Here is a 57,671-nt window from a genome sequence, read left to right as displayed (position 1 = left end):
ATAAAGACGTCCTTGATTTAATGACATATTCATTCTTGAGCCAACATCCAAAGTAAATGTTATAAGAATAAGAATTATAAACTTAGACCAGCCTATACCTAAGACTAAAAAAGATATAAACATAATAGATAGTGCCAAAATGTTCCATAGACCTACTTTTTTACTATTTGTTAATTTACCTGTAAATCCAGCGGCTAATGCACCTGCTACACCTAAAAATCCAAAGACTCCGACCATGGCACTACCATAATGATAGGGAGGATTTTCTAAAATAAAGGATAATGAAACCCAAAAAATATTGAAGGCACAAAATGCAGCAGCACCAAAAACTATTGTTTCTCTTAATACCTTTTCTCTTTTTAATAACGGTGGTAAAGACAATATAATCTTTTTATATGAGTTTTCCTTTTCTATATTATCATTTGGAAGCGCATAGTATAAGTATACTGCAAAAATTAACAAGACTATTGCTGCAATTTCATGAACTGATTTCCAACCCAATAATTGCCCAATGACTCCGCCAAATACCCTGCCTAATAGAACCCCCAGGAATACTCCGGTTAGCAAGTGACCAACTATTACACCTCGTTTTTCTGATGGCATATTTGATGAAACAAATGGTATTATAAGCTGTGCAGAAACAGTGGAAAGACCCATTAAAAATCCTATAATTACTATTAGATTAAACGAAGACACTAAAGTCATTAAATATAATAACACAGCTGAACAAATGATACTTAAAATGATTAGCATTTTTCTACTATACCTATCTCCTAACGGTACAATAAGCAATAGTCCTATTGTGTAACCTATCTGTATCGCTGTAATCAGTACACCAGACAATGAAGCAGACACAGAAAAACTTTTAGAAATATTAGTTAGTAAAACTTGGTCATAATACAAGTTAGCTACTCCAATTGCACATATAATAGTCAATACTATTAATAATTGTTTTGAAAAATTATTATTTTTTGAATCTCTATTCATTTTTACATCATCCTTCCTATAAGTTATGAATTTAGTATATAATTGAATTATCCATTTAAATAGAGATTAGATTATCCTAGGATAAATAATCATATATTTAGAACTACTTAAATAACTCTCTAAAATAACTTCATAAATTTTTCATTAATAATTAAATTATATATTGGAGGATGGCTATGACTAAAAGCAAGGAACTTGGATTATTTTTAAAAAAGAAGAGAGCAACACTAAGTCCTAATCAATTTGGACTTGAATCAAATAAAAGAAGAAGAGTTGAAGGTTTAAAAAGAGAGGAAGTTGCAGATTTAGCAGGGGTAAGTATTGATTGGTATGTACGTATTGAACAAGGGCAGAATGTTAATCCTTCAATAGATGTATTAAATTCTTTAAGCAGAGTCTTACAGCTAAATAATGAAGAAAAAAGATACTTATTTAATTTGTCTGATAAAAAATTACATGTTGAAGACAGTAATAACATTACTATTTCTGAAGCATTGCAAAAATTTTTAGATGCTCAAAATCCTAATATGGCCTATGTTACTGATAGCAGTTGGAACATGATTGCATGGAATAAAGCTGCCCTAAAAGTTTATGGTAATTATGAAGAAATGAATGAGAAAGAAAGAAATACTATATGGAGAGCCTTTAATGATGATTATCTAAAGAAACTATTAGATAATTGGGAGGGACATTCTAAGCTGCGTGTTGAACAGTTAAGAGCAAATTATAGCTATTATGAAAATGATAATAAAATAAAAGAGATTATAAATGAACTGGATAAAAAAAATCCACTCTTCCATAAATGGTGGAATGAACAAGAAATAATGGGGACACCAGAGGGGCAAAAACTTTTACATCATCCTATAGTAGGAAACTTATATGTAAGTTATATTTCATTTAAATCTACAGAAGCAGAGGGCGTAAATATTACTATTCAAATGCCTGTTGATGATCATACAAAAAATAAATTACAGCAACTTATGTTGGTATAAACTAATTTTGTTTGAAGCTTACTATAATATAGGTTAACTTATTATAATTTATGAGATATAAATGTAATTGTTAAAGATGACAACTATTATATTTAAAGTAGTAGATTTTAAATGTCATGCTTCGTCTCTACCACGTTGAGGTTGTGTTGATACACGAGAAATAGCCTGATATCAAAGGCTTTACGGATTTTTAGAAAATTTTATAGTGTGTTATATGTTCCCTCAGACTGATAGTTTGGGGGGATTTTTGTTTAGGAGGGATCTAACTTTTACGCAGAACTATGGACATTGCGAAATTGTTTGATTTTGTATATTTCCATAGAATAAAAAAATAAAATTTTATCTCCCTATTAAGTTTTCATTCCTTGAAAATTGACTTTCCTTCACTTTAATTATAGCATATAAAAAATTGGAAATATAGACTGTTTGTTCTTGCTTGCTAGTGTGAAAGATTTTATTATTTGAATAGTAGAAGTTAAAATAGTACGATAATATATAAGATTTTGAAAACTTAATTACGAGGAGGCTTCATTATGGGAAATGAAAAAAAGGAGTTGACACCAGAACAACGTGAAGAACTACTCAGAACATTGAAAGCCCGTTTTGAGAAAAACATGAACCGCCATAAAGATCTTGAATGGGCTAAAGTAGAAGCAAAGCTGGAAGCTAATACTGAAAAACTGTGGTCACTCAATGAAATGGAAAGAACCGGCGGTGAACCAGATGTTGTTTGTCATGATAATAAGACGGGCAAATATATTTTTTACGATTGTTCAGCGGAAAGTCCTAAAGGCCGCAGAAGTGTTTGTTACGATCGTGAAGCGTTGGAGTCAAGGAAAGAACATAAACCGGAAAATAACGCTATTGATATGGCGGCTGGCATGGGCATTGAGCTTTTAACGGAAGAACAATATCGAGAGCTGCAGAAACTTGGAAATTTCGATATGAAAACATCGAGCTGGGTGAAAACACCTTCTGAGATTAGAAAGCTCGGTGGTGCCATCTTTGCTGATTTTCGCTACGGCAATGTCTTTGTGTATCATAACGGTGCGGAGTCTTACTATGGTGCCAGGGGATTCCGTGGATCGCTCAGGGTCTAAATTTTCCACAGACAACAGAAAAAAGCTGATAATCGATTTGATTAAATTAACAACGCAATATTTTATAATAATTTGATGGAATAAGAAATGCTTTAATACCAGCGAATATTGCTGAGAGAAAATAATCTATAAAACAACACTGGTGAAAATTTAATTTAAACTTTTCACCAGTGTGATATACTTTTTGTATTTTTTCGCCATCACCAAAATGTCGTTCAGAGTATTTTTTTACATTATATAAAAAATACATGTTATTTCCTCAATGGGGTTAAAAGGAAGTCCAATATTACTTTTTGGTTTTAGTTCTATATGGTCTGAAGAAGGCTCGAATTTCTTCAGCTAGAAGTTCAGGTTCTTCCATGGCAGTAAAATGTCCTCCACTAGGCATTGTAGTCCAACGTGTGATATTCAGATTGCGCTCAGCCCATTCTTTAGGTGGTAACAATATATCAGCCGGGAAAAGAGCTATACCTGTTGGTACCTCTATATGCCCCATTGATGGCAAAGAATGCATGTTTTCATAATATATACGCGATGATGATCCTATGGAATTTGTAACCCAATAGATCATTATATTAGTTAGTAATTCATCCTCGCTAAATCTTTGCTGTAAGTCACCATTACAATCGCTCCATGCACGAAATTTTTCAATAATCCAAGCAGCCAAACCTACTGGTGAGTCAGAAAGTCCATATGACAGAGTTTGAGGCTTTGTGGATTGAATAGACATATAACCTCCCTCGTTAGAAATCCATAGAGGGGCACTTTTCTTATAGTTTAATTCTTCTTCTGAAAGTTCTTCATTCTGTGAAATCATGAGATCTCTAATGATACCAATATCGGTAAGGTGGATTCCCATTAGAAGTTCGGGATGGTTTAATGCCAGATATCTTGTAACACCTGAACCAACATCCCCGCCTGCAGCAGCGAACTTACTATAGCCAAGTTTTTCGGTCATTAGTTTTGCCCAGAGCTCAGAAACTCGATAATTATTGACACCACTATGTTTAGGACGGCTAGAGAAGCCAAATCCCGGTATAGAAGGAACGATTACATCAAAAGAGTCTGCCGCATCGCCGCCGTGATAGGCAGGATCAGTAAGAAGATGAATAATCTTTTGGTAGCGTATGTAACTATCAGGCCATCCATGAGTAAGAATAATTGGTATAGGACTAGGCCCATTACCACGCTCATGTACGAAGTGAATATCTATCCCATCCACATTACAGCGAAACTGAGAAAAGCGGTTTAACTCGGTTTCTTGTGCACGCCAGTCAAATTGTTCCCGCCAATACGAAACCAGCGATTGTAAATAATTTATATCAGTACCTTGTTCCCAAGTTGAGCCGTCTAACTGATCAGACCAGCGGACATGTTCTAGCCTGTATTTCAAATCATCAAGTGCCTCATCAGATACTTGGATATTGAAGGGTTGAATAGACATAATGATTCTCCTTTCAATAAGTTATAGCAAAATTTGTTAACCATAACTTTTCTTCAGTAATTATTAACAGTATATCATTTAAAAATTATGATACAATGTTATAAATGAAGCTTTAAACTATACTATTTGTTAGTGGAGGAATATTTATGCCCCAAATGGACCGTCATAAGAATAGAACTGTATATATTGAATTTATTGCAGATGAAAGTTTTAGTAATCTCCCATATAAGGAGAGATTCACTATAATTTTTATTACAAGTGGAAGTATGAATTTACAAATGAATGACTATCCCATTAAAATTGTTGCTCCAAGTATTCTTTGTTTGTCTATGGAGGATACCATACAAGTTTTCGAAAAGCAAAATGTATCTTCACAGTCATTTTGTTTCCATCCTGATTTTTTTAATACAGCTCATTTTTCTCAATCCCAGGGCTATCTGTCAACCAGTTTAAGAATAGAAACAGGTCTTTCGCTTTTTAAAAAAGATAATATTCATAATGGGGTATATACAGTAACTGAGAAATCCTATTCCAAATTATATGAGTGGTTCTTTGTTATAGGAACAGAAGTATATGCACAGAGCGATTCACTTTGGGTGTGCAGAATAAAAAAATACCTAATACAAATATTAGGGTTACTTGAAGAGTTGAACCACCATAGCGAACAATCACCTGTCAATTTAGTTTTGGAATATATACACACAAACTATTCTGATAAAATAAGTTTAGAAGACTTAACAAGATGCGCTCATTTGAATCGCGTGTCACTAAATAAAAAGGTTCAGGATTTATGTGGATGTACAGCTATGGAATACCTATCCTCATATCGTCTAAAGGTTGCAGAGAATCTTCTGACGCATACAGGTATGAGCTTGAACGAAATTGCGCGTGCTGCCGGGTTTGAGTATGACACGTACTTTATAAAACAATTTACTGCTAAAAGAGGCATGACTCCAACTGAATTTCGAAATAGCTCACGGGAGTTTGGAAATTACCAATAATAAATTTCAAATTTGCAAAGAAAATTAGTTTTGGTAAATATTGGTGATTTAGGAGATTTTGAAGCCTTTTCTAATAGGCAACATGTATTGAAGCCATTAATTAATGAAAATGAGTTGCTAGATTGAAATCATGCCAGAACACATACCAAAGCAGAAAAGATATATATATAAAGTATGGATTTTGCATTAGGAAAAATATCATATGATAAATTCGTATCTCAAGTCATACAAATCAACAATGATTAAACCTTATAATTATGAAATAACTATTAATATAATTTTGAAGAACATAAAGGAGATGTTTTTTTGATACCATTACTAATTTTAGGTTTATTAAAACAAAACCCAGGTTCTTACGGATACGAATTATTAGCTTTAATGGAAGAGAGACACTATAAATATATAGTGAATTTCACTAAAGGGTCATTCTATTATAATCTTCAACAATTAGAAGAAAAACAATATATTAAAAAAGTTGACCAATTAGACAATACTAGAGAGACGCGTAATTATATCATAACTGAACTAGGGGATAAAGAATTTGAAAAATTGATGTATAAGTATGGCTCTAAGACTGAGTATGTAAATTTATCTTTTTATGCAGCAATGCTATTTGCTAATGAATATAAAAGCGAGGAACTAAAAAAACTAATAGAAATACAAATCGAACAAACTAATCAGAAAGTTTTTTTATTAGAACAATCTCTTGAATATAATGAGACTATCCCCACTTATTTTAAAAAAATGTTGGAAAATTCACTTTCTCATCACTTAGTAAATGTTCAATGGTTTGAAGGACTGTTAAAAGATCTAAGAAATGAAAATTAATCACGGCCCCCGCTCTCTAAAGAGCCCCCCGGGGTATAAGTGCAATAATTCTGCGTTTCAGTATCATTATTTTGCCTAGACACATGTGGAGTGCTGTGTGTTGTTAAAAAAGCTAAGAAATAAAAGGATGACTCTGAAAACCTATAAAAGATTTTCGGAGTTCTAGACCCTTTAAAAAATTTTGTGTAAACTGAGTAAGAAGGACAAGGATACATAGCTCAATGCACCGAATTTAGGCACTGCTCTACGCCATACTTAGAAATCAACCTAAATCTCTTTTTAGAGCATTTACTTTACAAGTTTTAATGCATTCTCCACATTGCACGCACTCATTATGATTCCATTTGTTGTTTTTAACCATGTCAGCAACATTTAGTCCCATGATGCAAGAATCATTGCATTTACGACAACCAGTACATTTGTTGATGTCTGGCGAAATCTTGAGTCGTGGAAGTTTAAATATTTTTGATATCTGAATGCCGATATAATTTAGAATATACATAGGACAAAAATACCGACACCACACGCGTTTCCCAAATACAGCACAGATCAGGACTATCGAACCTGTTATTATGTAGTACAGAATTATACCGTGCATACTGTCCACAGTTACCTTAGTATCCTCCATATGATAGAATATTATTACATCCTTAAATCCGTATTGAATGATTGGTAATAAGATTAAAATTAAAAATATAGTTCCTGTTATATATTTTAGATTAAACGCTTTGGAGTTCATAAGTCTTGGGTTTATCCCTTTATCTGGGAGTTGATCCTGTAATGCACCAAAAGGACATATGTAACCGCACCATGCGGCACCGAAAAATATAGCTGAAATAGTCATAAGAGCAAAAACAATATGCATAACTGAAAAGGTATTTTCAAATCCAGCCTGAACAAGTAATACCGGAGAAAAATAATTGAGAGTGATGGGTAATAAAAAAAATGTAATGAAACTTGTAAATTTTCTCATGTTCATATAGAATGTTCCTTTCAAATTAAAAATTAAGCGCTTGATATAAGTAAACTATAGAAATGCGTTAATATACAATAAGTAAAATACCTTATTTAAGATAAAAAACAGAGATAGGGGATATTCCCTATATGCTTTTTAGGCTGATTTTGATTGAATCCATATGGAAGGAATATTATAATATAATAAAGCAACTGATTTTTAAGGTGAAAGGAGATTACATGAAAGATATAGTAATTTTATTCAGCATTATTTCACTTTTTATAGGTGTTGCATCTATTTCAATTTCGGTTTTTATAAATCAAAACTATAATAAAAGGTCTCTAGAATTATTTATTGGATTGAATATATCTTTCTTTTTTATTCAAAGTTCAATATTTTTGAACACATATGTAGCACGAATGAAAGACGTGGAAAGCTTTATTATCATCTTATCAAGGATTTTTGATATTACAGGAACCTCTTTAAGCAGTTTTTTTGGATTGTTTTTAATAAATTCATTGCTAGGAAAAGAAATATCAAATACAAAAAAGATAATTATTTTATTTGTTTCTGCCTTCCAATTAATAGCTATTACAATTTATTATTTGAGCAATGCAATATATCTAGGTTATACTGTTAGAGCTTCAATAATACTTGTAATCGTCTATGAATTATTAATAACAATATTAAGTTATAAACAAATAGGAAATAAGGATTTTAAAAAAGCTGTTAATGTATTTACAATAATTACATTAATCTTCTTACCATTTTTTATTTTTGAATCTTTTCGAGTGTATATTCCGGTACTTGAAGATGTTATTTTACTTAAAATATTGTCATTGCCTTCTTACTTTCTGGTGATAAATATATGTTCACTTGGTTTTGCAAATAGATATTTCAATTCGCCAGCGTTTATTGAAGATGACAAATTAACGGAATTCTTTATAAAAAAGTATTCTATTACAGAAAAAGAAATTGAAGTAATTGAAATGCTTCTTGCCGGACTTACATATAAACAAATTGCAGAAAACCTTTATATAGCCAATAAAACTGTGGATAACCATATACAGAACATATATAAAAAGCTTGAAGTAACAAGTAAGATTCAGCTTTTTAATCTCGTCCGTTCAAAAGAAAAATAAAAGGAAATAATTAAAAGTAGGAGTAATCAGTCGTTGCAAAGTATGAACTAAATGTAAAGAAGATTATTCTAATACTCAGCTCTTGATTGTATTATCAAAGGCAAGTTAGTAATTTAGTAAGGTGTAAGCCGGCAATATACATATATTATTCTGACATCAATGGAGTACTAGGCTTTATGGTCATCATTGTTGTCTACTCAAGGCACGTGGAATCATAATCCTGTTGCAGAAGAAAAACAGTTGAAAAGCAGTTAGAGTGTACGATAATTGAATGGATTGAGGTAGAATTTTGACGTGAGAGTGATGACTTTCACGTCTTTTCTTTTTGAAAAATGTATGATTTCCCCATTTGTACAGATGAGTATGATTTGTTAAAAGGTAATTTCAGAGTTTGTCTTTATCTGATTCCGGTTTTGAGAAAAATTTATAATGACAGCAAATCAGAAACGGATTTACGACTGATTGCATTTCAAATAATAGTTGCAGTGCAAAGTGTGTATTTAAGGCAGGAAGCGTTTCATATCTTGACTGGCATAGATATTGATATAAAAAGAGAGAGAGATAATCTAATAAATTCAATTGTAAATAATCTGATAAGGTAAATGGGAGGAATTGAAATGAAAAATTTTACAGTTATTGTTGCAGTTGCGGCGCTGCTACTGTTGCTATCTACACTTCTTTGTGGATTGTGGATAAAGGCAAAAGGACTCACGGATGTAAGTTCGTTGAATTTTCATATGTATATCGGAATTGCAACAGTAATATCAAGCGTTATAGCAATTATTCTGCTATTGGTTCAGTTGTTGAAACATTAAATAGCTAAGGGGGAGTGAACGTTGAAATTACTTGCAATAATAGGTAGTCCAAGAACAAATGGAAATACATATAAGACTGTTAATCAAATAGAAAGAGAATTGAAGAAAAAAAATGATGAAATTGAATTTGAGTATATTCAATTAAGCCGGATCAGACTTGAACTCTGTAAGGGATGCTATGTATGCATCGAAAAAGGGGAAGAGAAATGTCCGTTAAAGGACGATAGAGAAAGCCTGGAAATGAAAATGAAGCAGGCTGATGCAGTTATATTTGCTTCGCCGTTATATACATACAATGTATCATGGATAATGAAGAACTTTCTGGACCGCTTTGCTTACCGTTGCCACCGACCGGATTATCACGGAAAAAAAGCAATGGTGGTAGTGTCGACGGGAGCACTCGGTCTTGGCTTTGTTGCTTCGTTTTTGTCTTTTATGCTTGGCACAATGGGATTTATAACTTGTGCAAAAGTAGGAGTAACCTTTGCTCCACCCCATGAAAAAAACGAGAAGAAATTGAAGAAGGAAACGAATAAATTAATTAGGCAAACTGAGGTGTTCTATAAAAAATTAATTGATACAAAGCCTATAAAGCCATCACTTGTAAAACTTTTAACATTTAAAATGCAACAAAAAGCATTTTCAAAAGCACCTCAAAACTTAGCTGATTTTAAATTCTGGAAGGACAAAGGTTGGTTGGAGAAAACAGAAGATTATTATTATAAAGTTCATGTAGGAAAAGTTAATAAAATAATGGTATCCCTTATTTCCAAATTCAAAGCTTAAGAAATTAGATTTTGTAAAGATAAAAATTTGAAGTTAGCTAGTTCGAACAAGTTTATAGAATGATTTTCCACTTAAAATGAATATTTTGGAAAAATTTAAAACAACCTCTTGACAACTGGAAAATAATATGTCATTATATAGCTGACAGACAGTCGGTCTATAAAAAGGAGACGTGAAAATGAGAGTTGTAAAAGAAGCCGAGGAACGCAGGAACGAAATACTTGACGCGGTGGATGAGCTTTTCGGTCAGAAGGGCTTTGACGGTACAAGTACAAACGACATTCTCGAAAAGGTTGGAATTGCAAGGGGAACGCTGTATTATCACTTCAAGTCGAAGGAGGATATTATGGACGCGTTGATTGAGCGTTATAATGTCCGTCTTTTAGGTGCGGCGCAGGAAATTGCCGGAGATAAGAGCATACCCGTAAACGAGCGCATTATCGGCGTTGTAATGGCACTGAACATAAGTGGCGGAAACGGAAAGGAAATTATAGAGCACATTCACAAGCCGCAGAACGCGCTTATGCATCAGAAAATACAAAAGGTCATAATCAACGGCGTTACACCGATACTGACGGGAATAATCCGCGAGGGCATTGAGCAGGGACTGTTCAGCACGCCGTTCCCGTATGAATGCATGGAAATGATTATGGCATATACGAATACCGTTTTTGATGATGATATGGTTAAAATGACGAACGACGAGCGTGCTTCACGCATACAGGCGTTTGTTTTCAACGTAGAAAGGCTGCTCGGTGCCGAAAGCGGAAGTCTTATGTACGTTATGCAGATGTTTGGCAGCGAAAATTGAGATAGCAATGAATAATTGGGGAAAATCCTTCGGAAAATTTCTTCTTCTGTGGTCGGGAGAGCTTATTTCAGCGATAGGAAGCGGGCTTGCCTCATTGGAGCTTGTTCAGACCACCAAACAAACCAAATCGTAAAATAATTTTGAAGCGAATTAAAAGTTATAGAGAGGAGGTTAGATGTAGTGAATGAAGTGAAAAAAGAAGATAAATTAAAAAAATTCCTGATTATCTGGCTGGGGGGGTTCTTGCAGACCGATTTGATAGAAGACTGCTGATGATATTGGGAGATACTGTAGCAGCGTTTGGGCTGATTGTTATGCTGGTGCTTATGAACACAGGACATATTCAGGTGTGGCAAATCTGCCTTTGTGTGGGATTTGGTTCCGTATTTTTAGCTTTGCTAGATCCGGCATATAAAGCAACAATTACGGATTTACTGACAGAGGATGAATATACAAAAGCAAGTGGAATGGTGTCGATCGCATCCTCTTCCAAGTTTTTGATTTCACCGATTATTGGTGGTTTAGTTCTGGCAGTTTCCGGTATGAAAATGATATTTACCATTGATATTCTGACTTTTGTTGTAACGGTTGTTATAATCTTTTACGTAAGAAAATCTCTTGAGGCAAAGTCACAGTTTAAGAAAGAAATGAATTTTTTTAAGGACTTAAAAGAAGGATGGCTGATTATTCTTGAATCCAAAGGAGTCATGCTGTTAGTTGTACTTGTTTCCATTTTAATGTTTTATATGGGAATTATTCAGGTGCTGTCAAAACCGATGGTCTTGTCCTTTACCAGTGAGAAAACAACAGGAATTCTGCAGACACTCGTTGCCTGCGGTATGCTGGTGTCCAGTATCATGATTGGCAGTGGAATCTTAAAGAGCAAATATGTAAATGTCATGGTGGCAAGCTTTATTGTGTCTGGTATTACTATGATAGGAATGGGTGCAACAACAAGCATTACGGTCATTATTATTTCTGGATTTTTATTCTTTGCTTCGCTGCCATATGCGACTACAAGTATTGATGTTCTCATAAGAAAATCCATTGATAATGAGAAACAGGGTAGAGCATGGGGACTTATTTCTTTGATTTCACAGCTGGGATATGTAGTTGCTTATGGTTTGGCAGGTGTTCTTGCAGATTATGTATTTAATCCGGCACTGGTAGAAGGTGGTGTGCTGGCGGATACTGTTGGAAAAATTATAGGAACTGGTGAAACAAGAGGAATCGGATTCTTAGTAATTCTTGCCGGACTGGGTCTCATAATTACGGCGCTACTTGTATCTAAATCAAAGGGTATCCGTGAAATGGAAACACAGAAAGAAGCAGAAGGTAGTTTGGGGCAGAACAATATTTTAAATGATGAGAGTTTTCGAAGCAAAGACATATAGTCGGAAGGAGAAAAAATAATGTTTTTGAAAATTGTAAAGAATGATTTCAGCAGGAAGAAAATCATAACTGTGACAGTATTTGTATTTATAGCCATGGCAGTTATTTTGGCAGCTAGTGCAACAAATATCATTGCAAATCTGATTCAGTCGATGTCGGAACTGCAGAAACGTGCAGTCCCATCTGACATTACGCAGATGCATTCCGGAAAATATGACCAGACAGAAATCGATAAATTTACAGAAAAACAGCGTGAGAATATAGCGATGCAGGAGACGATGGTTCTTTTGGATGCTGATGGAAGTAATATCCATTTTGGCAAAAATAAAACGATGGCTGGAACGGTACAGCAGATTTCATTTGTTGTACAGAATAAGAAATTTGATTTTATATTGGATCTGAATAATAAAAAGCTGGATGTAAAGAAAGGTGAAGTGGCGGTTCCCATCTATTTCATGGAAGAATATCACTTAAAAATAGGTGATACGATTACGGTGAAAAGTGGAGGGTATCAGAAAGAGTTTGTCATTTCAGATTATGCAAGAGATTATGAGATGAACTCTTCCCTTACTTCTTCGAAACGGTTTGTTATTAATCAGGCGGACTATGATGAAATGCTTAAAGAGCAGGCAGGGAAACTGGAATATCTTATAGAATTTAAACTGAATAAAAACGGGGATTCTCAGGCTGTTCAGACTGCATATATCGAAGCAGGTCTTCCGGCAAACGGTCCTACAGTGGGCGGAAAGATATTTGTGTTGTTTAATGCCATGTCAGATGCGACAGTTGCGATGGTAATTATACTTATTAGTATTCTGCTGATTATTATAGCGACCTTAAGTATCAGACTTACGTTTCTGGCAACGATTGATGAAGATTTAAGAGAAATCGGTGTTATGAAAGCAATGGGAATATCCAAAAAGGATATAAATAAGGTATATATTAACAAATACAGAGCCATGTCAGTGCTAGCTGGTATAATAGGCTATCTGCTTTCCTTTATAGTGGTAAATCTGTTTAACGGTAATATGAGACTTTATATATCTTCGGATTTATCAGGAAACTTAAAATATGTACTATCTCTTATAGCTCCATTATTTGTATATTTCATGATTGTGATGTACTGCAAGAAAGTACTGAAAAGAATCGATAAGATTTCTGCGGTGGAAGCATTACGTTCAGATATCATGGAGCGTGGAAAGAACCGAAAATACAGTTTTCCACTGCTTAAGAACAAATTCTTCAGCACCAATATTTACATGGGACTTAGGGATGTATGGAAGCGTTTCAAATTATACAGGTTACTGATTTTTATTTTTGTCGTATGTACGTTTATTGTAATTCTTCCGTTAAATATGTATAACACCATGAATTCACCGGAATTTTCCACATACATGGGAATAGGAAAAAGCGACATGAGAATCGATCTTCGAAGGACAGATACGATTACAGAAGATTTTAAAAAGCTACAGGAAGGGCTGAAGAATGATTCGGATATTAAAAAGTATGCGGCCTACATCACATGTTCTTACCAGGTCAAAAATGCGAAAGGTTCATGGGACTATATTAATATTGAAACCGGAGATTTTTCTGTATTTCCATTAAATTATCTGGAAGGGAGAGCACCGAAGGGTGAAGGGGAAATCTCACTTTCCTATGCAAATGCGTCAAGAGACGGATTAAACAAGAAAGTGGGAGATGAAGTAGTAGTAAAGGTTGCTGGGAAAGAAAAGACTATGAGAGTATGTGGTATTTATCAAGATATTACAAATGGTGGAAAAACAGCAAAGGCGGATACTAGTCTTGGTTTAAATGAAGATGCCGTTCTTTGGTATATCGTGTACATGGATGTGGCTCCAGGAGTTGATATTAGAAAGAAAATAGACTACTATCACAATACCTATGATTCTGCGCAGGTAAATGATATCAAAGAATATACACAACAGACTCTTGGAAATATCATTGATCAGATGAGCACAATTGTTATAGGCGGAATCGCAATTGCAGTAATAATTGTTGTATTGATAACTGCATTATTTCTTAAGATGTTATTGTCAAAGGATATGTCCCAGATTGCAATCATGCGAAGTGTGGGATTAACTTCTAAAAATGTTAAACATCAATATATGGCAGGAACTTTGATGGTACTGATATTGGGAATCATACTTGGAGTGCTGGCTTCTGATTATTTAGGGGAGCTTCTTGTAAGTATGGCAATGTCCTCAATGGGAGCTGCAAGAATTCAATTTGTTCATGTTGCATGGCAGACTTGGCTGCTATGTCCGTTAGCACTGATTGTAGTAGTTGGATTTACTATATCTGTGTGTTGTAAGGTAACAGTAGAAGATGATTTATCTGTAGTTTTAAGAAGTTAGAACTGTTGAAAAAGGTCCAGGCAGGAGGCGTATCTATTAATATGCTTCAAATACTTTCAAAACCAAATTTGTTTATTGGGACTCTAGGGTTTTCTAATAAATATAGTAAAAGGAGAATAATTATGATTTCATCATTTAATAAAAAATCAATTGCAGGCACTGTTATAGCTTTGAGTCTAGTATTTATGGTTGGCTGTTCAAGTACAGCAAAGACTCTAAGTGGTAATTCAAATAGCACTAATGCTATTGCAAATAAAACTAACTCAAATGCTTCTTCCACTAACAATGTGACAAATACAGCTAGTACAAATAAATTAGAATCAGATAAAATAAACAAACCTAATAAACAAGAAAATGTGGCTAAACAAAATAGCACTACTACAAATAATAGTAATAGTACACCAGTAAGCAATAATAATAAGCCAAGTCAAGCTTCTACCAAAAACTATGGTGATATTTCCTTGACCATTAAAAATTATATTCTTAATGGTCAAGGAAATAAATCAGAAGCATTAAAATATAAATGGAGTCCAACATTCCTAAATCGAGTTGATATTGAAAGTTTATATAAGCAATATATAGCTAATGGAGGTCATGCTGACGACTTAGAGAGCTTTGCCAACTATATGACTCTAAACGCACCCATTCCCAGTGACTGGAAAGATCTATTTGAAAAAGATTTATATGATAAATATGGGGTAAAAGTTGTTAGATTAGAACATCTGAATGATGATTTATACCAAGCATATATTGAAAAAGATGGTTCCGAAATACCTTATGTTGTAGTTTCATCAAGAACCGGTTATTTTCATGGATAGTTATTTAAGTATAAAAAAAATTATGATGAAGGTGTTAAATAAGTAAAATCAATCGGTGTGTAGATGTATACACTAGATATATTTTGGAGGAATATATGAACAATATTTTAGAAGCAAGAAGTATAAACAAAAAAGTAGAATTAGGGAAAGATAATGAGCTTCATATCTTAAAGGATGTAAACTTGGAGATAGAAAAAGGTGAATTCGTATCGGTCATGGGGCCATCCGGAAGCGGGAAGTCAACACTGCTATATAATGTAAGTGGTATGGATAGAATTACTTCTGGTAGTGTGAAATTTAAAGGCCGTGAAATCGGCGGACTAAAAGAAGAAGAAATGGCGAAGATTCGACTGAATAACATGGGATTTATCTTTCAGGATATTAATCTTTTAAAGAATCTGTCAGTGATTGACAATGTTATGTTTCCTGCTCTTGTATCAAAAGATGCGGATAAAAATGCGGTAAATCAAAAAGCAAAAAAACTATTGGAAATGACAGGAATTGAAAAGCTTGCAGATAATAATATCACCCAGGCATCTGGTGGACAGTTGCAGAGAGCCGGCATCTGCAGAGCATTGATAAATGATCCGGATATCATATTTGGAGACGAACCGACCGGAGCATTAGATTCCAAATCGGCAGCAGAGATTATGTCAATTCTTGCAGAGATTAATAAAAAAGGGACAACCGTAATGCTCGTTACGCATGATGTAAAGGTGGCAGCAAAAACCGAAAGAATATTGTATATGGTAGATGGAAATATTGTTACACAGAAGAAAATGCGTAAATACGATGCGCAGCATGACGATATTAAGGAAAGAGAAGAAAGCATTATGAAATGGTTAGTGGAAAATAGATTCTAATTTTTCATTTTAGACAGCAATTTAATGTTTGCGTAAAAGTATAACTCACAATATTTTCACGACCCCCTTGAACTAAAGGGGGTACACTTTTACGCAAAACCAATGTCTACGCGTATTTGTATCATTTAATTGCTCAAACACATGTTGAATGCGTAGTGAAGATAGAGAAGAAATAGCCTGATATCAAAGACTTAGAAGGATTTTAAGAAAATTTGATAGTGTGTTATATGTTCCCTTAACTTCAACATCGTTATTATTTGTCCGTTGTATCTTTTTCTGCATCCATATTTAAAAATTTCATAGCCAGTTCTTCACGTAATCCGGGAACATTTGTTGTCCCATTTTCTTTCGATATTCTGTAAAATTCACATTTGTAATTGATTCGATTCAAAGCATTTTGTAGGAGTGAAATCTGCTTTTCGGTCTTTTCCTTCTGACGAACGAATAGTTCATATCGCTGGTCAATGGTAGAATCGCCTTCCTCACACCATTCAAAAAACTGTTTGATGTTCTTAAGTGGCATTCCTGTATTCTTTAAACATTCTATCATTTTCAGGCATTCAACATCGGTATCATCGAATACTCGGATATTTCCAGGCGTTCTATTGACAAGGGGAAGAAGTCCTTCTTTGTCATAGTAACGCAGGGTTGATATGGATATGTTTAGCATTCCTGAAATATCACCAATGGAATAAGTCATAAATTACCTCCAATAAATTTAAATTTAGTATTGACCTAAAGTTAGGTTTAGGTATTAGAATATATTTATCATAAGATATAAAAGAAACTTATGCAAGACTAAAGTGTATTTTGACTCAATAAAATTAGAAAAGGAGTATTTGACATGAATTTTATGAAGTATTCGCCAACGAGATTACTATTTGGTTCAGGACAATTAAATCATTGTGTGACCCATGTCCGCTGTCGCAAGAAGATTGTGTAAAAATTTATGAAAAATCATATAAGTAAGAAAAAAGAAGAAGGAGAAAGAAATATGGACGTAAAAAAATTGGAAAAGGTATCTGACTTTTTACTAGGAGAAGAAAATACTGCTTATGCATCCTATTTTATTGGAAAAAGCTATTTAAGTGTTTTAAATACTAAAGAAGCAGTTATCTGTAATGTTACATTTGAACCAGGATGCCGTAATAACTGGCATATTCATCATGGCAGTGGACAGATATTGATTTGTGTCGGTGGTCATGGCTGGTATCAGGAGATGGGCAAAGAACCACAGCTTTTAAAGAGTGGAGATGTGGTATATATTGCTCCCGAAATCAAGCACTGGCACGGTGCTGTAGCAGATGAGGCTTTTGCGCATCTAGCCTTATCTGTTCCAGTAGAAGGTGGTTCCAATGAATGGTGTGAACCAGTGACAGATGAAGAATATGAGAAATTAAGATAAGTTTGCATGGTCAGACAGGATGAGAATTCTGTCTGATAGAAAGGAGATAGTTATGAAAAAGCAGACAGCAGGAAGAGATGCACTTGAAACATTTGCACCTAAATTTGCAGAATTAAATGATGATGTTTTATTTGGTGAGGTTTGGTCACGAGAGGATAAATTATCGCTCAGGGATCGCAGTGTAATTACGGTAACTGCATTAATGACAAAAGGGATTTTTGATAACTCTTTAAAATACCATATGACAAATGCAAAGAATAACGGTGTGACTGCAGAAGAAATTGCTGAGGCTATCACACATCTGGCATTTTATGTGGGATGGCCAAATGCATGGGCAGCATTTGCACTGGCAAAGGAAGTTTGGGAGGAATAGATTGTATGGGGAAAAAGTTGATTGTATATTATTCATATACAAATAATACGAAGAAAATTGCAAAGCAGATTCAGAAGGCTACTGACGCAGATATCTGTGAAATTGAAACAGCAAAGCCTTATACAGGTGATTATAATTCGGTGGTTGACCAAGGGAAACAGGAAGTAGACCATGGGTTTAAACCGGAAATAAAACCTCTTCCAGTAAATTTGGGAGATTATGATACGATTATTATAGGCACTCCTGTGTGGTGGTATACTTATGCCCCAGCAGTTGCAACTTTTTTATCTGAATACGATTTGTCAGGCAAGACGATAATTCCATTTGCAACGAATGGAGGATGGATTGGACATACATTAAAGGATATCGAAAAGGGTTGTAAGAATGCCATTGTTACAAATGCTATTGATATTAGATTTGATAGGGATAAAATGTTAATTTCTGAAATAAATCTTAAGAAATGGATTGATTGTTTGTAAGCATTTTGTCTTTAAAATTAGAGAAAATAGAATATTAGTTAAACGATTATATTTGAACTTGTATTATTTAGTATACCTTTACAAACGCTATGGATTTGAAGAAAATCTTCGTTTGTGGAGGTGCCTTTTAATTTATATGTTTATTTATTAAAATTTTAATAATGTTATTATCATACCACAGGGTTTTAGAGAACTTTAATTAAAGTTCGTTCATACATAAAGTGGAAATAACTACTGAGGTAAATGGTTATGAGGTATGTAAAATATGATTTTCAATGATTACTTTATTTCAATAAAATAAAGGTATATAATTAAGGTAGGGTTCTATTTAAAAAGTATTGAAAGGAGGCATAACCTGAAAATAACAGGTTAATTACGGTGAAGACAGAAAATATATTTAGATTAACAGTGGATGATATATTTAAAGAATTGAATACTTCAATTAAAGGTCTTACAAATAGTGAGGCAAGATTAAGAATTCAGAAATATGGCTACAATGAAATAAAAGAAGTAAAAAAATCATCACTTATATCCAGGTTTTTGGCTAATTTTACGCATCTATTAGCAATACTGCTTTGGATTGCTAGTATATTATCATTTATTGGAGGTATGCCTCAGCTTGGATGGTCAATAGTATTGGTAATAATAATAAATGCGTTATTTAGCTTTTGGCAGGAATTTAAAGCTGAACAGGCAACAGAAAGCCTTAAAAAGATGCTTCCACCCTATGTGAAGGTAATTAGGGATGGTCATCAGCAGCAAATGCTTGCTAAGGAATTGGTACCTGGCGACTTAATTTACTTGGAGGAAGGTGATCATGTACCTGCCGATGCAAGACTTATCGAGGCATTTGAAATGAAGGCTATAAATGCTGCTTTAACTGGTGAATCGGAACCTGTAAGAAGAAGCTCAGATATTGTTCTGGAAAGCGAAGTAACTCTACTGCAGTCACCTAATATAGTTTTCATGGGGACAAATGTAGCATCTGGTACAGGCACTGCAGTTGTTTATGCAACAGGTATGGAAACGCAGTTTGGGAAAATTGCGTCACTGACACAAAACATAAAAGCAGAACAAAGCCCGCTGCAAAAACAGTTGACAAGAGTTGCTAAAGTCATAGCATATCTTTCAGTTGTAATGGGAGTGTTTTTCTTTCTGCTTGGATTAATAATGGGAAGATCATTAGTGGACACATTTATGTTTGCAATAGGTATAATTACTGCAAATGTACCTGAGGGATTGCTTCCTACTGTGACACTGGCACTTGCAATAGGTGTGCAGAGAATGGCAAAGAGACATGCTCTAGTAAAGAAGTTGTCAAGTGTTGAAACACTTGGTGGTGCAACGGTAATATGTACCGATAAAACAGGTACATTGACTCAGAATGAGATGACAGTTAGAGAAATATGGACACCTAATGATTATTATACAGTAAGTGGTGTAGGATATGAGCCAAAGGGAGATTTTTTAATAGAAGGGAAGAAGGTTGATGAAAAAAGCTTTCCTGATGAATTGTCACTGCTTCTAAAGATAGGGTTGATTTGTAATAACAGCAGAATAGTAAAACCGTCTAGTGATAACCCTTCATGGAACATAATTGGTGACCCAACGGAAGGTTCCCTTGTTGTATTGGCAGGAAAAGCCGGATTCACTAGAGAAGATGTCCTTAGAGAATATCCAATAATTTCTCAGCTGCCTTTTGATTCAAGACGCAAAAGAATGAGTTCTGTGCATGATGCAGGAAAAGAGGTTTATGTATTTACAAAGGGTGCGCCAAAAGAGACTATTTCAGCTTGTAGTTATATATTCAAGGGAAAAGATAGAATCGAAAAATTAGAGAAAGAAGACATTGAAAAAATTATAGAACAAAATGATAAATTTGCCCGGGCAGGTTTAAGGGTTTTGGCAATGGCTTATAAAAGGATATATAAAAAGGATGAAGATTATAAAGTTGACAATGTTGAAAACGATTTGATATTTGTGGGGCTTACAGCTATGATGGATCCACCAAGAACTGAAGTGGAAAAAGCGGTTAAACATGCTCAAAAAGCAGGAATAAAAATAATAATGATTACAGGAGACTATGGTTTAACAGCAGAATCTATAGCAAGGAAAATAGGAATTATAAAAGGCCTTCATCCAAGAATAATTACAGGAAATGAGCTTGATAAAATATCAGATATAGATTTAAAAAATGAATTAAAGGACAACGAAATTATTTTTGCCAGGGTTGCACCTGAACATAAGATGAAGGTTGTATCAGCTCTTAAAGAAATGGGTGAGGTAGTTGCTGTCACTGGTGATGGAGTAAATGATTCCCCGGCACTTAAGAGGGCCGATATAGGTATAGCAATGGGAAAATCAGGCACAGATGTTGCAAGGGAAGTTTCAACAATGGTATTAACAGATGATAATTTTGCAAGTATAGTAAATGCTATAGAAGAAGGAAGAGCAGTATATGATAATGTTAGAAAGTTCATAACTTATATATTTGCGCATTTAACTCCTGAAGCTATACCATATATACTGTTTTCGCTGTTTAATATACCACTTCCTATAACAGTAATGCAAATACTAGCAATTGATCTTGGAACTGAAACATTACCAGCTCTTGCCCTGGGTGTTGAACTTCCAGAACCTGGAGTTATGGACAGGCCTCCAAAATCCCCAAAGGAAAAACTCTTGAATTTTTCATTATTCTTTAGAGGGTATATTTTACTTGGATTAATAAATTCAGCAGCAGTTCTATCAGGATATTTCTGGGTATTGCATAATGGTGGATGGCACTGGGGACAGATTTTAACGCCTGATAATCCACTTTCAAGAGAAGCAGCTACTATGAGTTTTTTGGGAATTGTAATTATGCAGGTGGCAAATGTGTTTGCTTGTCGTACAGAAGTTGCATCAATGTTTAGTATAGGAATATTAACTAATAAACTTTTGAATATAGGTGTAATTTTTGAGTTAGCCTTAACTGCTGCTTTAATATACACACCATTTTTGCACAATATATTTGATACGTATCCGGTACCTTTTACCTATTGGTTGTTTTATATAGCTTTTATACCAATTTTAATTGGAGCAGAAGAAATAAGAAAGCTGTTTTTACGTAAAAAATTAGAAAATATAAAAAGATAGAAGGAGGTGGCAGGCTCTATTTTGAGCCGGTATTTATGAATATAATTGTTGCTGGCTGCGGAGTACTCGGAGCTCAGTTAGCCCAATTGTTGGATTCTGATGGTTATAATGTGACAGTGATCGATAAGGACATAAAAGCATTCAAAAAACTTAAATCAGCATTTAAAGGTAATTTTATAGAAGGTATAGCTTTTGATAAAAATACTCTTTTGAATGCAGGGATAGAAAGTGCAGATGCCCTGGCATCTACAACAAATGGAGACAACACGAATATTGTTACAGCTTTAATTGCAAAGAAGAAATTCAAAGTCCCTATAATAATAGCTAGAATATATGATCCAATAAGAGCTGAGATATATAAAAAGATGGGTATAAACACTGTATCACCTATATTATGGAGTTCTAACAAGATGAAAGATATTATAAGTCATCCGGATTTGCTTAGAATATCAACCTTTGGTAATGGTGAAGTTGAAATTTTAGAAACTGAAGCTTCAATATTTTTAGAAGGACGGTATGTAAAGGATGTAACTATAGCATCAGAACTAAATATAGTAAGCATTGTAAGAAATGGAAGAGCCATAATTCCAACAATGAATACATCATTTTTAAAGGATGATAAAATTTTCCTTGCAGTAACTGCTTTGGGGAAAGCAAAAATGAAACAAATGATGGTTATTTAATAAAAAATTTTTTAACAGGAGGTGAAGGTACCTGAGGAAACTGTATTAATTTTCATAGAGTTTCAAAAATATCAGGTCATGCATATGTCTATTATTATTGTTGGTGGAGGTCGCATCGGTTCCTTTCTTGCTGGTTTAATGGAAGAAAAAAATGAAAAAGTAATAGTCATTGAAAAAGAAGAATCAGAAATTGAAAAACTTAAAAAAGATTTAAAACATTCTATAATAATAAACGGCAATGGGTGTGATCCAGATGTGTTAAAAAATGCAGGAATACTTGAAGCTGAAATTGTTGTTGCTTGTACTGGACATGATGAAGACAACCTGATAATATGCCAGCTTGCTAAGTTTGAATTTGATGTTTTAAAAGTTGTGTCAAGAATAAAAAATCCAAAAAATGAATGGATTTTTACAAAAGACATGGGTGTGGATGCTGCTGTAAGCGGTGCCAGAATAATTGCAAGATTAATTGAGGAGGAAGCTGAGGTAAGCAACATTACCACAATATTAAATCTTGCACAAGGAGAAATATCCCTTGTAAAAAGTATTATAGAGAGAAATGCAAAAGCCACACATAAAAAAATAAAAGAATTGGATTTGCCAAAGGACTGTATAATAATGACAATAGTCAGAGACAATAAGGTCTTAGTACCAAGCGGAGAATCTTTATTATTGCCGGGTGATGAAGTGTTAAGTGTTGTTGCAGACGGCTCCAGAGAAGGCCTTGAGGATATGTTCGATGACCCAAAATAGGTTTAGAGATTTGGCATAGTTTTCAGACTTTTGACTATTAAAATATAGTTAAACGGTAAAGTAGATAATTTAATCTACTTTACCGTTTAATCTTATCTTAGTATTGGAATACTACCTTCTGCACCTTTTTTAAGGTGAGCGTCTAAATACTCTGCTCTTATTGAGTTTAAACCATCTTTTAGTGCTGCAATCATTTCATCTTTCTTTTCTGGCAACATACCATGAACTGGTATTACATTAGATGTATGAAGACCAAAGAAATACGTATTATCTAGGTTAAGTCCACCTAGCATCTCAATTTCCTCTTCAATATTTTGACGCAAGGTATTTTCTTTAAAAAGCCCTTTATTTAATTCTTCATCAAGTGGGCTGCCAGGATCAACATGTAAAGTAGCAATAAAGATGAGCTTTGGATTAATTTCATTTAGTAATTTACTATTTGCAATTGCATTTCCATGTGTTTTTTCACTACCAGCTCCTCCGATTATAATATTTACACTAAAGTCTATACCGGCATTTGTTAAACGCTTTAACTGTGCTTTCGCTTCATCAATAGTAAACCCCTTATTAAAGTGTTCAACGACTTCTGGCATACCAGATTCTAAGCCAATATTAAGGTCATTAATCTTTAAAGCTCTTAATTCTTTAAGCTCATCATCTGTTTTATTTATTATGTTTTTAACTGAGGCATACATAGCTATAGTCTCAACGTTAGGTAAAATTTCATTTATTTTTTTTGCAATTAATTTAAGTTTATCTGCACTTAAAGTAAATGGATCAGCATTTACTAAGAATATACGATTTACTTCAGGATAAGCTTTTCTAGCTTCTAATAAATCTTTTTCAATTTGTTCCATAGTTTCTATTTGAAAAGGAACATTGTTATACATGGTACAAAAGCTGCATTTATTATGGCTGCATCCTGCAGTAACTTGTAGTAATAATGAGTTTGCTTCAAATGGTGGACGATAAACTGGTCCAGTATATTTCATTTTCATCTCTCCTCTTTTTATTCGTAGATCTTATTACTATAAGTTTACTACGACGCAACTATTTAAGGTAGTACGCACTTTGGAGTAAGTTATGGAAATTATAAATATTTATTCGGTGTGATAATAAAAAAAGTGGCTGTATCAAATTATATATTAATTTGATACAGCCACTTTACAGAATAATTAATTTTTTATTACTGTCAAAAGCATTTTAAATTTTTCACAAGCTTGGAGTGCATGTGGAATATTGGAAGGCATTACTATAGTTTCCTCTTCTTTAACAGTGAAAATATTATCTCCTATTGTAATTTCAGCTGTACCATCCAGTACCTGAACCATAGCATCTCCTGGAGTTACATGTGAACTAATGCCTTCATTTTTGTCCAGCGAAAATAAAGTAATATTTACAGATGGTGTTTGTGCAAGAGTTCTGCTTATAACTTGGCCTTCCTGATATGACACTAAATCCTTTAAATTGAGTATATTGGAAAATTCTATATTTTTTATTAAGTTATTCATTATATTTCACCTCTTTAATATTCTTTAACCTGACTAACTTGGCGTAAGTCTCCCATTTCTTCAAGTGGGAGTTCAACGCCAAGTAAGCCATGCATTTGCAGTTCTAAAATTCAGATGGGGTAAAAGAATCCCCACCTGAATTAAGAACTTGCTTCAATCATAGTATAGATCTTTTGTTAATAAAAATATGTATCGTATGTTACCAACTTTCATTATAATTTGTTTCACTAAATTGTTAATTTTATTTTACCTAAATAAAATACTAAATTAAACAAATTAATATATCATAAGCACATACTATATTATCAATAAAGGAGCAAAAGTCTATGAAGGACAATATTGAAATCAAAATTATTGATGATTTAATATTCAATATTAATAACGGTGATTATAGTAGTGATGATAAATTGCCCTCAGAAAATGCTTTGGCAGATATCTATGGAGTTCCAAGGATAGTGGTAAGAAAAGCTTATGAAAGATTGGAAGAAATGGGCTATATCTATTCAAAGCAAGGTAAAGGCAGCTTTTTAAGAAATAGGCATGAGCCTATTGATTTAGTTTTATCTGGTGATGAAAGCTTTAGTGAAAAAATGATTAAGAAAGGCTATGATTTCTTTTCTAAGAATATATTCTTTAAAAGAATTGAATATAATGAAAAGATTTTTAAAGAATTGGGTGTAAGCCAAGGTGATAAAGTATATAAAATAGGAAGATTGAGAATTATAAGTGATATACCAATGGCATTGCATATTTCTTATGTATCATCAGCTACTTTACATGATATAGAAAAGTCAGGTGATAGTATATCTTCCATGTTTGAATACTATAGAAGTAATGGATACAAGGAATTTATGTCTAAGAAAAGTATTTTAAGTGTTTCCTTCCCAGGGGAAGAAGAACGTAATATATTAAAATGCTCCAGTTTAGTTCCTTTATTAGTGTTAGAAACTAATTCCGCTGATGCTAAAACAGGAAAGATACTGGAATATACAAAAATAATATATAGATGTGATTATTTTAAATATATAATTTAGAAACATAAAAATAAATAATGAGACGGAAGAAAAGCAGGTAAAACAAATTTTGTTTTACCTGCTTTTCTTTAAAGTGGGAGTAAACAGTGGATGTTTCCATGGATAACGATTTAGGTTAAAGGACAACGATTTCCAAGTATCTAAATACATATAATAAGAGCTCAGCTAGTAAGCATGAGAGGTCATAAACAAAAACTACAACCGATACCAAAAACTCTGTTTATCAATAACAATGTTAAATCACAATATTATTATTTAACATGCCTTAACAAGGGATTTACAATTTAGAACTTGGTAACAAGATATAATAAAAATTGTCTAAGGAGGGTTTTAAAAATGAGAAGAAGAAGGCGAACTGAAATTTTAATTAAGGGATCTAGTGAAATAGCAAAAAATATGTTTGAAGAAATAGATAAGAATTATGAGATAAAAACCATAGAAGAGCCAGATAGTGCTCTTGTAATGATAAAAATGCGAGAAAGCTCTAAGAATTCATTATTTTATCTTGGAGAAGTGCTTGTTACTGAGGCAAAGGTACAAATTAATGAAGGCTTTGGTATAGGCATTGTAAGAGGAAATAAACCTGAGTTTGCCTATTGGCTTGCAGTTATTGATGCTGCTTACAATTTAGGATTAAAGGAAACAGGTAACTGGGAAAAAATCTTAGTTGAAGAAGAGACAAGGATAAAAGCTGAAGAGGCTTTAAATGATAGTAAGATTTTAAAAACTAAGGTTAATTTTGAAAGTATGAAAGTGTAATTTTAGATAAAATATTTGAAAATAAGGCATGTAAAATAAATAGTAAGTAAAAGATGTCTAGCTTAGGGAGGAATAAGTATGGAAATTCATATGGTTCATGATATACAGGCAGCCTATAGAAAATTATTAAATTGTATGTCAAGACCTGGAGTTATTGAAAGCATAGAAGATGAGAGCAGTAAAATCCATATTGATATAAAAGTTTTAAATTCTACATTAGTCTTAATGCTTATTTTATTGGATTCAGAGGTGAGTTTTAAGATTGTTTCCAAATATGAGACTGAAATTTCAAAGTTTGTTCAGCGATTAACTTATGCTAAGGCTGAAAGTGTGGAAAAAGCTGATTTTATATTTGTATTAAAGAATTCAGACAAGATTATGCTGGAGGAAGCATTAATCTATGCTAAAGAGGGAGATTTAATAAATCCTCATAAATCAGCTACTGTGCTTATTGAGACCAATAAGATAAGCAATGAAAAAAAGTTTTCATTAAAGGGACCAGGTGTAAAGGATGAAAATTACATAGATGTGGGGCTAAATGAAATATGGTTGGAAAAATTACATGAAAAAAATATAGAATTTCCAATGGGAATAGATATAGTTTTTACAGATGTAAATTCAAATTTAACATGTTTACCAAGAACCACAAGGGTTTTAAGGAAGGTGAATTAATGTGGGTTATGTTGCTGTAAAGGGTGGAACTAAGGCTATAGAGGAATCTATTAAGAGGTTAAAATATAAAAGATTAAAAGGCGGCGAGATTTTAAAGGTTAATGAGATACAGTCAGGAATGAGAGGACTTATTGATCAAATAATGTCAGAAAGCAGTTTGTATTCTGAAGAATTGGCGGCCCTTGCAATTAAACAGTCGGAGGGTAATTCTGAGGAAGCAGTATTTTTATTGAGAGCTTACAGATCTACTTTACCAAGGAAACATTATACAAGAACAGTTGAATCTATCCATATGTCAGTGGAAAGAAGAATTTCAGCAAGCTTTAAAGATGTACTAGGAGGACAAATTCTGGGAGCAGCCTATGATTATACTCACAGACTTATGGATTTTGAACTTGCAGATGAATCTAAAGAAGAGGCCTTAAGCTGGTTAAGGAAATTTCAGAGTGATGCAGCACAGCAGGAAAGTGAAAATGGGCTTAGAAATCTTCCTAAGGTTATGGATTTTTTAAGAGAAGAGGGACTTATTAGAGCTTATGAAAAAGATGATAAAGACCCAATTGACATAACTAAAAAAAGTATAGAATTCCCAACAGAGAGAAGTGAAAGATTACAGATTTTAACAAGGGGACAGACGGGAGCTGTTGTCTCATTAGGTTATGCAGCCTTAAGAGGTTATGGGTCACTTCATCCTACTGTAGGGGAATTGAGAGTAGGAAATTTATCACTATATATTAGTGATCCCCTTGAGGACACCTGTGAGGAAGAGGATGATTTTTATATTGGCGATATTGAGGTTACAGAAGTAGAAATGTTTATACCAAAAACTGTAGATGGGAAAAAGGGTGAGAAAAGTCTTGAGTTTGGAATAGGCTACGGTATCTGTTATGGACAAAATGAAACAAAGGCCATGGCTATGGCTATACTTGATCAATGTTTGGAAACTAAAGATGAAAAATATCCTACTCATAATGAAGAATTTGTACTTATGCATATAGATAGTGTTGAATCTTCAGGTTTTATGTCTCATTTAAAATTACCCCACTACGTAACCTTTCAATCAAAATTAGATAGCGTTCGTAAGACCAGGAAAGGAAAAGGTGCAATGAATGAAGATAAATTATAATTTTGCTTTCTTTGATGAAAGCTCTAAGAAGGAAATTAGGAGAGCTTCTTTAAAGGCTGTTGCAATCCCCGGGTATCAGGTACCCTTTGCATCAAGAGAAATGCCCATTGCAAGAGGCTGGGGTACAGGAGGACTTCAATTAACACTATCCTTAATTGGAAAAGAAGATATATTAAAGGTTATAGATCAAGGGTCCGATGAATCTGTAAACGCAGTAAATATAAAAAAACTTATACAAAATACTACTGGTGTAAAAATTACAGAAAAAACAGAAGAGGCTACTATAATTCAATCAAGACATAGAATTCCAGAAGTAAAGCTTGAAAGTAATCAGATACTGGTTTTGCAGGTTCCAATTCCAGAACCACTTAGGGCCGTTGAACCTAGTGAATATAAAACAAAAAGACTTCATGCTGAAAATGAGTATAGTGGTGTTTGGCTAATGCTTTTTGAACAAATTATGAAATATGGAGATATGTCAACTGGGGCTGATCATCCTGTATTTGTCAATGGAAGATATGTGATGTCACCAAGTCCTATTCCACGTTTTGATAATAAAAAAATGAATTATTCTGAAGCTTTAATTCTTTTGGGAGCAGGCAGAGAGAAAAAAATATATGCTGTGCCGCCTTATACGGAAATAAAATCCTTACATTTTGAGGATTATGCCTTTAAAACAGAAAATTTTGAGGGAAAGAGTTGCAGAATATGTGGCGCTGCTAATGTATACCTTGATGAATTCATAGATGAAAAAACTGGTGAAAAATATTATCAGTGTAATGATACAAGTTATTGTCTTGAAAGAATGAATAACGAAGAGAAAATCAATAATGGATATTAATGATTATGGTGGTGATTTGAAATGATATTTATGGAAGAGCCAATACTAAGGATTAAAAACTTAAATAAACAATTTGGCAGCGGCTGTGAAAAATGCAGTGAATCAAGAGACAAGCTGGAAAAGAATTTTTGTCCTGAGTGCGGTACTGTATATGCATGCCAGGATATTTCTTTCGATTTATATCAAGGAGAGATACTTGGAGTTGTAGGGGAAAGTGGCAGCGGCAAGTCTACCATGATGGAATGCCTATATTTTGATAAAGAAGTTACTTCTGGAGAGGCATATATAGGTAATTACAAAGAAGGAAAAGCTAATATATTTTTAGAATCCTCCCAGCAGAAAAGATTTATAAAGAATAATGTATTGGGAAAAGTTTATCAGAGTCCAGTACAGGGACTGAGAATGAATTTCTCATCTATAGGTAATATTGCTGAAAAATTAATTTCAGCCGGCCATAGAAATGTGGGTGACATGGAGGAAAGGGGTAAAAATCTTTTGGAAAAGGTTAATATTCCACTTTTTAGAATGAAGGAAGCTCCTAAAAACTTTTCTGGTGGAATGCAGCAAAGAGTTCAAATTGCTAAAGCTCTATCAAATAATCCACCAATTTTATTGCTGGATGAAGTTACTACAGGCTTAGATTTATCTGTACAGGCCAATGTACTTGATTTAATTAAAGAAATTCAAAGAGAACTTGGAATAAGTATGATTGTAGTATCCCATGATCTAGGTGTTATAAGAATGTTGGCAGATAGGACCATTGTTATGCTCAATGGAAAAATCATTGAAAGAGGACTAACAGATCAGATACTTGAAGATCCACAGTCTGCATACACACAACAATTGGTATATTCACTTTTATAGTAATTATCTCATATATAGTTGCTGCAGCAATTATATTTTCATAGCTTTTAGATACATTTATATGCTGTGAGGATATAAATTTCAACTTAAATTGACAATTTCAGAAGTATTTGAAGATAAAAGCTACATTTTGCAAATATAATTTATCCAATGATTAGTTGCCTTAATATTTTATTGAACTAGATGTAAGTGGAACAAATACAAAATAATTACTGATATCAAAAAGGAGGGATTGCCAGTGTACTTAATTACAAATGGGAGAATAGTAACTGAAAATGAAATATTAGAAGGTTATGATCTATTAATTGAAGATGATTCAATTAAAGAAATAAAGAAACAGGGACAGATTAGAAGCAATTATTTTAAAGAAGTAATTGATGCTAAGAATGGCTATGTGGCACCAGGATTTATTGATATACATTCCGATTATGTTGAGACTATGGCTGCGCCAAGACCAACATCAATAATGGATTTTTCAATAAGCTTAAGAGAAGAAGAAAAAATTTTAATTAATCAGGGAATAACAACCATGTTTCATTCTATTACTATGGATGAGAATCAACTTAAAAATGTTCCCATAAGAAATCCTGAAAATGTGAGAGAAATGATTAATGCTATTAATGTATTGCATAAAAATAAACCTCTTATAAGGCATAATTTTCATGCAAGAATTGAAATAGATAATGTTAATCAAATTGACAATATAAAAAAATATATTAAGGATGGTAAAGTTAATTTGATTTCTTTTATGGATCATACTCCGGGTCAGGGTCAATACAGAAGCTTGGAAGTATACAGAAAAACATTGAGAGGTTACAGACATATATCTGATGAGGAAATTGAAACAATAATTGATAGTAGGGAGACTAAGGAAAAAATAACTGATGAAACTATAAAGGAAATTGCAGCTTTAGCAATGGAAAATAATATTTCCATTGCTTCTCATGATGATGATAGTGTGGAAAAATTAGAAGTTGTTAAAAATTATGGCGCAAGTATAAGCGAATTTCCTATAACTTTAGATGTGGCAAAATCCGCTAAGAAAATGGGGATGTATACCATTGCAGGAGCTCCAAATGTATTATTAGGTGGCTCTCATTCAGGTAATTTATGTGCAGCAGAGGGTATAAAAAATAATTATATTGACATACTCTGCAGTGATTATTATCCAGCAGCTATGCTTCATGCAGTATTTTTACTCAATGAAAAGCATGGTCTTGATATAAATAAAATGTTTAATCTGGTTACGATAAATCCAGCAAGGGCAGTAAATATGGATAAAATTATAGGATCCATAGAGGAAGGTAAGAAGGCCGATATAATTATAATAGAAAAATTAGATGATCAATTCCCAGTGATTACATCAGTGTTTGTTGATGGAAAATTAACCTCAAGGACTAATTACTGCATATGAATACTGAAGATAAAGTATTGTCAATAGAGCCATTAATAGGTGAGAACTGTAAAATTGTAAATTCAAAACTGGGTGAATTTACAGAGGTGGGCATTTTTAATTTCTACGAAAATGTTACTCTTAGTGATTACTCTTATACAGGTCAGTTTTGTTTTCTGCAAAACGTTGAGGTAGGTAAATTTACTAATATTGCTGCCATGGTAAGAATAGGGCCTACAAATCATCCTATGGAAAGGCCTAGCTTACATCATTTTACCTATAGAAGGAAGATGTATGGTTTTGATGATAAAGATGATAAAGAATTTTTTGAAAATAGAAAAAGCCATAAAGTATATATTGGAAATGATGCTTGGATAGGCCATAATGCAATTATTATGCCCGGTGTAACCATAGGAAATGGAGCTATAGTTGGAAGTGGAGCCATAGTGACAAAGGATGTGGCGCCTTATACTATAGTTGCAGGTGTACCGGCAAAAATAATTAGAAAGAGGTTTAATGATGATATCATCTATAAACTGGAAAGTATTAAATGGTGGAATTGGTGTCATAAAAAGATAAAGGAAAATTTCAATGACTTTCTATTGAATATAGATGATTTTGTGGAAAAGCATTATGAAAGCAGGTGATAGTGTGGAGCAGCTATTAAAAATAGAAAATTTATATAAGACTTTTACTATTCATAATTTAGGAAAGCATATAAAAGCATCCCAAAATATTAATATATCTTTGAACAAAGGCCAATTCATAGGAATTACAGGTAAAAGCGGCAGTGGAAAATCAACTATACTGAAATGCATTTATAGAACTTACACAACTGATGAAGGTAATATATGGTATGAATCTAAAAAGTTTGGATTGATTAATATTTTAGATATATCAGAAAGACAAATGCTATATTTGAGAAAATATGAAATTGGCTATGTGTCACAATTTCTTAATAGCATGCCAAGAACTACGGCTAAGGAAATTGTTGAACATTCTGTTTTAGAGATGGGCTATAGTAAAGAATATGCTTCACAGGAAGCAGAAAAAATGCTTGGACATTTTGAATTTAATAGAGAACTGTGGGACAGCTATCCAAACAATTTTTCAGGTGGAGAAAAATTACGTCTAAATATAGCAAGGGCAATGGTTAAGCATCCAAGATTACTACTTTTGGATGAGCCAACTGCAAGTTTAGACAATTATTCTAAGAAAAAGGTAAAGGAGCTTATAGAACAGTTAAAAATTGAAGGAACTACAATGATTGGAATATTTCATGATATTGACTTCATGGAAGGACTTTGTGATAAGAAATATAACATGCAGGCGGGGGAATTCATATGAAAGTGGATCTTCATGTTCATACAGATATTTCTGATGGGTCCTTTGGATTGGAAGAAGTTATAGATATGGCTATAAAAAATGGCGTTACTCATCTTGGCATTACTAATCATGATACCGTTAAAGGCCTAAAAGAAGCAGTTGAGAAGGGTAAAAGTGCAGGAATAAAGATAATTCCTGGTATTGAAATATCTTCCTGTGATCCTGAAAGTAACAAGAAAATTCATATTTTAGGATTTAATTTTGATTTAAAAGGAATAAATATTAGAAAAGTTTGCGATCAAACTCTACAGAATAGGCATAAAAATTCATTATGGCAAATTAGGCAGCTTATAAAAAACAGGTATGTAATGGATGTGGCTAATATATATGCCAGGGCTGAAAATAGTGAGGTCATCTATAAACAGCATATTATGGCAGAACTAGTAGATAAAAAATATACTGATAAAATATATTCAGATTTATACAGAAAGCTGTTTAAGGGCAGTGGAATATGTGCAAGAGATATAGAATATGCTGATGCCTACGAAGCAGTAAAAGCTATTAAAAAAGATGGAGGTATTGCAATATTAGCACATCCAGGACAATTGGATTCCTATAATTTTATTGAAAAGCTTGTGGAAGCAGGATTAGATGGCATTGAAATGTATCATGAAGATCACCATGAAGAAGATCATAAAAAGGTTGCTGAATATTGCAGAAAATATAATTTAATAGCTACTGGAGGCAGTGATTTTCATGGAGACTATGGCACAGATATAAATATTGGACAAATATTAAGTCCTAAGGAATTTTTGCATGTATTTGATTCTGAAATAATTGGTTTGGGATAACCATATTAAAACAAATGCTGGAATATATAGATTAATAAGAAAATTTAAAATAAACATTACATTCATATAATGATTAATTAACATGAACACTGTATCATCTATCTTGACAATAAATGTATAGCATTGAAAAAAACGAACTAATAACCTGTCTTAATCTAAAATAACAAAAATTTTTTCAAATTTGAAAGGGGTAAATTAATGAAAAAACTTCTATTAGTTATTACAAATCTTATTATTGCAGTTGCAGTATTAGCAGGATGTTCAGGGTCAGGTGCTTCAAATCAATCTGGGGATAATGTAAAGCCATATGACACTATCACTATAGTATGGTATCCAAACGAATCCGCAGCCGACTACAAGGATGCTCGTGATGAAATAGGTAAAATTATTGCAGATGCTACTGGTAAAAAAGTTGAACAACAAACTACAACAGATTATTCAATTGCCATAGAAGCTATAGCTAGTGGTAAAGGACAAATAGCCTTCATGGGTGGACAAGGTTATGTAGAAGCCCACACTAAAAATGCTAAAATATTACCATTAGTTGTAAATTCTGGTGCATCAGGTACTTTAGATGATGCTATATATTATAGCTGGCTGTCAGTTAATAAGGGCGATGAAAGCCAATACCAAAAGGATGGTAAGTATACTCTAGATAATATTCAGGGAAAGAAAATGTCTTATGTATCCAATAGTTCAACTTCAGGTTTTAAAGTACCTACTACAAATATAGTAAGTTATTTTTCAAAGACTGATAAATGGAAGAATATAAAGGTTGATGATTTGTCAGAAGGTGGAAGTAATAAGTTCTTTAAAGAAGTATTATTTGGTCAGTCACACCAGGGCTCAGCAGCAAATCTTTTAAATAAAAAAGCAGATGTAGCTGCTTTCTGTGATACAGCATTAGCACCATATGTTGATGTTGAAACTGGAAAAGCTAATACTGTAGGTGCAGTTTACAAGGTAAAGGCTGATGCTGCTGATCCATTTACTAATTTAAGAGGTAAGGAATATGTAATTATTAGTTCTACACCAGTATTAAATGGACCATTTGCTGTAAATACAGGAGCACTTAATAAGGAAGATATTGATAAGATACAAACTGCTTTAACTTCAGATACTACAACAAATGATTCTAAAATATACTATAAAAAAGGTTCAAAAGGACTAGTTGAAAAGACTAAAAATGAACATTTTTTAAAGGTTGATGATTCTTGGTACAATCCAATAAGAGAACTTTCAAAATAGTTTGTACTTATAATAAATAACTAAAAACTTAAGGAAGGGAAGTTAGCTATGAATATCTTAGAAGTAACTGGTTTGTCCAAAGAATACAAGGGCGGTACCAAAGCACTGACAGATGTTAACTTCTCTGTAAAGGAAGGAGAGTTTGTTTCCATTATAGGTCCATCAGGAGCTGGGAAATCTACTCTCCTTCGATGTATCAATAAAATGATTGATGCAACAGAGGGGGAAATTAAGTTTGATGGTGTTAGTGTAAAAAGTTTAAATAAGAAAGAACTAAGAAAGCATAGGACAAAAATAGGAATGATATTTCAGCACTATAATCTTGTTAATAGATTAAGTGTAGTTGAAAATATTCTTCATGGTAGATTAGGCTACAAGTCAACCATATCCGGAGTACTTGGAATATACAATGAAGAAGAGAAAAAACAGGCCTTTCAAATAATAAATAAATTGGGCCTCAATGAACAAGCTTATAAAAGATGTGATGAATTAAGTGGTGGTCAAAAACAGAGGGTAGGAGTTGCAAGAGCGTTAATTCAAAATCCTAAAGCACTTCTTTGTGATGAACCTATTTCTTCACTAGATCCTAATTCCGCTAGAATAATTATGGATCATTTAAAAGGAATAAATAAAGAGATGGGCATAACTTGTATATTCAATTTACATCAGGTTGATGTAGCTGTGAAATATTCTGACAAAATTATAGGAGTAAATGGTGGCAGAGTAATATTTGATGGTAAACCAGAGGAGCTTACAAAGGACAAGATACATGAGATATATGGTTCTGAAGTGGGCGAATTAATCACTGATTAAGGCATTTGAAAATAAAATTGACTAAATTATTTTTTGAAGATGCATAAGGAGGTTAAGCATGGAGATTGATATATTTAGAAAGCGTAGAGGGCAGTTTACAGCAGCTTTGATAGTTATAGTTATTGTGACTTTTATTGCTATGACTATAACACGTTATGATCCAATATTGGGTTTTACATCTATTCCAAATGCAATCATTTGGGCGGCTTCTAATTTTTATCCCAATGAAAAATCATTATCTAAATTACCAACTATAATAGCAAAGATGAAAGAAACAGTTTTTCTATCTATAGCAGCTACAACTACTGCCGGTATACTTGCATTGTTGTTTAGTTTGCTTGGATCTAAGACTACAAAAATAAATAATTTTATAGGTACTATTACGAGAATAATAGCTTCTGCTTTTAGAAATATCCCAGATACTGTTTGGGCAATGGTGCTGCTGCTTTCCTTTGGGCAAAATGCATTAACGGGATATTTTGCATTATTTTTTGCAACCTTTGGAATTTTGACAAGAGCCTTTATTGAGACCATAGATGAGGTCAGCAGTGATTCTGTAGATGCTCTGGAGTCAACAGGAGCAACTTATTTTCAAATAGTATCACAGGGAATTATCCCATCCAGCATACCTCAAATAGTAAGCTGGATACTGTTTATGATCGAAACAAATATAAGAAGTTCAACTCTCATAGGATTACTTACTGGTACGGGAATTGGATATACTTTCAGCATGTACTATAAGAGTATGGATTATAATTCTGCAAGTCTTGCAGTGGTATTTATAATACTATCGGTAATAATAATTGAACTTATATCAAATTATGTTAGAAGGGTGATTTTATAATGGAAATATCAAATTCACCAAAAATCAATACTACCACTGACTTAGAAAAACATATTAACAGAACAAAAACTGGAAAAATTGAAATTAAGTCTTCAGGACATTCTCAAAAGGTAATAAATGCAACCTTAATTGCTTTAGCTATACTGACAATATATGGATTTGTAACTTTTGATTACAAAGATTTAAACTTTGGCAGTGCCGTAGTGCAAACTTTGCAGAATGTAAAAGTTATGTTTTTGCAGCCTAAACTTACTCATTTTACATTGATTCAGGGCCTTAAGGATGTGGTTATAACTCTGGCACTTGCATTTTTAACTACGTTATTCGGAGGTGTTCTGGCACTTTTTTTTGGACTATTTGCAGCAAGAAATTTATCAAATGCCTATGTATCAAATATTATAAGAACTTTTGTTGCATTCATTAGAGCTATACCTTCAGTTTTATGGGTACTAATATTTGCTGTAGCAGCAGGCCTTGGAAGCGTTGCTGCAGTTATAGGCTTAACCTTCCATTCAGTTGCGTATTTAGTGAAGGCCTATTCTGAATCCTATGAGGAAATTGATGAAGGTGTTATAGAGGCACTAAAGGCAAGTGGCGCAAATTGGTGGCAGATTGTTTTTCAGGCAATTTTTCCTTCAACGGTTACCTACCTTATTGCCTGGACATTTATGAGATTTGAAATCAATTTTACTAATGCTGTAGCTATGGGAGCAGCCGCTGGAGCCGGTGGTATAGGATATGAACTGTTTATGGCAGGAGCCTTTTATTATAACATAAGAGAAGTTGGGGTTATCTCATATTTAATTATAGCTTTCGCTATCGTTTTGGAATTCCTTTCAAATAGATTAAAAAATAGACAGTTCTAATTTTAAGAAGTTTAATAAAAAATAATTATTTTTAGAAGCAATATATTTAAGCTTATGAATTATGATTTTTATAAGTTTAGATATATTGCTATTTTATTGCTAAGAATTTAAATATTGTTTTCTTAAAAATATTTGTAAATTCACAATATATATTGACAGTAAAAAGTATAAACAATATAATTATATTTAACATATATGTTTACTTTGGTTTCGCATTATATAGAGTTTAATATAGCTATGAATGTGTATATAATTAAGATAACACTTTATCAATACAATATCTGTAATTTATTGCATTATAAATATTTTTAAATTTGGCGGTAGAATTGGTTATAACAAATCCAATATACGGCGTTTTTTTATATGTATTAATCTTTAGCAATAGATTCTAATTTCATGGGAAATGAGAATAATAAAATTTATGGGAGGGTTTAAAAGTGAGTAGTATTAAAAAGAAAATCGGTTTAATTGTTATTGTTTTAATTATTATTAGTATTTATCCTATTTATAAAACGGTTTTGGGTAGTAAGAATTCAACTTCGGCAACAAATGGAAAGTATGTCAAGGTTTCAGCAGTAGATTTTGATAAAACTGTATATAATCTGGCTGTAGGAAATACATATACTTTAAATGAGGTTATATCACCTAATAATGCAACAAATAAGTCAGTCACCTGGTCATCATCGGATAAAAATATAGTAAAAGTAGAGGATGGGGTAATCACTGGAGTAGGCGTTGGAACTGCAAAGATTACAGCAACTTCTGTAGATGGAGGAAAGACATCTACTTCTACTGTAACTGTATCCAATCGTGATGCTAATGACAGCATAATTACATTTAAAGATAAAAATTTAGAAAGTAATATAAGGTATAGTATTCATAAACCAACAGGTGATCTATATAAAAGTGACGTTAAAAATATTACAACATTAGCAGCAAGTGGACAAGATATAAGTGATATAAGTGGAATAGAAAATCTAGTTAATCTACAAACACTTAATCTGGGAAATAATCAAATAAACAATATTACTCCACTAAAAGGATTAACTAACTTACAAACACTTTATTTAGATCACAATAATATAAGTGATATAAGTTCGTTGGAATCACTGAGTAAATTGCAGATACTTGGGTTAAAAAGCAACCAAATAATTGATATAAATGCACTAAAATCATTAACTAATCTTCAGACTCTTGCTTTAAATTTTAATAAGGTCAGTGATATAGGGGCACTAAGTGGGTTAACTAATCTATATAGTGTTGATTTACAATCCAATAAAATAAGTGATATAAGTCCACTAAAAAAATCAACTAATTTACATTATTTATACGCAGAATCTAATGAAATAAGTGATGTAAGTACATTAAAGGAACTTACTAATTTGCAGAATCTCAGTCTTCAATCTAATAAGATAAGTGATATCAGTAGTGTAAGTGGATTAAGTAAATTAAATAATCTTGTTCTGGCAGATAATCAGATAAGTGATATAAGCTCACTAAGTAATTTGAATAACCTGCAATTTGATCTTCAGCTGCAATCCAATAAAATAAGTGATATAAGTCCATTAAAAGGATTAACTAGATTGCAGAATATCACTTTAAGTTCCAATAAAATAAGTAATTTGAGTGCCTTAACAGAATTAACTGATTTACAGCTTCTTGAATTAAAAAACAATCAAATAAGTGATATAGGTCCATTGAAAAAAATGTCTCGTCTACAGTATCTTTTCTTACAAGGTAATAAAATTAGTGCTGAAGATCAGAAAGCATTAAAGAAAGCTTTACTTCAGCTTAAAAATATTTATTTTTAAGAATGGAATTTTCAGTAAATCGTAAAAAATCTTCAGTAGTAAAGTTATTTACTGCTGAGGATTTTTATTTTTGCATTTCACAAAACCATAATGCTATCCACAAATATAGAGCTGATAAAAGTAACCGCAATTATTTAGGATCATGATAGAATCCTATTAATAAAAAGAATAAATATAGTAAAAAATACAAATATTTAATATATATTAAAGTAAATAGGGGTGATCAAATGCTTTTAGAAATACCTAAGATTGAAAACATTCAGTTTCATGGAGGAACTGCAAAGATTAAATTTGATGAGTTTAATAAAAAAATTAAAATTGTAAGTTTTGAAGGAGAGGTTAGAAGTTTAGTTGATAGATTGATGAATCTATCAAACAAGAATAAAGTAGGGAAAATTTTTTATGTTTCATCTAAAGATAAAATTGAGGAGTTTAAAGCTGAAGGATTTATCATGGAAGCAAAGGTTTATAATTTTTTAAATGGGAAACCTGGTTATTTTTTATCTAAGTTCATTACAGTCGAGCGAAAGATGAGTATGGTTATTCCAGAAGAGGAAGAGGTTTTGATCAAATCAAGGGAGTATGCAGATGAAAATTACAAATATGATAAATATAATCAATATTTCATCAGAAATGCATGTAAAGAAGATGCAAAGCAATTGGCAGAACTCTATGATAGTGTTTTTGAAACCTACCCATCACCCATGAATAATCCAGACTATATTAAATTTGTAATGGATCATGATGTGTTTTTTAAAATAGCAGTTTATGAAAATAAAATTATTAGTGCAGCATCTGCTGATATGGATCCTACTAACCTAAATGTTGAAATGACTGATTGTGCAACTGATAGATCCCATAGAGGTAAGGGGCTGGTAGGACGATTGATTTTTGAACTTGAGAAAGAGTTAAAGAATAAACAGTATAAAGTACTTTATAGTATGGCAAGATCTATTTCTACAGGTATGAATATTGTCTTTTCTAAACATGATTATGAGTATAGCGGAAGGTTAGTAAATCATTGTCACATATGCGGAAAGTTTGAAGACATGAATATTTGGGTTAAGATATTATAGCAGGCCAAGAGATTAAGGGGATTTTTTATGAGGTTCTTAAATAACATAAAATCAGAGAAACTGGGAGTAGTTCCTCTGATTCTTTTCAATTAATAAAATATTTTCAAAAGCCTGTTTACAAGTATTTTTTTTATATAACGTGAATAGGCTAACTTAAGTGAGATGTTGATAGATAATTAAATATATGATAAACTTGCAACAAAATATCCACTAAAAGTATCAATGAATCTTACTCAGTGGGAGTTTGTATTCCAACTGAGTTTAGATGAATTATCCAGGGACGTGCCGGTGTTATCTCCACCTTTAGAAAAGCAGAGAACCAAAATCTTAGATTTTGTGTGAATCGCTTTCGCTGTGTGCGGTGGAGTGTTACAGCGGCTAGTCATCGGATAAAAAGTGGGGTTAAAGGTGAAATTAATATAAATTAATTTACTAAAAAAATTTAACATTGAGGTGTTATCTATGGGTACATATGAGGATAATGCTGCCAAAGAATTAATGAATTGGCAGAAAGAGATGATGAAAAAGTCTGGTTTTATAGAAAATTTAACTAAGAACACCCAAAGTAAGATAAATAATATCATTCCTGAGAAGGTTCATATTGTAATAACAGAAGCAATAAAGAATATGGTAAAGGCAGTGATTCTTGGTTCGGAGTATACTACCTCTTTACCAGTGAGAGATAGGCTTCTTGAAGATAGAGAAAATATGGTTCGAGAGAAAATTAATTTTTATAAAAAAGCAGCGGCTGTTAGCGGCGCAGGTACTGGAGGCGGAGGTTTTCTGATAAGCCTTGCAGATTTTCCAATACTTTTAAGTTTTAAAATGAAGTTTTTGTTTCAATGTGCAAGTTTATATGGATTTGATGTAAAAGATTATAGAGAGAGATTATATATACTCTATGTGTTTCAACTCGCTTTTTCCAGTCAAGAAAAGAGGAATGAAACCTTTAAGATTGTTAAGGATTGGAGTAATTATTCAAAGACACTGCCTATGGATAAAGAAGCTTTTAATTGGAGAGAGTTTCAACAAGAATATAGAGATTACATGGATATTGCCAAGCTGCTTCAGATGGTTCCTGGCATCGGGGCTGTGGTGGGGGCATATGCAAATTATAAGCTTATGGATCAGCTTGGAAAAACTTCAATGAATGGATACAGATTAAGAATTTTTAAATTTAATTGATAATTAACTTCTGTGTTAGAATAAGAAAAAATACAGGGTGCTTTCTAGGTAATATTTTATAGTTACTTTACATTGTTTTATCTAAAACTTAACATAAATCTGCGTTAAAAAATCACTCTTATAGCATAGTATTATATTAGAGATATTCTATAAAAATAAATTGGAAAATAGCTAATATTGAACGGGTTTTATATATTAGATTTTTTCAGATTTAGAATCTAGTTTTTCTATTATTTAATAGATGCAGAAAGCAGGTAGAGTGAATGGGGAGTATAGCTAATATAGATAACGCATTTTCATTAATTAAGGGGAGAATTCCCGGACAGGTGATAATTCAATACACAGATAGCTGTAATGGAAAATGTCCACAATGTGGAATGAGAGTCACAGAGCAGTTTAAACGTTCAAAATTTTCCGAAGAAGAGGTGAAAAAAATAATAGATTCTGCTTCAAAGCAAGGAGTTCAAGCCTTGTCCTTTACTGGGGGAGAGCCTTTTTTATATGAGAAAGAAATATTAAATTTAATAAAATATGCAGGTGATTGTAATATAGAATACATAAGAACTGGAACTAATGGATTTATATTTAGGGATTCTGACAGTTTAGATTTTCAGGATAAAATTAAAAGATTGGCAGAAAGCCTTTCTAAGACTAAGCTTCGAAATTTTTGGATAAGCATAGATTCTGCAGAGCCTGAAACCCATGAAAGAATGCGAGGGCTTACGGGAGTAATTAAAGGTATAGAAAAGGCACTGCCGATTTTTCATGAGTTTGGTATATATCCTGCTGCAAATCTTGGTATAAATCGTAACACTGGAGGAATTGGTAAGATTCCAAGCAAGATGAGTGATAAGAACGAATTTTATACTGATTTTAGAAATGCTTTTAAAGAGTTTTATCATTTTGTAATAAATCTTGGATTTACAATGGTAAATGCATGTTATCCTATGAGTGTGGATAATGACTCAGAAACAGATTTACAGGCAACTTATGGTGCTACATCTACAGATAATATTATAGCTTTTTCAAAGGAAGAAAAAATACAGGTATTCAAAGCATTACTTGATACTATTCCAGAATTTAGATCTAAAATCAGATTATTTACTCCTTTGGTCTCATTATATTCACTTATAAAGCAATATGAAGGTAATGGTGAACATTGTTTACCATGTAGAGGTGGAATAGATTTCTTTTTTGTTAGTGCAAAAGATGGTAATACCTATCCTTGTGGGTATAGAGGTACGGATAATATGGGTAAATTCTATAATCTTAATGTTAAATCAATAAAGGAAAAGCCATTTTGTAAAAAATGTGATTGGGAATGTTTTAGGGATCCGTCTGAACTAATAGGATACTTAATAAATTCTATTAACAATCCTTTGAAATTTGTAATTAAAAATGAAAAGGATAAAAGGTATAGAGAATTGTGGAAAAAAGATATAAATTATTATAGAGCTTGTGATTTTTTTGATGGGAGGAAAGCTCCTCAGCAAGAAAAACTAAAAAAATTTCAGGTGTAAGCATAAATTAACTCATATTAGTGCCTAAAATAGCAGAAAGTCAGCATTGCTGGCTTTCTTTACGTATGTAAAAATAATTATTTTACAAACAAAGACAATTTATTATAGTATATAGAGTATAATTATAAATATAAAAATATATAGGAACTTATCAATGAATCTTACTCAGTGGGAGTTTGTATTCCCACTGAGTTTAGATGAATTATCCAGGGACGTGCCAGTGTTATCTCCACCTTTAGAAGGTGGAGTGTTACAGTGGCTAGTCATCGGATAAATAGTTTAAAATATTGCAATAAAGGAGTTAATGATAATGAAAATTTTAGCATATAGTCATAGACCGGACGAAACTGAATATTTTAAAGAATTCAGTAAAAAGTATAACGTGGAGGTTGTGCTATGTGAAGAAGCACCAACTATGGAAAATGCAGATCTGGCCAAGGGATTTGACTGCATTAGTATTATAACAACTATAATTCCAGCTGAATTGGTAGAAAAATTTTATAAAATTGGTGTGAAATTTATATCCACCAGAACCATAGGGTATGATCATATAGATCTTAAAAAGGCAAAGGAATTAGGAGTTCATATAGGGAATGTAACCTATTCACCAAACAGCGTGGCAAATTATACCGTTATGATGATTCTTATGGCAATAAGAAAAATAAAACTTATAATGGAAGGCAGTAATGTACAGGATTATTCTTTAAAAGGTGTTCAAGGAAAAGAATTGCAAAACTTAACGGTAGGAGTTATTGGTACAGGAAGAATTGGGCAGACGGTGATTAGACATCTAAGCGGGTTTGATTGCAAAGTATTAGCTTATGACCTGTATGAAAATGAAAAAATAAAGCAATATGTTAACTATGTAGCCTTACAAGAGATTTTTGAGAATAGTGATATTATTACTATGCATGTACCTGCAACAGAAGATAATTATCATCTGATTAATAATAAATCTATATCAAATATGAAAAATGGTGTGTTTATCATTAATACAGCTCGTGGATCTCTTATTAATACTGGTGATTTAATTGAAGCTATTGAACAGAAAAAAATCGGTGGTGCAGCTTTAGACGTTATTGAACAGGAATCAAGTATCTATTATAATGACTTAAAAGGTGAAGTGTTAAACAACAGAGAATTGGCAATTCTAAAATCTTATCCTAATATAATTGTAACACCACACACAGCGTTTTATACTGATCAAGCTGTAAGTGACATGGTAGAACATTCCATTTTAAGCTGTGTTTTGTTCATGGAAGGTAAAGAAAATCCATGGGAAGTTGTGCAATAAAATGTTTTATGGAATTAGGTTGAAATAAAAAAATAAAATAAAAATAGTATAAATTACATTTATAAAAATAAATATGTATGGATAGGAATATTAAAGGAGATATGATATATCCATGCAAGATTTAAATGCAGATTCCATAAGCTTTTTGGATAAAGTTAGAAGTGACAAGGGAATAGATGATCTGAAAGATTTTTTTGATCAACTGACTAAAAAGGATATGAGAGAAGCTACAAATTTTATTAATGACAAAAATTTGCAGTTTCCTACCTTATTTGTTCTTAGAGATGATATTGAGAAAAACAATTTGGTAAATAGTCTTACTGAGAAGAATAAAATAACTCTATTAATAGTAAAGGAAATATTAACAGATAAAAAAGATAATCTGGCATCAGAGCATCTATCCTTTGACTACGTACAAATGATTCACCTTGTTTTAAAGTGGATATTGGAAACAGGTTCTAAAAGTGATGGTATGAATGATGACTATGACAGAGTACTGGATATTACATCCATACTTTTGACAAAAATGTATAAAGACAAAACTATGCTTAATATTATAGCAAATATGATTTTTGAAAGATATAAAAAAGGATTATTGGTACATGATTTAGTATGGGCCTTTTTTCAAGTAGGAGATCCTCAGACCTTAATGATCCTTGGTGAAAGACTATTGTCTTCTGTGGAAGCGGATGTTAAAATAGCAACCAGGCTGTTGAATTTCATACCAGAAATAGGCACTAACATTAGTAAGGAAAGAAAATATACGACTTTTCTAAATTGGATGAAAGAAAACAGTACGTTTTTAGAATACACGGGAGAAAGTTTTCAGCAGACAACAAATCCTAGACCTTACAAGGTGGTTTTAGAGGGAAAGTATTTGTGTAAAAATATATGTTGTGAAACTGGGAAAGCCTTAAGCATTCCATCTAGAGAGGAAAATCAGCTATTAAATGAGTTTAGAAAATTGGATCATGACACAAAGATATTGCTATCAAATTTTTCATTGAGAATACATCATAAAAATATATATTTATGGGATGTATGGCTCCACTATTCTTTAGAGAATCAGATAAAGATTGCTAAGATAGGAGGAGTACAATGATTAAGATTTCAGGTGATAATTTCAACATAAATACAATAATAGATCAATATAAAAATAACAGTACTGAAAGATATGTCCTAGAAAAGCTTTCTTCAAGTAATGAGGTTTATAATTATGGTTCAGTAGATGAATTAAAATTTGAACTTACCTTAAGAAGAAATATTGTAAATGCAGCTATAGATCTAGATAAAAGTAATTTTGATTTTGCCGTTTTCCGTAAATCAAAATGTAATCCAGATTACTGGGAAAGGACACCACAAGGCGGTTTTTTATTGAAGAATGGAGTGAATGCCTCCAGTGCTATAAATGATATTTATAAGAATAGCCATAAGTACGCCACAGAATGTGCTACAGCCATGGTTATAGTGTATTATAAAGCTGTTCTTGATTCCTTTGGGGCAAGACTTTTTGATGCTACCTTTTCAAATATATATTTAATGAACTGGCATTATATGGATAGAAATCTTGGATTGGATATCAGTGATGATATAGCAGATTTTTTGCCAGGAGACTGCAGATATTTTAAAAATCCACAGGTAAATCCTTTGACTCCAGAGTGGCAGGGGGAGAATGTAATTGACCTTGGAAATGGTAAGTATTATGGACATGGAATAGGCATAAGGACTGCAGATGGAATAATTAAAGCTTTAAATGAGGAAAGATTCATGGGAGCAAGACAGTCAGCTTATTTGCTGAATTCTGCTACACGACCTGACTTTAAACATTTGGCATATATTTATCTTAAGTCCTCTTCTAGGTCATTGGAATCAGCGAGAAGAAGAGAACATAGACATCATTAGAAATATGAAAATATCCTAGAGTATTTAAATTTTATCCGATGACTACCATCCGTAATACTCTCATCGCACACAGCGAAAGCGATTCACACAAAATCCAAGATTTTGGTTCTCTGCTTTTCTATCAAAGTGGGAGATAACGGCTGCTACGTCCCTGGATAACGATTTACCCTAAAGGACAACGATTTCTAAGTATCGAAAATACCGATACTAAGAACTCTGTTAGTAAGTTTCAGGTGGAGAAAAAAACTCCACCTGAAACAAAGAACTCTGTTTATAAGACTTGTAAGCCAAAGTCAGGAAACAACGTAAGGGAAATATCTTGTATCATACTTAAATTAGAAAAGTATGGGTGACATATTGATAGTTTTCAGAATAATATATTATGAAAGTATGATATGGAAGGAACTATAAATGATATATTTTAGCTATCCATCTGAGGACAGTTATTTACTTAACTCACAGTACATTTGTTCTGAAGATTATAGTCGTAATTGGAACGGAAATAATGGTTCACAGGATGGTGTTCAATTACAGCAGCAAAATCTTATGCCAGATAAGTTTAGTATAGATTATCCTGTTATTCCAAATGCTAATAACAAAGGAAATATAGCTAAGATTAATAATGGCATTTTGGATGAGGTAAATGGACTATTTTAAGCCCTATAGCAAGATTTTTGAATGAGGCCTGAGGAAAAATAAATACAATTTATATTAATGTAGCATCAATTCTTCCTAAAAATTAACTTTAATTTTATATTTATTAGATTTTATAACCCTAAAGTACTATCAAAGTTATTTAGCTTAAATAGCTTGGTAGTACTTTTAATATTTTAATATAAAATTATAGTTTTTTATTGCTATTATAAATTTTATTGTTATATAATTAATTTGTATATTAACTAAAATTATTATAACTAGGAGTTATTTTATGAATATGGATTTAGAACTTTATAGAATTTTTTATACGGTAGCCTGCTGTAAAAATATTTCTCAAGCTGCTGATATATTGTATATAAGCCAGCCAGCTGTAAGCAAATCTATAAAAAAGCTTGAAAGTGCTGCTGGAATCACATTATTTTCTAGAAATTCAAGAGGAGTAAAGCTTACAGAAGAGGGAAACATATTTTTTACATATATAGAGAGGGCAATGCAGGAAATTAATACAGGAGAAAAGATATTATCAAAGTTAAAAAAAAGAGAACAGGGGATTATTAAATTGGGAGTAAGCACTACTCTCTGCCAATACTTTCTTATCCCTAGACTTAAACAATTTATAAGTAAATATCCGGATATACAAATTAAAATTATTAATAAAACAACCTTTGATACTTTAAAACTTGTAGATGAAGGAGAAATTGATTTTGGAATTATAAGTTATCCTTTTGATTGCAGCAACTATAATTTTATAGAGCTGGATACTATACAGGATGTTTTTGTAGCTGGAAAGGATTATATTAAGGAGGAAGAAGTCACTAGTTTGAATAAAGTTATTGAAAAATATAATCTTATGCTGCTTGAACCTGGTAATATAACTCGTAAATATATAGATAAATATTTTTGCGACAATAACATAGTTGTAAAACCTGAAATAGAAATAAGCAGCATGGACTTTCTAATTGAATTTGCTAAAATTGGTTTGGGAATCACTGTGGTAATAAAAAATTTTATTGAGGAAGAACTTCGATCTGGACAATTGGTGGAAATTCCTATTAAACCAGCTATACCTGAAAGAACTATAGGTGTTGTTTCTCATAAAAAACTACCCTTGTCTATTGCTGCAAGAACCTTTGTGGATTTCTGTTTAAAATAGATTTTAACTAATTTTTATTCGGAGGATTATTAATGAATATTCAAATTTTCGGTGTAAAAAAATGCTTTGATACTAAGAAGGCTGAAAGGTACTTTAAAGAAAGAAAAATAAAGTATCAGTTTATAGATTTAAATGAAAAAGCTTTAAGTAAAAGGGAATTACAAAGTGTAAGGGCTTCTGTGGATATTAATGAATTGATTAATATAAAGGCTAAAGAATACAAAAGTCTAAATGTAGAGCAGATAAGAAATAATAATGTAAAAGAGGAGATTCTTCTTAATAATCCTAAATTATATAAAACTCCAATAGTACGTAATGGAAAACAAGCTACAGTGGGTTATGTACCGGGAGTATGGAGAACTTGGGAATAGGAGAGTAATATGGATTTTAAATTTTTTAAAGTAGAGACCTTTATACCAAAAGAATATGTGGAGAAGTTAAGAGAAAGCTTGAATAATATAGGTGCACTAGCTATAGGTGGTAATTATGACAATTGTATGGCCGTATCTAAAGTTACAGGTTATTGGCGGCCTTTAAAGGGGGCTAATCCATTTAACGGTGAAGAAGGAAAGTTATCAAAGGCGGAAGAGTGTAAAATTGAATTTTCTTGTAAGAGTGAATTTTTAAAAGAAGCTGTAGAAGTAATAAAGAGGGTGCATCCTTATGAAGTACCAGTTATAAATGTAGTTCCAAATTTTCTAGAATAAATGGATAATTTATTCTTATTAATAATTTTTGCTAGTTTTGGAGTTAAAGTTGAATATCAAAGACGTATATTAAACTATGGAATATTTGGTGCAATTATATTAAGATTAATATTTATTATATTAGGGGTGGCTATAGTAGATAAGTTTTACTGGATATTTGTATTGTACTTATTATAGTACATCAATCTGATTGTCAATTCATCAATATAGTTATATTATTTTAGTTTTTAGCTGAGTAATATATAAATGCATATATTTTATTTATAGTATTAATTTGATATAATTAATACAAAATGTATTTTTATTAGTATTTTAGTATAATTATGTATTTAACTTTATGCTATCAAAAATGCAATAGATCATTATAAATAATTAATTTATAATTTTCATAGTATTATTTTAATAATAAAATTATATATTTTAAAATTACCATTTTCATAAATGTCTATTAAGTTTATAATATATAGTTGTTGCAATTAAAAATTCAAATTAATATTAGTGAAGTAAGTCTATATAATAAAGAATATAATAATTTATTCAATGGATAACAGCTGCAGCATGGCCTCTTTCAAAGGGATTCATAACAGCGATACATCCATGGATAATTAATCTAAGCTTAGTGTGTGCATGCTCTCACTAAGAAAGATTTATTGATAGTATTATTTGACATAACATAGGAAGTACAGGGGGGTTTTAAGTGTTTAGCGGAAATAACAATATTAATATTCACAAAGCTGATATTTTAAGTCAAGCATTACCATATATCCAAAAGTATAGTGGAAAGACTGTAGTAATAAAATATGGTGGAAATGCAATGATAAATGAAAATTTGAAAAATACAGTTATTAGAGATATAGTTCTTTTAAACTGTGTAGGAATTAAAGTAGTAGTTGTCCATGGTGGTGGGCCTAAAATTAATGAGTATTTGGGAAAAATAGGTAAAAAAAGTGAATTTGTAAATGGACTTAGAGTTACGGATAGTGAAACTATGGAAGTAGTACAGATGGTACTTGGAGGAAAGGTAAATAAAGATATAGTATCATTAATTGATAAAAATGGTGGTAAAGCAGTGGGATTGTGTGGAATGGATGCTAATCTTTTAAAAGCAAAAAAAGTAGAACTAAAAAATGGAATTGATATTGGATATGTAGGAGAAATAGTTGATGTAAATGATTCTATTATACAGCATTGCTTAAATGGAGGCTATATACCAGTTATTTCTACAGTGGCTTTGGGTCAGGAAGATGGAAAACCTTATAATGTAAATGCAGATTTAGCTGCTGCAAAGATAAGTACTAAGTTGAAAGCAGAAAAATTTATTTTAATTACTGATGTGCCGGGAGTACTAATGAACCCAAAGGATGAAGATACACTTATTTCAGAATTAAAGGTTGAAGATATACCTCAATTAATTAATGATAAAATTATTTCTGGTGGAATGATTCCTAAAATTGATTGTTGTGTAGAAGCAGTTAAAGGTGGAGTTAAAAGAACCCATATAATAGATGGCAGAGTACCTCATTCACTTCTGTTAGAGATATTTTCTCATGAGGGTATAGGAACCATGATATCTTAAATATAATAGAAAATAATAAGTAAATATTTTTACTTGTTTCATAGCAGCTGATTATTGGTTGAAAATAAAAAAGTATCAAAAACATCTTATTCAAATTTGAATAGGATGTTTTTTTATTGTTGTAATATTTTGAAAATATATTCAATATAATGAATAAAATAGAATTGTAGAGATACAAAGTAAGGAAAAAGGAGCAGAAGTTGTTGAAGAGGCAGAAATGGAACCTTTTATTGAATCAGTATCTTCAATTGTTTCTGGTAAAAAAGTAGCTCTATTTGGCTCTTATGGATGGGGAGACGGAGAATGGATGAGAAATTGGACGGCTCAAATGGATGATTTTGGTGCTAACTTAGTAAATGATGGATTAATTATACAGGAAGCGACAGAAGGAAGTTCGAAAGAAGATTGCAAAAATTTTGGTATAGAATTATTGAATAGTTAATATACTAACATAAATGATAATGGAGGCTATTAGAAGATGGAAAAAGTAATTGACAATTTTATTGATTATATTGATTATACTAATGAAAAAGAATATATGATGAACCTAATAACATATGCAATATCTCCAACAATAGCAGGGTACAAACCATCTTCTATAATTACTATATCAAATAATAATAGGGGCATGTTCAATTTATGGTGTAAATATGGTGGGGAATATTTAGAGAATATAAATTTAAGTGTATTTGAAATTATGAGAAAAGAGGATTTAATAATTTTATTATTCTATAACAATAAATTGTTATCAGAAACACTATCATGTGAAGATAATATGAATTTATTATTGAAATTTGGATATTCAAGTAGTATGTCCATAAACCAATGCTTAGAATTATTGAAATATAGATATAGAAATATAGTTTGTCCACATGAAATAGGGATTTTTTTAGGTATACCTGTAAAAGACGTTGAGGAATTTATAAACTGTAGTGGTAAACAGTGCGTGCTTTGTGGATATTGGAAGGTCTATCATGATAGAGAGAAAGCATTGGAAATTTTTGAGAATTATGATAGGACAAAAGATAATATGGTAAAGCTTTTGAAGAAAAAAGTTAAACCAATAGCAATGATTCAAATGTTATCTTCAAATTGTCAATATAAAAATTAAAGAGTTAGATGTACGAAGATAGTATAAAAAATAAACTTCAACAGTTTTAATATTGAAGTTTATTTTTATCTTAAATTATTCATTTTTTGATCTGCTTAGGTATATTGTGTTCAGGAGGACAACAGCTTTTATTACAGTTTCCACAACCACAGTCTCCACAAGATTTTTTCTTTATATTTTTAACGAATAAGAATAGGGCTCCACCTATTATAATAATGGCTATAATTATTTCTATTAAGTTTCCCATAAAATCACCTTCTTATTGTAATTATCCATGAAATTTATAATATTTAAATGAGGTAAACAGAGTTATAACTATATTATAGTATATTACATGAACAAACTACCTATTCTGTATATTATGAAAGATACAATCCAAGCTAGAGAAATTTGATATAATATTGAAAATATAGTCATTTTGCTCCCATACTCTTTTTTCATAGTTCCTAAAGCTGAAATACAAGGTGGATATAATAGTACAAAAACCAGAAATGCATAGGCAGTAACCGGAGTAAATAGTTTAGGAAGTAAGTCTGATAAATTTGCTCCATATAGCACTCCCATAGTACTTACTACTACTTCTTTTGCAGCTAGACCACTAATTAATGCAACTGAATTTTGCCAGTTTCCAAAGCCTAAAGGCTTAAATATAGGTGCTATTATATGACCTAAATCAGCAAGAAAGCTGTATTGTATATCTACTTTTCCTGCAAAACTGAAATTTGATAATAACCATATTATTACGGAAATTGAGAATATTATTGTTCCTGCTTTTTTTACAAAACCTTTGCCTTTTTCCCAGGTGTGAAGTAAAAGATTTTTTAATTCTGGAACTTTATATTCAGGAAGTTCTATTATTAAAGGCTCTTCATCCTTCTTAAATAAAGTACTTTTGAACAATATACCTATTAAAAATGCAATTATAATTCCAAGCAAATACAGTGAACCAATTACAAGTCCTTGATGTTTTGGGAAAAAAGCAGCTGTAAGCAATGCATAAATAGGCAATCTTGCATTACAGGACATAAGGGGGATTAGTAATGCAGTGAGTTTTCTATCTTTTTCACTCTCAAGAGTTCTTGCAGACATTATAGCTGGAACGCTGCATCCAAAACCAATAATTACAGGTATAAAAGCTTTACCTGATAGTCCCATCTTTCTCATTATGTTATCCATTAAAAAAGCAGTTCTTGCCATGTATCCGCTATCTTCCAAAATAGATACACAAAAGAACAATGTAAGTATTATTGGAAGAAATACTATAACGGAGCCAACCCCGCCTACTATTCCATCCACTATTAATGAACTAAACCAGGGACTGGAAGAAGCTAATGCAGAATGAAGCAGTGGAATTAAAGAATCATTTACTAAACTATCAAGCAAGTCCTGAAGTGGTTGTCCAACCCAAGAAAATGTAATCTTAAAAATTAAACATATAATTCCTATAAAAATTGGGTAAGCTAAAACCTTATTTAAAAATATACTATCTATTTTTTCCGTAGCAGACTTATTTGCTTGTGATGATTGCTTTGTACATTTACTTAGCACAGTTTCTATATAGTTATAGGTTTCTTTTTCAGAATTAAAATTATAATTATTTTCATCAATATTTGAAAAATCGCCGTTTTTTAATAAATCTATAACTTTATCTATATCTTTATGCTTTGAGGCAACTACAGGTACTACTGTTACATTAAGCTCTTTTGCTAATTTTTCATAGTCTATACAAAAGCCTTTTTTTTCAGCTACATCAATCATATTTAAAACTAATATTATGGGTTTTTTAAATTCCTTTAATTGCATTGTAAGATATAAATTTCTATCTAGATTAGAAGCATCTACTATATTTACAATTGCATCTACATTACCGTTTAATAAAAAGTTCTTTGAAACTTTTTCTTCATTAGAGTAGGTATCCATGGCGTATATACCAGGTAAATCAACTATCTTGATGGATTCGTTTAAAAATCCTTCCTTTTTTTCAACAGTTACGCCAGCCCAATTACCCACGTATTGGTTTGAACCAGTAAGAAAATTAAATAATGTAGTTTTACCTACATTAGGATTACCAACAAGTGCGGCAGTTAACATTTTAAGCCTCCCCTAAAAAGATGTTTTTTGCATCATTTTTTCTAATTGCTACATTGAAACCTCTAACATTTATTACAAGGGGATCACCAAAAGGAGCGGAGGTTTTCATTTTCACTTCAGTACCTTCAATAAAGCCTAAAGCAAATAATCTTTTTGCTAGTCTTTCATCTCCGGTTATACTTTTTATAATTCCTCTTTCACCAGGTTTTAAATCGAATAAACTCATATCAACAACTCCTCTAAATGAAAATCATTATCAATTATAAATACATATTATCATTATTTTAAATTGTTGTCAATGGTAAATGGGAATAAAAATCATTTAGAATAAATAAAGTTAATAATTCTCATATACTATTGACAATTCAAATTTTATATTCTATTATTTGAGTTAGTTTAATAATAAAATTAAAGACGAAGAAGAGGAATAGTAGAAATATAAGTTCTTTAAAAGAGAGGGAATGCTAGCTGAAAAATTCCTTAAAGAACCATTTTGAACCTGCCTTTGAGTTCTGCACTTGTAGGTTGCAGCGGGTAATTACCGTTAAAAATAAGAGTGAGTAGTTTTAATTAATTTATTAATTAGGGTGGTACCGCCGATATAGTCTCGGTCCCTTTTAGGGATTTGGGGCTTTTTTTATTTAGTTTAACAAATAGATACTAAAATATTATGAAATAGATTTAATTCAGGAGGAGAAAATTTATGTCAAAAAATAACAATAGTAAAAGAGTTGAACAAATTACTTCCATGGATGTGGATTTTGCACAGTGGTATACAGATATTGTTAAAAAAGCAGAACTTGCAGATTATTCCAGTGTTAGAGGCTGTGTTATTCTTAGACCATATGCTTACGCTATTTGGGAGAATATACAGAAATATTTAGATGGCAAGTTCAAAGAAAAAGGTCATGAGAATGTATATATGCCACTACTTATTCCAGAAAGTCTACTCCAAAAGGAAAAAGATCATGTAGAGGGCTTTGCACCAGAAGTAGCTTGGGTTACAAAGGGTGGAAATGATGAACTTACAGAAAAATTATGTGTACGTCCAACTTCAGAAACATTATTTTGTGAACACTATGCTAAAATAGTTCAGTCCTATAAGGACTTACCAAAATTATATAATCAGTGGTGTTCTGTTGTAAGATGGGAAAAGACTACAAGACCTTTTTTAAGAACATCTGAATTCCTATGGCAGGAAGGACATACAATACACACTACAAAGGAGGAAGCAGAAGCAGAGACTATACAAATGCTTAATATCTATGCAGAATTCTGTGAAAAAATGCTGGCTATACCAGTAGTTAAAGGTAGAAAAACAGAAAAGGAAAAATTTGCAGGAGCAGAGGCTACTTATACAATTGAGTCATTAATGCATGACGGTAAAGCACTTCAATCAGGGACATCACATTTCTTTGGTCAAAACTTTGCAAAGGCCTTTGGAATACAGTTTGCTGATAAAAGCGAAAAGTTAGAGTATGTAAATCAAACTTCATGGGGAATGAGTACACGTATAATTGGAGGAATTATTATGGTGCACGGTGATGATGAAGGCTTAAAGATGCCTCCAAGAATAGCACCAACTCAGGTAGTAATAATACCAGTAGCTCAGCATAAGGCTGGCGTTATTGAAAAGGCAACTGAATTAAAAGATAGAATATCTAAAGTAGCCAGAGTTAAAATGGATATTAGTGATAAGACACCAGGCTGGAAATTCAGCGAATATGAAATGAAGGGTATTCCAGTAAGACTGGAAGTTGGACCTAAGGATATAGAAAAGAATCAAGTAGTACTTGTAAGAAGAGATACTAAGGAAAAAATATTTGTACTAATGGATGAATTAGAAACAAAAATACCAGAACTTTTAGAGGATATACACAATTCTATGCTAGCAGCTGCGAGAAAAGCCAGAGAAGAGAAAACCAGCATAGCAGCTACTATGGAAGAATTCAATGATATAGTTGAAAATAAAACTGGTTTTGTTAAGGCTATGTGGTGTGGCGATAAGGAATGTGAAGATAAAATAAAAGAAGTTACAGGGGCAACTTCAAGATGTATACCTTTTGAGCAAGAAGAAATTTCAGATACTTGTGTATGCTGCGGTAAAAAGGCTAAGCACATGGTATATTGGGGAAGAGCATATTAATAATCTGATTTATTTAGCGAGACTTTAAAGTCTCGCTAAGTTTTTATTAAGTAAAATATTTTTTATTAAGCTTATGCTTATATAAAATATGATAAAATATAAAAAGGATATATGATTAAATTTAAGTAAAAATCTAGTATGTTAAGCAAAGTATAGAAGAAGGGGGAAAGTGCTGCCAAAATGAGGCTAGTACTTATGAAAGATTATGGATGAAATTAGTACATGGTTAATGGAACAGAAGATTAGCAGGGTTATTGAAAACTTAGAAAAAAATAATATGGAAGGTTATTATGCCAGAGACGAAAAGGAAGTACTGGATATAGTCAAGACGCTTGTAAATAAAGGTGAATCCGTTTCTGTGGGTGGTTCTATGACACTTTTTGAAACTGGAATTATTGATTATTTACGTAATGGTGATTTTAAATTTTTAGATAGATATGAGCCGGGCTTAACTCGCGAAGAGATTGTCGATATTTTTAAAAAAAGTTTTTTAACTGATACTTACTTTGTGAGTAGTAACGCTATAACGGAAAACGGTGAACTCTATAACGTAGATGGCAATGGAAATAGAGTTGCGGCAATGCTGTATGGCCCGGAAAAAGTTATTGTAATAGTGGGTAAAAATAAAATTGTGAAAAATGTTGATGAGGCAATTCAAAGGAATAGAGAATATGCGGCACCTGCAAATTCAAAGAGACTAGACAAAAAAACTCCCTGTGCAAGGGTTGGACACTGCATGGATTGTAAGAGTGAAGACAGAATTTGTAATGAATACACTCTTATAAGAAGACAGGGTACAAAAGGAAGAATAAAAGTAATAATTGTGGGAAAAGAATTAGGTTATTAGATTATGAGGAACATTGATATTGTTACTTATTCACTGCTTGGACAATATGCAGATTCCAATGAATATTATGTAGATGTGGCAGCTTTTACAAATGAAGTTATATTAAATGGAGAGCCAATTATGAATTCAGCTATACTGAATTTTAAAAATTACATTAAAGAAAATAATATAGAAAGTCTAAGGAGTAACGAAGAATATCTGTTGGAGCTTTTGACTTTAGCTATACTTTGGCAGCTATACAGTGATGATGCTTTTGAATTATCTGAATTACCTAAAAATATAATTAGGAAATTAGTAGAGATTAGAAAGCAAGGAGGAAATATTAAAGCTGGAGCAGATTTTATAAGAGGTATACTTTCTACTATTTTTTTATCTCCAAATAGTAACTATGAATCCACCATAAATTTATCTTCAAAAAATTTTAAAAAGTTTATAACCTGGTTATCAGCCTCTGGAGAGTTTGACGAAGAAGTAAAGAGATTTAATAACTGGGAAAAGTATTTCTCTACTTTGGCATTGAAAAAATTAGAAGAGATTTTTCTTGCAACTGCTGCTTATGCATTGTGGTTTAATGCAAGAAGCGAAGTTGTACTGGGAAAGTATACACGCAATGTAAACTTATTTCTTAAGAATGAATATCCTAAACATAAATTTAAGGAGGATATTATTCTATGTGGGAGACAAAGGGTAGAGTATCATTTAAATATGGTAGGAGCAGAAATAATGAACAGAGCTTTTAGAGACGATTTTTTCAAAACTAGAATAAAAAAGCTGCTTCTTCCCATATGTATGAGATATAATAATGAAAAAAATTGCAAAGCTAAACATACGGAAGAAGGTTATGTTTGTGGAAGCTGTACTGCTGAATGCAGAGTTAGTAAGCTCACTGAAATGGGTAAAAAGTACGGATTTGAGATCTTAATAATATCACATGGTTCTTCTGCTTTTAGAGAGGAAAAGGTTAAATATGGAGAAATTGGTATTGTTGGAGTTGCTTGTGTTCTTAATCTAATGAGTGGTGGCTGGAAAGCAAGGAATTTAAATTTAGTACCACAATGTGTAATTTTAGATTATTGTGGCTGCAAGAATCATTGGAGTAATGAGGGAATTGTAACAGATATCAACGTTAATCAATTAAAAGAAATATTAGATGTTAAGTAATAGCATTGAGAAACTTTAAAATAATTAGAATAGTCAATGGATTTCAATTAAAAAATTAAAAATCTATTGACTATTTTTATACTACCTAGATTTATAATTATTTTAAGATGTTAATATTAAATATCATAAAATAACAATAATTTTAC

Annotated in this window: 59 protein-coding genes, 2 pseudogenes and 1 other annotated feature (1 of these 62 running past the window's edge); of the genes and pseudogenes, 52 read left to right on the top strand and 9 right to left on the bottom strand. The window is 32.1% G+C overall.

What is annotated here, in order from left to right; genetic code table 11:
* Window positions 1-987: the 5' portion of an MFS transporter gene (locus ABF633_RS05735; protein WP_415522689.1), read on the bottom strand. 258 nt of this gene lie to the left of the window's left edge; only the first 987 of its 1,245 coding nucleotides appear in the window; its start codon is at window positions 985-987; its stop codon lies beyond the left edge, outside the window.
* 176 nt (window positions 988-1,163) lie between these two features.
* On the opposite strand from ABF633_RS05735, the gene ABF633_RS05730 reads away from it, so the two are divergent.
* Window positions 1,164-1,979, top strand: a complete 816-nt coding sequence (locus ABF633_RS05730; protein ID WP_415522688.1) for a helix-turn-helix transcriptional regulator — start codon at window positions 1,164-1,166, stop codon at window positions 1,977-1,979.
* 533 nt (window positions 1,980-2,512) lie between these two features.
* Entirely contained in the window at window positions 2,513-3,079 is a 567-nt protein-coding gene (locus ABF633_RS05725) for a DUF4256 domain-containing protein (RefSeq protein ID WP_415522687.1), read from the top strand.
* A 286-nt stretch (window positions 3,080-3,365) separates the two neighbouring features.
* On the opposite strand, the gene ABF633_RS05720 is transcribed toward ABF633_RS05725, so the two are convergent.
* On the bottom strand, window positions 3,366-4,523 hold the full coding sequence (locus ABF633_RS05720) for an epoxide hydrolase family protein (protein WP_415522686.1): 1,158 nt from the start codon (window positions 4,521-4,523) through the stop codon (window positions 3,366-3,368).
* 146 nt (window positions 4,524-4,669) lie between these two features.
* On the opposite strand from ABF633_RS05720, the gene ABF633_RS05715 reads away from it, so the two are divergent.
* The 3 genes and pseudogenes from ABF633_RS05715 (at window position 4,670) to ABF633_RS05705 (ending at window position 6,352) form a co-directional block, all read left to right on the top strand.
* Complete coding sequence (locus tag ABF633_RS05715; protein WP_415522685.1) at window positions 4,670-5,524, top strand: helix-turn-helix domain-containing protein; 855 nt, start codon at window positions 4,670-4,672, stop codon at window positions 5,522-5,524.
* A gap of 57 nt (window positions 5,525-5,581) precedes the next feature.
* Window positions 5,582-5,770 (top strand): annotated as a pseudogene (locus tag ABF633_RS05710) (sialate O-acetylesterase); the annotation flags it as partial.
* 60 nt (window positions 5,771-5,830) lie between these two features.
* Window positions 5,831-6,352: a PadR family transcriptional regulator gene (locus tag ABF633_RS05705; RefSeq protein ID WP_415522684.1), complete on the top strand. Its 522-nt coding sequence runs from the start codon at window positions 5,831-5,833 to the stop codon at window positions 6,350-6,352.
* A 262-nt stretch (window positions 6,353-6,614) separates the two neighbouring features.
* Here the strand turns inward: ABF633_RS05705 and ABF633_RS05700 are convergent, their stop codons facing one another.
* A complete protein-coding gene (locus ABF633_RS05700; protein WP_415522683.1) occupies window positions 6,615-7,217 on the bottom strand; it encodes a 4Fe-4S binding protein in 603 nt (200 codons plus the stop codon).
* Between the two features lie 329 nt (window positions 7,218-7,546).
* On the opposite strand from ABF633_RS05700, the gene ABF633_RS05695 reads away from it, so the two are divergent.
* The 9 genes from ABF633_RS05695 to ABF633_RS05655 all read left to right on the top strand — a co-directional run bounded on the left by ABF633_RS05695 (window position 7,547) and on the right by ABF633_RS05655 (window position 16,309).
* Window positions 7,547-8,449 carry a helix-turn-helix transcriptional regulator gene (locus ABF633_RS05695; protein ID WP_415522682.1) on the top strand — a complete coding sequence of 301 codons (903 nt, stop codon included), beginning with the start codon at window positions 7,547-7,549 and terminating at the stop codon, window positions 8,447-8,449.
* Between the two features lie 332 nt (window positions 8,450-8,781).
* Entirely contained in the window at window positions 8,782-9,051 is a 270-nt protein-coding gene (locus tag ABF633_RS05690; RefSeq protein WP_415522681.1) for a hypothetical protein, read from the top strand.
* Window positions 9,052-9,066: 15 nt separating this feature from the next.
* On the top strand, window positions 9,067-9,264 hold the full coding sequence (locus ABF633_RS05685; protein ID WP_415522680.1) for a hypothetical protein: 198 nt from the start codon (window positions 9,067-9,069) through the stop codon (window positions 9,262-9,264).
* A 21-nt stretch (window positions 9,265-9,285) separates the two neighbouring features.
* A complete protein-coding gene (locus tag ABF633_RS05680) occupies window positions 9,286-10,050 on the top strand; it encodes a flavodoxin family protein (RefSeq protein WP_415522679.1) in 765 nt (254 codons plus the stop codon).
* 178 nt (window positions 10,051-10,228) lie between these two features.
* A complete protein-coding gene (locus ABF633_RS05675; RefSeq protein ID WP_415522678.1) occupies window positions 10,229-10,861 on the top strand; it encodes a TetR/AcrR family transcriptional regulator in 633 nt (210 codons plus the stop codon).
* 272 nt (window positions 10,862-11,133) lie between these two features.
* Window positions 11,134-12,255 (top strand): MFS transporter, encoded by a 1,122-nt coding sequence (locus ABF633_RS05670; RefSeq protein WP_415522677.1) that lies wholly within the window; start codon window positions 11,134-11,136, stop codon window positions 12,253-12,255.
* A gap of 18 nt (window positions 12,256-12,273) precedes the next feature.
* Complete coding sequence (locus ABF633_RS05665; RefSeq protein ID WP_415522676.1) at window positions 12,274-14,628, top strand: FtsX-like permease family protein; 2,355 nt, start codon at window positions 12,274-12,276, stop codon at window positions 14,626-14,628.
* A 122-nt stretch (window positions 14,629-14,750) separates the two neighbouring features.
* Window positions 14,751-15,446 (top strand): hypothetical protein, encoded by a 696-nt coding sequence (locus tag ABF633_RS05660; RefSeq protein WP_415522675.1) that lies wholly within the window; start codon window positions 14,751-14,753, stop codon window positions 15,444-15,446.
* 95 nt (window positions 15,447-15,541) lie between these two features.
* Complete coding sequence (locus tag ABF633_RS05655; RefSeq protein WP_415522674.1) at window positions 15,542-16,309, top strand: ABC transporter ATP-binding protein; 768 nt, start codon at window positions 15,542-15,544, stop codon at window positions 16,307-16,309.
* 253 nt (window positions 16,310-16,562) lie between these two features.
* On the opposite strand, the gene ABF633_RS05650 is transcribed toward ABF633_RS05655, so the two are convergent.
* On the bottom strand, window positions 16,563-17,009 hold the full coding sequence (locus ABF633_RS05650) for a MerR family transcriptional regulator (protein WP_415522673.1): 447 nt from the start codon (window positions 17,007-17,009) through the stop codon (window positions 16,563-16,565).
* A 294-nt stretch (window positions 17,010-17,303) separates the two neighbouring features.
* Here ABF633_RS05650 and ABF633_RS05645 point away from each other — a divergent pair, with 294 nt between their 5' ends.
* From ABF633_RS05645 to ABF633_RS05620, 6 genes are all read left to right on the top strand, one after another.
* On the top strand, window positions 17,304-17,714 hold the full coding sequence (locus ABF633_RS05645; RefSeq protein WP_415522672.1) for a cupin domain-containing protein: 411 nt from the start codon (window positions 17,304-17,306) through the stop codon (window positions 17,712-17,714).
* Window positions 17,715-17,766: 52 nt separating this feature from the next.
* The gene (locus ABF633_RS05640) at window positions 17,767-18,087 is read left to right on the top strand and encodes a carboxymuconolactone decarboxylase family protein (protein WP_415522671.1); all 321 of its coding nucleotides are present in this window, start codon (window positions 17,767-17,769) and stop codon (window positions 18,085-18,087) included.
* 5 nt (window positions 18,088-18,092) lie between these two features.
* Window positions 18,093-18,566 carry a flavodoxin gene (locus ABF633_RS05635; RefSeq protein ID WP_415522670.1) on the top strand — a complete coding sequence of 158 codons (474 nt, stop codon included), beginning with the start codon at window positions 18,093-18,095 and terminating at the stop codon, window positions 18,564-18,566.
* Window positions 18,567-18,944: 378 nt separating this feature from the next.
* Window positions 18,945-21,704, top strand: a complete 2,760-nt coding sequence (locus ABF633_RS05630) for a cation-translocating P-type ATPase (protein WP_415522669.1) — start codon at window positions 18,945-18,947, stop codon at window positions 21,702-21,704.
* Window positions 21,705-21,739: 35 nt separating this feature from the next.
* A complete protein-coding gene (locus ABF633_RS05625; protein WP_415522668.1) occupies window positions 21,740-22,387 on the top strand; it encodes a potassium channel family protein in 648 nt (215 codons plus the stop codon).
* Window positions 22,388-22,465: 78 nt separating this feature from the next.
* Entirely contained in the window at window positions 22,466-23,140 is a 675-nt protein-coding gene (locus tag ABF633_RS05620) for a potassium channel family protein (RefSeq protein ID WP_415522734.1), read from the top strand.
* Between the two features lie 92 nt (window positions 23,141-23,232).
* On the opposite strand, the gene ABF633_RS05615 is transcribed toward ABF633_RS05620, so the two are convergent.
* The gene (locus tag ABF633_RS05615) at window positions 23,233-24,132 is read right to left on the bottom strand and encodes a radical SAM protein (RefSeq protein WP_415522667.1); all 900 of its coding nucleotides are present in this window, start codon (window positions 24,130-24,132) and stop codon (window positions 23,233-23,235) included.
* Window positions 24,133-24,315: 183 nt separating this feature from the next.
* Complete coding sequence (locus tag ABF633_RS05610; RefSeq protein WP_415522666.1) at window positions 24,316-24,651, bottom strand: cupin domain-containing protein; 336 nt, start codon at window positions 24,649-24,651, stop codon at window positions 24,316-24,318.
* 326 nt (window positions 24,652-24,977) lie between these two features.
* Here ABF633_RS05610 and ABF633_RS05605 point away from each other — a divergent pair, with 326 nt between their 5' ends.
* From ABF633_RS05605 to ABF633_RS05465, 29 genes and pseudogenes are all read left to right on the top strand, one after another.
* Window positions 24,978-25,685, top strand: coding sequence for a GntR family transcriptional regulator (locus ABF633_RS05605; protein ID WP_415522665.1), 708 nt, complete (start codon window positions 24,978-24,980; stop codon window positions 25,683-25,685).
* A gap of 336 nt (window positions 25,686-26,021) precedes the next feature.
* The gene (gene phnG, locus ABF633_RS05600; protein ID WP_415522664.1) at window positions 26,022-26,444 is read left to right on the top strand and encodes a phosphonate C-P lyase system protein PhnG; all 423 of its coding nucleotides are present in this window, start codon (window positions 26,022-26,024) and stop codon (window positions 26,442-26,444) included.
* Between the two features lie 78 nt (window positions 26,445-26,522).
* The gene (gene phnH / locus ABF633_RS05595) at window positions 26,523-27,116 is read left to right on the top strand and encodes a phosphonate C-P lyase system protein PhnH (protein ID WP_415522663.1); all 594 of its coding nucleotides are present in this window, start codon (window positions 26,523-26,525) and stop codon (window positions 27,114-27,116) included.
* Window position 27,117: 1 nt separating this feature from the next.
* Complete coding sequence (locus ABF633_RS05590) at window positions 27,118-28,242, top strand: carbon-phosphorus lyase complex subunit PhnI (RefSeq protein ID WP_415522662.1); 1,125 nt, start codon at window positions 27,118-27,120, stop codon at window positions 28,240-28,242.
* Window positions 28,226-29,083: an alpha-D-ribose 1-methylphosphonate 5-phosphate C-P-lyase PhnJ gene (locus ABF633_RS05585; RefSeq protein ID WP_415522661.1), complete on the top strand. Its 858-nt coding sequence runs from the start codon at window positions 28,226-28,228 to the stop codon at window positions 29,081-29,083. The genes ABF633_RS05590 and ABF633_RS05585 overlap by 17 nt, the downstream gene beginning before the upstream one ends.
* Window positions 29,084-29,104: 21 nt before the next feature.
* A complete protein-coding gene (locus ABF633_RS05580; RefSeq protein WP_415522660.1) occupies window positions 29,105-29,947 on the top strand; it encodes an ATP-binding cassette domain-containing protein in 843 nt (280 codons plus the stop codon).
* A 238-nt stretch (window positions 29,948-30,185) separates the two neighbouring features.
* Window positions 30,186-31,361, top strand: coding sequence for a phosphonate metabolism protein PhnM (gene phnM, locus ABF633_RS05575; RefSeq protein WP_415522659.1), 1,176 nt, complete (start codon window positions 30,186-30,188; stop codon window positions 31,359-31,361).
* Window positions 31,358-31,987: a DapH/DapD/GlmU-related protein gene (locus ABF633_RS05570; RefSeq protein ID WP_415522658.1), complete on the top strand. Its 630-nt coding sequence runs from the start codon at window positions 31,358-31,360 to the stop codon at window positions 31,985-31,987. The genes phnM and ABF633_RS05570 overlap by 4 nt, the downstream gene beginning before the upstream one ends.
* Complete coding sequence (locus ABF633_RS05565; protein WP_415522657.1) at window positions 31,953-32,687, top strand: phosphonate C-P lyase system protein PhnL; 735 nt, start codon at window positions 31,953-31,955, stop codon at window positions 32,685-32,687. Before ABF633_RS05570 ends, ABF633_RS05565 begins: the two co-directional genes overlap by 35 nt.
* On the top strand, window positions 32,684-33,517 hold the full coding sequence (locus ABF633_RS05560; protein ID WP_415522656.1) for a PHP domain-containing protein: 834 nt from the start codon (window positions 32,684-32,686) through the stop codon (window positions 33,515-33,517). The genes ABF633_RS05565 and ABF633_RS05560 overlap by 4 nt, the downstream gene beginning before the upstream one ends.
* 198 nt (window positions 33,518-33,715) lie before the next feature.
* Complete coding sequence (locus ABF633_RS05555) at window positions 33,716-34,765, top strand: phosphate/phosphite/phosphonate ABC transporter substrate-binding protein (protein ID WP_415522655.1); 1,050 nt, start codon at window positions 33,716-33,718, stop codon at window positions 34,763-34,765.
* A 48-nt stretch (window positions 34,766-34,813) separates the two neighbouring features.
* Entirely contained in the window at window positions 34,814-35,578 is a 765-nt protein-coding gene (gene phnC / locus ABF633_RS05550; RefSeq protein ID WP_415522654.1) for a phosphonate ABC transporter ATP-binding protein, read from the top strand.
* A gap of 58 nt (window positions 35,579-35,636) precedes the next feature.
* Window positions 35,637-36,422: a PhnE/PtxC family ABC transporter permease gene (locus tag ABF633_RS05545; RefSeq protein WP_415522653.1), complete on the top strand. Its 786-nt coding sequence runs from the start codon at window positions 35,637-35,639 to the stop codon at window positions 36,420-36,422.
* The gene (locus ABF633_RS05540) at window positions 36,422-37,288 is read left to right on the top strand and encodes a PhnE/PtxC family ABC transporter permease (protein ID WP_415522652.1); all 867 of its coding nucleotides are present in this window, start codon (window positions 36,422-36,424) and stop codon (window positions 37,286-37,288) included. Before ABF633_RS05545 ends, ABF633_RS05540 begins: the two co-directional genes overlap by 1 nt.
* A 437-nt stretch (window positions 37,289-37,725) precedes the next feature.
* On the top strand, window positions 37,726-39,099 hold the full coding sequence (locus ABF633_RS05535; RefSeq protein ID WP_415522651.1) for a leucine-rich repeat domain-containing protein: 1,374 nt from the start codon (window positions 37,726-37,728) through the stop codon (window positions 39,097-39,099).
* A 227-nt stretch (window positions 39,100-39,326) separates the two neighbouring features.
* Complete coding sequence (gene ablB / locus ABF633_RS05530) at window positions 39,327-40,175, top strand: putative beta-lysine N-acetyltransferase (RefSeq protein ID WP_415522650.1); 849 nt, start codon at window positions 39,327-39,329, stop codon at window positions 40,173-40,175.
* 462 nt (window positions 40,176-40,637) lie between these two features.
* Entirely contained in the window at window positions 40,638-41,360 is a 723-nt protein-coding gene (locus ABF633_RS05525) for an EcsC family protein (RefSeq protein WP_415522649.1), read from the top strand.
* Window positions 41,361-41,623: 263 nt separating this feature from the next.
* Window positions 41,624-42,880: a radical SAM protein gene (locus ABF633_RS05520; protein ID WP_415522648.1), complete on the top strand. Its 1,257-nt coding sequence runs from the start codon at window positions 41,624-41,626 to the stop codon at window positions 42,878-42,880.
* A gap of 310 nt (window positions 42,881-43,190) precedes the next feature.
* Window positions 43,191-44,174: a D-isomer specific 2-hydroxyacid dehydrogenase family protein gene (locus ABF633_RS05515; protein WP_415522647.1), complete on the top strand. Its 984-nt coding sequence runs from the start codon at window positions 43,191-43,193 to the stop codon at window positions 44,172-44,174.
* 112 nt (window positions 44,175-44,286) lie between these two features.
* Window positions 44,287-45,276 carry a hypothetical protein gene (locus ABF633_RS05510; protein WP_415522646.1) on the top strand — a complete coding sequence of 330 codons (990 nt, stop codon included), beginning with the start codon at window positions 44,287-44,289 and terminating at the stop codon, window positions 45,274-45,276.
* Window positions 45,273-46,076, top strand: a complete 804-nt coding sequence (locus tag ABF633_RS05505; RefSeq protein WP_415522645.1) for a protein-glutamine gamma-glutamyltransferase — start codon at window positions 45,273-45,275, stop codon at window positions 46,074-46,076. Before ABF633_RS05510 ends, ABF633_RS05505 begins: the two co-directional genes overlap by 4 nt.
* 411 nt (window positions 46,077-46,487) lie before the next feature.
* Entirely contained in the window at window positions 46,488-46,733 is a 246-nt protein-coding gene (locus ABF633_RS05500) for a hypothetical protein (protein WP_415522644.1), read from the top strand.
* 271 nt (window positions 46,734-47,004) lie between these two features.
* Entirely contained in the window at window positions 47,005-47,886 is an 882-nt protein-coding gene (locus ABF633_RS05495) for a LysR family transcriptional regulator (protein ID WP_415522643.1), read from the top strand.
* A 32-nt stretch (window positions 47,887-47,918) separates the two neighbouring features.
* Window positions 47,919-48,257: an arsenate reductase family protein gene (locus ABF633_RS05490; protein ID WP_415522642.1), complete on the top strand. Its 339-nt coding sequence runs from the start codon at window positions 47,919-47,921 to the stop codon at window positions 48,255-48,257.
* Between the two features lie 9 nt (window positions 48,258-48,266).
* A complete protein-coding gene (gene cutA / locus ABF633_RS05485; protein ID WP_415522641.1) occupies window positions 48,267-48,593 on the top strand; it encodes a divalent cation tolerance protein CutA in 327 nt (108 codons plus the stop codon).
* Window positions 48,594-48,761 (top strand): annotated as a pseudogene (locus ABF633_RS05480) (TerC family protein); the annotation flags it as partial.
* Between the two features lie 529 nt (window positions 48,762-49,290).
* On the top strand, window positions 49,291-50,169 hold the full coding sequence (argB, locus tag ABF633_RS05475) for an acetylglutamate kinase (RefSeq protein WP_415522640.1): 879 nt from the start codon (window positions 49,291-49,293) through the stop codon (window positions 50,167-50,169).
* A gap of 217 nt (window positions 50,170-50,386) precedes the next feature.
* Window positions 50,387-50,611, top strand: coding sequence for a hypothetical protein (locus tag ABF633_RS05470; protein WP_415522639.1), 225 nt, complete (start codon window positions 50,387-50,389; stop codon window positions 50,609-50,611).
* Between the two features lie 36 nt (window positions 50,612-50,647).
* Complete coding sequence (locus ABF633_RS05465; protein ID WP_415522638.1) at window positions 50,648-51,280, top strand: DUF3793 family protein; 633 nt, start codon at window positions 50,648-50,650, stop codon at window positions 51,278-51,280.
* A gap of 79 nt (window positions 51,281-51,359) precedes the next feature.
* On the opposite strand, the gene ABF633_RS05460 is transcribed toward ABF633_RS05465, so the two are convergent.
* The 3 genes from ABF633_RS05460 to ABF633_RS05450 all read right to left on the bottom strand — a co-directional run bounded on the left by ABF633_RS05460 (window position 51,360) and on the right by ABF633_RS05450 (window position 53,597).
* A complete protein-coding gene (locus ABF633_RS05460; protein ID WP_415522637.1) occupies window positions 51,360-51,527 on the bottom strand; it encodes a FeoB-associated Cys-rich membrane protein in 168 nt (55 codons plus the stop codon).
* A gap of 83 nt (window positions 51,528-51,610) precedes the next feature.
* On the bottom strand, window positions 51,611-53,371 hold the full coding sequence (gene feoB, locus ABF633_RS05455; protein WP_415522636.1) for a ferrous iron transport protein B: 1,761 nt from the start codon (window positions 53,369-53,371) through the stop codon (window positions 51,611-51,613).
* Between the two features lies 1 nt (window position 53,372).
* The gene (locus tag ABF633_RS05450; protein ID WP_415522635.1) at window positions 53,373-53,597 is read right to left on the bottom strand and encodes a FeoA family protein; all 225 of its coding nucleotides are present in this window, start codon (window positions 53,595-53,597) and stop codon (window positions 53,373-53,375) included.
* A gap of 182 nt (window positions 53,598-53,779) precedes the next feature.
* Window positions 53,780-53,990: a binding site (T-box leader), on the top strand.
* Between the two features lie 84 nt (window positions 53,991-54,074).
* Between ABF633_RS05450 and proS the strand changes: the two genes are divergently transcribed.
* From proS to ABF633_RS05435, 3 genes are all read left to right on the top strand, one after another.
* Complete coding sequence (proS, locus tag ABF633_RS05445) at window positions 54,075-55,517, top strand: proline--tRNA ligase (RefSeq protein ID WP_415522634.1); 1,443 nt, start codon at window positions 54,075-54,077, stop codon at window positions 55,515-55,517.
* Between the two features lie 205 nt (window positions 55,518-55,722).
* Complete coding sequence (locus ABF633_RS05440) at window positions 55,723-56,364, top strand: lactate utilization protein (protein ID WP_415522633.1); 642 nt, start codon at window positions 55,723-55,725, stop codon at window positions 56,362-56,364.
* A gap of 3 nt (window positions 56,365-56,367) precedes the next feature.
* The gene (locus ABF633_RS05435; protein WP_415522632.1) at window positions 56,368-57,525 is read left to right on the top strand and encodes a DUF116 domain-containing protein; all 1,158 of its coding nucleotides are present in this window, start codon (window positions 56,368-56,370) and stop codon (window positions 57,523-57,525) included.
* The last annotated feature ends 146 nt before the right edge of the window (window positions 57,526-57,671 follow it).

The organism is Clostridium sp., assembly GCF_047718555.1.
GTDB lineage: Bacteria > Bacillota > Clostridia > Clostridiales > Clostridiaceae > Clostridium_I.
Note: the sequence above shows the minus strand (reverse complement) of the source record. Positions and strands in the feature narration are given on the sequence as shown.

Excerpts from the sequence above, each read along its gene's own strand:
- feoB (WP_415522636.1), bottom strand. The coding sequence starts at position 53,371 with ATGTTAACTGCCGCACTTGTTGGTAATCCTAATGTAGGTAAAACTACA.
- ABF633_RS05505 (WP_415522645.1), top strand. The coding sequence starts at position 45,273 with ATGATTAAGATTTCAGGTGATAATTTCAACATAAATACAATAATAGAT.
- ABF633_RS05685 (WP_415522680.1), top strand. The coding sequence starts at position 9,067 with ATGAAAAATTTTACAGTTATTGTTGCAGTTGCGGCGCTGCTACTGTTG.
- ABF633_RS05715 (WP_415522685.1), top strand. The coding sequence starts at position 4,670 with ATGCCCCAAATGGACCGTCATAAGAATAGAACTGTATATATTGAATTT.
- ABF633_RS05655 (WP_415522674.1), top strand. The coding sequence starts at position 15,542 with ATGAACAATATTTTAGAAGCAAGAAGTATAAACAAAAAAGTAGAATTA.
- phnC (WP_415522654.1), top strand. The coding sequence starts at position 34,814 with ATGAATATCTTAGAAGTAACTGGTTTGTCCAAAGAATACAAGGGCGGT.
- ABF633_RS05450 (WP_415522635.1), bottom strand. The coding sequence starts at position 53,597 with ATGAGTTTATTCGATTTAAAACCTGGTGAAAGAGGAATTATAAAAAGT.
- ABF633_RS05695 (WP_415522682.1), top strand. The coding sequence starts at position 7,547 with ATGAAAGATATAGTAATTTTATTCAGCATTATTTCACTTTTTATAGGT.
- ABF633_RS05625 (WP_415522668.1), top strand. The coding sequence starts at position 21,740 with ATGAATATAATTGTTGCTGGCTGCGGAGTACTCGGAGCTCAGTTAGCC.
- ABF633_RS05720 (WP_415522686.1), bottom strand. The coding sequence starts at position 4,523 with ATGTCTATTCAACCCTTCAATATCCAAGTATCTGATGAGGCACTTGAT.
- ABF633_RS05510 (WP_415522646.1), top strand. The coding sequence starts at position 44,287 with ATGCAAGATTTAAATGCAGATTCCATAAGCTTTTTGGATAAAGTTAGA.
- ABF633_RS05670 (WP_415522677.1), top strand. The coding sequence starts at position 11,134 with ATGATATTGGGAGATACTGTAGCAGCGTTTGGGCTGATTGTTATGCTG.
- ABF633_RS05525 (WP_415522649.1), top strand. The coding sequence starts at position 40,638 with ATGGGTACATATGAGGATAATGCTGCCAAAGAATTAATGAATTGGCAG.
- ABF633_RS05465 (WP_415522638.1), top strand. The coding sequence starts at position 50,648 with ATGGAAAAAGTAATTGACAATTTTATTGATTATATTGATTATACTAAT.
- ABF633_RS05650 (WP_415522673.1), bottom strand. The coding sequence starts at position 17,009 with ATGACTTATTCCATTGGTGATATTTCAGGAATGCTAAACATATCCATA.
- ABF633_RS05605 (WP_415522665.1), top strand. The coding sequence starts at position 24,978 with ATGAAGGACAATATTGAAATCAAAATTATTGATGATTTAATATTCAAT.
- ABF633_RS05580 (WP_415522660.1), top strand. The coding sequence starts at position 29,105 with ATGATATTTATGGAAGAGCCAATACTAAGGATTAAAAACTTAAATAAA.
- ablB (WP_415522650.1), top strand. The coding sequence starts at position 39,327 with ATGCTTTTAGAAATACCTAAGATTGAAAACATTCAGTTTCATGGAGGA.
- ABF633_RS05560 (WP_415522656.1), top strand. The coding sequence starts at position 32,684 with ATGAAAGTGGATCTTCATGTTCATACAGATATTTCTGATGGGTCCTTT.
- ABF633_RS05725 (WP_415522687.1), top strand. The coding sequence starts at position 2,513 with ATGGGAAATGAAAAAAAGGAGTTGACACCAGAACAACGTGAAGAACTA.
- ABF633_RS05470 (WP_415522639.1), top strand. The coding sequence starts at position 50,387 with ATGGAACCTTTTATTGAATCAGTATCTTCAATTGTTTCTGGTAAAAAA.
- ABF633_RS05570 (WP_415522658.1), top strand. The coding sequence starts at position 31,358 with ATGAATACTGAAGATAAAGTATTGTCAATAGAGCCATTAATAGGTGAG.
- phnG (WP_415522664.1), top strand. The coding sequence starts at position 26,022 with ATGAGAAGAAGAAGGCGAACTGAAATTTTAATTAAGGGATCTAGTGAA.
- ABF633_RS05640 (WP_415522671.1), top strand. The coding sequence starts at position 17,767 with ATGAAAAAGCAGACAGCAGGAAGAGATGCACTTGAAACATTTGCACCT.
- ABF633_RS05645 (WP_415522672.1), top strand. The coding sequence starts at position 17,304 with ATGGACGTAAAAAAATTGGAAAAGGTATCTGACTTTTTACTAGGAGAA.
- proS (WP_415522634.1), top strand. The coding sequence starts at position 54,075 with ATGTCAAAAAATAACAATAGTAAAAGAGTTGAACAAATTACTTCCATG.
- ABF633_RS05690 (WP_415522681.1), top strand. The coding sequence starts at position 8,782 with ATGTATGATTTCCCCATTTGTACAGATGAGTATGATTTGTTAAAAGGT.
- ABF633_RS05610 (WP_415522666.1), bottom strand. The coding sequence starts at position 24,651 with ATGAATAACTTAATAAAAAATATAGAATTTTCCAATATACTCAATTTA.
- ABF633_RS05585 (WP_415522661.1), top strand. The coding sequence starts at position 28,226 with ATGAAGATAAATTATAATTTTGCTTTCTTTGATGAAAGCTCTAAGAAG.
- ABF633_RS05620 (WP_415522734.1), top strand. The coding sequence starts at position 22,466 with ATGCATATGTCTATTATTATTGTTGGTGGAGGTCGCATCGGTTCCTTT.
- ABF633_RS05540 (WP_415522652.1), top strand. The coding sequence starts at position 36,422 with ATGGAAATATCAAATTCACCAAAAATCAATACTACCACTGACTTAGAA.
- ABF633_RS05515 (WP_415522647.1), top strand. The coding sequence starts at position 43,191 with ATGAAAATTTTAGCATATAGTCATAGACCGGACGAAACTGAATATTTT.
- ABF633_RS05435 (WP_415522632.1), top strand. The coding sequence starts at position 56,368 with ATGAGGAACATTGATATTGTTACTTATTCACTGCTTGGACAATATGCA.
- ABF633_RS05635 (WP_415522670.1), top strand. The coding sequence starts at position 18,093 with ATGGGGAAAAAGTTGATTGTATATTATTCATATACAAATAATACGAAG.
- ABF633_RS05460 (WP_415522637.1), bottom strand. The coding sequence starts at position 51,527 with ATGGGAAACTTAATAGAAATAATTATAGCCATTATTATAATAGGTGGA.
- ABF633_RS05545 (WP_415522653.1), top strand. The coding sequence starts at position 35,637 with ATGGAGATTGATATATTTAGAAAGCGTAGAGGGCAGTTTACAGCAGCT.
- ABF633_RS05615 (WP_415522667.1), bottom strand. The coding sequence starts at position 24,132 with ATGAAATATACTGGACCAGTTTATCGTCCACCATTTGAAGCAAACTCA.
- ABF633_RS05440 (WP_415522633.1), top strand. The coding sequence starts at position 55,723 with ATGGATGAAATTAGTACATGGTTAATGGAACAGAAGATTAGCAGGGTT.
- ABF633_RS05730 (WP_415522688.1), top strand. The coding sequence starts at position 1,164 with ATGACTAAAAGCAAGGAACTTGGATTATTTTTAAAAAAGAAGAGAGCA.
- cutA (WP_415522641.1), top strand. The coding sequence starts at position 48,267 with ATGGATTTTAAATTTTTTAAAGTAGAGACCTTTATACCAAAAGAATAT.
- ABF633_RS05495 (WP_415522643.1), top strand. The coding sequence starts at position 47,005 with ATGAATATGGATTTAGAACTTTATAGAATTTTTTATACGGTAGCCTGC.
- ABF633_RS05565 (WP_415522657.1), top strand. The coding sequence starts at position 31,953 with ATGATTTTGTGGAAAAGCATTATGAAAGCAGGTGATAGTGTGGAGCAG.
- ABF633_RS05700 (WP_415522683.1), bottom strand. The coding sequence starts at position 7,217 with ATGCATATTGTTTTTGCTCTTATGACTATTTCAGCTATATTTTTCGGT.
- ABF633_RS05665 (WP_415522676.1), top strand. The coding sequence starts at position 12,274 with ATGTTTTTGAAAATTGTAAAGAATGATTTCAGCAGGAAGAAAATCATA.
- ABF633_RS05555 (WP_415522655.1), top strand. The coding sequence starts at position 33,716 with ATGAAAAAACTTCTATTAGTTATTACAAATCTTATTATTGCAGTTGCA.
- ABF633_RS05520 (WP_415522648.1), top strand. The coding sequence starts at position 41,624 with ATGGGGAGTATAGCTAATATAGATAACGCATTTTCATTAATTAAGGGG.
- ABF633_RS05490 (WP_415522642.1), top strand. The coding sequence starts at position 47,919 with ATGAATATTCAAATTTTCGGTGTAAAAAAATGCTTTGATACTAAGAAG.
- ABF633_RS05660 (WP_415522675.1), top strand. The coding sequence starts at position 14,751 with ATGATTTCATCATTTAATAAAAAATCAATTGCAGGCACTGTTATAGCT.
- ABF633_RS05675 (WP_415522678.1), top strand. The coding sequence starts at position 10,229 with ATGAGAGTTGTAAAAGAAGCCGAGGAACGCAGGAACGAAATACTTGAC.
- ABF633_RS05500 (WP_415522644.1), top strand. The coding sequence starts at position 46,488 with ATGATATATTTTAGCTATCCATCTGAGGACAGTTATTTACTTAACTCA.
- phnH (WP_415522663.1), top strand. The coding sequence starts at position 26,523 with ATGGAAATTCATATGGTTCATGATATACAGGCAGCCTATAGAAAATTA.